This window comes from Leclercia sp. S52, assembly GCF_039727615.1.
Lineage (GTDB): Bacteria > Pseudomonadota > Gammaproteobacteria > Enterobacterales > Enterobacteriaceae > Enterobacter > Enterobacter adecarboxylatus_B.
This window is the reverse complement of record NZ_CP152474.1, coordinates 3,853,740-3,911,410: the sequence shown is the minus strand read 5'-3', so window position 1 is coordinate 3,911,410 and position 57,671 is coordinate 3,853,740. Positions and strand designations below refer to the sequence as shown.

49 protein-coding genes and 1 pseudogene (2 of these 50 cut by a window edge) are annotated in these 57,671 nt (G+C 58.3%); 33 read left to right on the top strand and 17 right to left on the bottom strand.

The genetic code is table 11. The annotated features are described in order from the left end of the window. The 3 genes from AAHB66_RS18660 to AAHB66_RS18650 form a co-directional block, all read left to right on the top strand. Positions 1-990, top strand: the 3' portion of a protein-coding gene (locus tag AAHB66_RS18660) for an enolase C-terminal domain-like protein (RefSeq protein ID WP_347114032.1). 351 nt of this gene lie to the left of the window's left edge; 990 of the gene's 1,341 nt are visible here — the last part of the coding sequence; its start codon lies off the left edge, out of view; it ends in the stop codon at positions 988-990. Positions 991-1,002: 12 nt separating this feature from the next. Next, positions 1,003-2,343 (top strand): glucarate dehydratase, encoded by a 1,341-nt coding sequence (gene gudD, locus AAHB66_RS18655; protein WP_262663333.1) that lies wholly within the window; start codon positions 1,003-1,005, stop codon positions 2,341-2,343. A gap of 87 nt (positions 2,344-2,430) precedes the next feature. After that, the gene (locus AAHB66_RS18650) at positions 2,431-3,570 is read left to right on the top strand and encodes a glycerate kinase (protein WP_347114031.1); all 1,140 of its coding nucleotides are present in this window, start codon (positions 2,431-2,433) and stop codon (positions 3,568-3,570) included. Positions 3,571-3,629: 59 nt separating this feature from the next. Here AAHB66_RS18650 and barA read toward each other — a convergent pair whose 3' ends face one another. Next, positions 3,630-6,389 (bottom strand): two-component sensor histidine kinase BarA, encoded by a 2,760-nt coding sequence (gene barA / locus AAHB66_RS18645; protein WP_347114030.1) that lies wholly within the window; start codon positions 6,387-6,389, stop codon positions 3,630-3,632. Between the two features lie 57 nt (positions 6,390-6,446). On the opposite strand from barA, the gene rlmD reads away from it, so the two are divergent. The 5 genes from rlmD to eno all read left to right on the top strand — a co-directional run bounded on the left by rlmD (position 6,447) and on the right by eno (position 14,136). Next, the gene (gene rlmD / locus AAHB66_RS18640) at positions 6,447-7,745 is read left to right on the top strand and encodes a 23S rRNA (uracil(1939)-C(5))-methyltransferase RlmD (protein WP_347114029.1); all 1,299 of its coding nucleotides are present in this window, start codon (positions 6,447-6,449) and stop codon (positions 7,743-7,745) included. 52 nt (positions 7,746-7,797) lie between these two features. Further along, entirely contained in the window at positions 7,798-10,035 is a 2,238-nt protein-coding gene (gene relA, locus AAHB66_RS18635; protein ID WP_347114027.1) for a GTP diphosphokinase, read from the top strand. A gap of 70 nt (positions 10,036-10,105) precedes the next feature. Continuing rightward, on the top strand, positions 10,106-10,897 hold the full coding sequence (gene mazG, locus AAHB66_RS18630; RefSeq protein WP_347114026.1) for a nucleoside triphosphate pyrophosphohydrolase: 792 nt from the start codon (positions 10,106-10,108) through the stop codon (positions 10,895-10,897). Positions 10,898-11,121: 224 nt separating this feature from the next. Next, entirely contained in the window at positions 11,122-12,759 is a 1,638-nt protein-coding gene (gene pyrG / locus AAHB66_RS18625) for a CTP synthase (glutamine hydrolyzing) (protein ID WP_347114025.1), read from the top strand. Between the two features lie 81 nt (positions 12,760-12,840). Continuing rightward, a complete protein-coding gene (gene eno, locus AAHB66_RS18620; RefSeq protein ID WP_106994461.1) occupies positions 12,841-14,136 on the top strand; it encodes a phosphopyruvate hydratase in 1,296 nt (431 codons plus the stop codon). A 56-nt stretch (positions 14,137-14,192) separates the two neighbouring features. On the opposite strand, the gene AAHB66_RS18615 is transcribed toward eno, so the two are convergent. Then, positions 14,193-15,017 (bottom strand): MurR/RpiR family transcriptional regulator, encoded by an 825-nt coding sequence (locus AAHB66_RS18615; protein ID WP_347114023.1) that lies wholly within the window; start codon positions 15,015-15,017, stop codon positions 14,193-14,195. A 166-nt stretch (positions 15,018-15,183) separates the two neighbouring features. Here AAHB66_RS18615 and AAHB66_RS18610 point away from each other — a divergent pair, with 166 nt between their 5' ends. From AAHB66_RS18610 to queE, 3 genes are read left to right on the top strand one after another with little or no spacing between them, the layout of a single operon-like run. Continuing rightward, positions 15,184-16,740, top strand: a complete 1,557-nt coding sequence (locus AAHB66_RS18610) for a maltose/glucose-specific PTS transporter subunit IIC (protein WP_347114022.1) — start codon at positions 15,184-15,186, stop codon at positions 16,738-16,740. Continuing rightward, a complete protein-coding gene (locus tag AAHB66_RS18605; RefSeq protein ID WP_347114020.1) occupies positions 16,740-17,447 on the top strand; it encodes an N-acetylmannosamine-6-phosphate 2-epimerase in 708 nt (235 codons plus the stop codon). Before AAHB66_RS18610 ends, AAHB66_RS18605 begins: the two co-directional genes overlap by 1 nt. Before the next feature lie 54 nt (positions 17,448-17,501). Then, a complete protein-coding gene (gene queE / locus AAHB66_RS18600; protein ID WP_347114018.1) occupies positions 17,502-18,173 on the top strand; it encodes a 7-carboxy-7-deazaguanine synthase QueE in 672 nt (223 codons plus the stop codon). A 17-nt stretch (positions 18,174-18,190) separates the two neighbouring features. Here queE and AAHB66_RS18595 read toward each other — a convergent pair whose 3' ends face one another. Together AAHB66_RS18595 and AAHB66_RS18590 are read right to left on the bottom strand one after the other, a co-directional pair. Further along, on the bottom strand, positions 18,191-19,588 hold the full coding sequence (locus AAHB66_RS18595) for an MFS transporter (RefSeq protein ID WP_347114016.1): 1,398 nt from the start codon (positions 19,586-19,588) through the stop codon (positions 18,191-18,193). A 25-nt stretch (positions 19,589-19,613) separates the two neighbouring features. After that, on the bottom strand, positions 19,614-20,783 hold the full coding sequence (locus tag AAHB66_RS18590) for a M20 aminoacylase family protein (RefSeq protein WP_347114015.1): 1,170 nt from the start codon (positions 20,781-20,783) through the stop codon (positions 19,614-19,616). Positions 20,784-20,954: 171 nt separating this feature from the next. Here AAHB66_RS18590 and AAHB66_RS18585 point away from each other — a divergent pair, with 171 nt between their 5' ends. Next, on the top strand, positions 20,955-23,279 hold the full coding sequence (locus AAHB66_RS18585; protein WP_347114013.1) for a helix-turn-helix domain-containing protein: 2,325 nt from the start codon (positions 20,955-20,957) through the stop codon (positions 23,277-23,279). On the opposite strand, the gene queD is transcribed toward AAHB66_RS18585, so the two are convergent. Beyond that, positions 23,280-23,645 carry a 6-carboxytetrahydropterin synthase QueD gene (gene queD, locus AAHB66_RS18580; RefSeq protein WP_347114012.1) on the bottom strand — a complete coding sequence of 122 codons (366 nt, stop codon included), beginning with the start codon at positions 23,643-23,645 and terminating at the stop codon, positions 23,280-23,282. A 304-nt stretch (positions 23,646-23,949) separates the two neighbouring features. Here queD and cysJ point away from each other — a divergent pair, with 304 nt between their 5' ends. The 3 genes from cysJ to cysH all read left to right on the top strand — a co-directional run bounded on the left by cysJ (position 23,950) and on the right by cysH (position 28,292). Beyond that, positions 23,950-25,755: an NADPH-dependent assimilatory sulfite reductase flavoprotein subunit gene (cysJ, locus tag AAHB66_RS18575; protein WP_347114011.1), complete on the top strand. Its 1,806-nt coding sequence runs from the start codon at positions 23,950-23,952 to the stop codon at positions 25,753-25,755. Continuing rightward, positions 25,755-27,467 carry an assimilatory sulfite reductase (NADPH) hemoprotein subunit gene (gene cysI, locus AAHB66_RS18570; protein ID WP_347114010.1) on the top strand — a complete coding sequence of 571 codons (1,713 nt, stop codon included), beginning with the start codon at positions 25,755-25,757 and terminating at the stop codon, positions 27,465-27,467. The genes cysJ and cysI overlap by 1 nt, the downstream gene beginning before the upstream one ends. Positions 27,468-27,557: 90 nt before the next feature. Then, positions 27,558-28,292, top strand: coding sequence for a phosphoadenosine phosphosulfate reductase (cysH, locus tag AAHB66_RS18565; protein ID WP_333854488.1), 735 nt, complete (start codon positions 27,558-27,560; stop codon positions 28,290-28,292). A 93-nt stretch (positions 28,293-28,385) separates the two neighbouring features. On the opposite strand, the gene AAHB66_RS18560 is transcribed toward cysH, so the two are convergent. Then, positions 28,386-29,429 carry an aminopeptidase gene (locus AAHB66_RS18560; protein WP_347114009.1) on the bottom strand — a complete coding sequence of 348 codons (1,044 nt, stop codon included), beginning with the start codon at positions 29,427-29,429 and terminating at the stop codon, positions 28,386-28,388. 240 nt (positions 29,430-29,669) lie between these two features. Here AAHB66_RS18560 and cysG point away from each other — a divergent pair, with 240 nt between their 5' ends. From cysG to rpoS, 13 genes are all read left to right on the top strand, one after another. Further along, the gene (cysG, locus tag AAHB66_RS18555; protein ID WP_347114008.1) at positions 29,670-31,028 is read left to right on the top strand and encodes a siroheme synthase CysG; all 1,359 of its coding nucleotides are present in this window, start codon (positions 29,670-29,672) and stop codon (positions 31,026-31,028) included. Between the two features lie 9 nt (positions 31,029-31,037). After that, a complete protein-coding gene (gene cysD, locus AAHB66_RS18550) occupies positions 31,038-31,946 on the top strand; it encodes a sulfate adenylyltransferase subunit CysD (protein ID WP_142486925.1) in 909 nt (302 codons plus the stop codon). A 9-nt stretch (positions 31,947-31,955) separates the two neighbouring features. After that, positions 31,956-33,383 (top strand): sulfate adenylyltransferase subunit CysN, encoded by a 1,428-nt coding sequence (cysN, locus tag AAHB66_RS18545; protein WP_347114007.1) that lies wholly within the window; start codon positions 31,956-31,958, stop codon positions 33,381-33,383. After that, a complete protein-coding gene (gene cysC / locus AAHB66_RS18540; RefSeq protein ID WP_347114005.1) occupies positions 33,383-33,988 on the top strand; it encodes an adenylyl-sulfate kinase in 606 nt (201 codons plus the stop codon). Before cysN ends, cysC begins: the two co-directional genes overlap by 1 nt. A 56-nt stretch (positions 33,989-34,044) precedes the next feature. Continuing rightward, the gene (locus AAHB66_RS18535; protein ID WP_106994474.1) at positions 34,045-34,368 is read left to right on the top strand and encodes a DUF3561 family protein; all 324 of its coding nucleotides are present in this window, start codon (positions 34,045-34,047) and stop codon (positions 34,366-34,368) included. A gap of 167 nt (positions 34,369-34,535) precedes the next feature. After that, on the top strand, positions 34,536-34,847 hold the full coding sequence (ftsB, locus tag AAHB66_RS18530; RefSeq protein ID WP_039029953.1) for a cell division protein FtsB: 312 nt from the start codon (positions 34,536-34,538) through the stop codon (positions 34,845-34,847). A gap of 21 nt (positions 34,848-34,868) precedes the next feature. Next, positions 34,869-35,579 (top strand): 2-C-methyl-D-erythritol 4-phosphate cytidylyltransferase, encoded by a 711-nt coding sequence (gene ispD, locus AAHB66_RS18525; RefSeq protein WP_347114004.1) that lies wholly within the window; start codon positions 34,869-34,871, stop codon positions 35,577-35,579. Further along, complete coding sequence (ispF, locus tag AAHB66_RS18520) at positions 35,579-36,058, top strand: 2-C-methyl-D-erythritol 2,4-cyclodiphosphate synthase (protein ID WP_006811766.1); 480 nt, start codon at positions 35,579-35,581, stop codon at positions 36,056-36,058. The genes ispD and ispF overlap by 1 nt, the downstream gene beginning before the upstream one ends. Then, entirely contained in the window at positions 36,055-37,104 is a 1,050-nt protein-coding gene (gene truD, locus AAHB66_RS18515) for a tRNA pseudouridine(13) synthase TruD (RefSeq protein WP_347114003.1), read from the top strand. The genes ispF and truD overlap by 4 nt, the downstream gene beginning before the upstream one ends. Then, the gene (gene surE, locus AAHB66_RS18510) at positions 37,085-37,846 is read left to right on the top strand and encodes a 5'/3'-nucleotidase SurE (protein ID WP_347114001.1); all 762 of its coding nucleotides are present in this window, start codon (positions 37,085-37,087) and stop codon (positions 37,844-37,846) included. The genes truD and surE overlap by 20 nt, the downstream gene beginning before the upstream one ends. Further along, a complete protein-coding gene (locus AAHB66_RS18505) occupies positions 37,840-38,466 on the top strand; it encodes a protein-L-isoaspartate(D-aspartate) O-methyltransferase (protein WP_347114000.1) in 627 nt (208 codons plus the stop codon). Before surE ends, AAHB66_RS18505 begins: the two co-directional genes overlap by 7 nt. Positions 38,467-38,582: 116 nt before the next feature. Beyond that, positions 38,583-39,710 carry a murein hydrolase activator NlpD gene (nlpD, locus tag AAHB66_RS18500; protein WP_347113999.1) on the top strand — a complete coding sequence of 376 codons (1,128 nt, stop codon included), beginning with the start codon at positions 38,583-38,585 and terminating at the stop codon, positions 39,708-39,710. A 60-nt stretch (positions 39,711-39,770) separates the two neighbouring features. Beyond that, positions 39,771-40,763: an RNA polymerase sigma factor RpoS gene (gene rpoS, locus AAHB66_RS18495; RefSeq protein WP_032613624.1), complete on the top strand. Its 993-nt coding sequence runs from the start codon at positions 39,771-39,773 to the stop codon at positions 40,761-40,763. Positions 40,764-40,817: 54 nt separating this feature from the next. Here rpoS and AAHB66_RS18490 read toward each other — a convergent pair whose 3' ends face one another. Beyond that, positions 40,818-41,195 carry a DUF4440 domain-containing protein gene (locus AAHB66_RS18490; RefSeq protein WP_347113998.1) on the bottom strand — a complete coding sequence of 126 codons (378 nt, stop codon included), beginning with the start codon at positions 41,193-41,195 and terminating at the stop codon, positions 40,818-40,820. Next, positions 41,192-41,608: a MarR family transcriptional regulator gene (locus AAHB66_RS18485; protein WP_347113997.1), complete on the bottom strand. Its 417-nt coding sequence runs from the start codon at positions 41,606-41,608 to the stop codon at positions 41,192-41,194. Before AAHB66_RS18485 ends, AAHB66_RS18490 begins: the two co-directional genes overlap by 4 nt. Positions 41,609-41,780: 172 nt before the next feature. On the opposite strand from AAHB66_RS18485, the gene AAHB66_RS18480 reads away from it, so the two are divergent. From AAHB66_RS18480 to AAHB66_RS18470, 3 genes are read left to right on the top strand one after another with little or no spacing between them, the layout of a single operon-like run. Next, complete coding sequence (locus AAHB66_RS18480; protein ID WP_337017260.1) at positions 41,781-42,383, top strand: non-oxidative hydroxyarylic acid decarboxylases subunit B; 603 nt, start codon at positions 41,781-41,783, stop codon at positions 42,381-42,383. Continuing rightward, on the top strand, positions 42,373-43,800 hold the full coding sequence (locus AAHB66_RS18475) for a non-oxidative hydroxyarylic acid decarboxylases subunit C (RefSeq protein ID WP_347113996.1): 1,428 nt from the start codon (positions 42,373-42,375) through the stop codon (positions 43,798-43,800). Before AAHB66_RS18480 ends, AAHB66_RS18475 begins: the two co-directional genes overlap by 11 nt. Positions 43,801-43,810: 10 nt before the next feature. Beyond that, positions 43,811-44,032 carry a non-oxidative hydroxyarylic acid decarboxylases subunit D gene (locus AAHB66_RS18470; protein WP_014071539.1) on the top strand — a complete coding sequence of 74 codons (222 nt, stop codon included), beginning with the start codon at positions 43,811-43,813 and terminating at the stop codon, positions 44,030-44,032. A gap of 166 nt (positions 44,033-44,198) precedes the next feature. Here AAHB66_RS18470 and mutS read toward each other — a convergent pair whose 3' ends face one another. Beyond that, positions 44,199-46,760, bottom strand: a complete 2,562-nt coding sequence (gene mutS / locus AAHB66_RS18465; protein WP_347113995.1) for a DNA mismatch repair protein MutS — start codon at positions 46,758-46,760, stop codon at positions 44,199-44,201. 113 nt (positions 46,761-46,873) lie between these two features. After that, entirely contained in the window at positions 46,874-47,104 is a 231-nt protein-coding gene (locus AAHB66_RS18460; RefSeq protein ID WP_347113994.1) for a SymE family type I addiction module toxin, read from the bottom strand. Positions 47,105-47,293: 189 nt separating this feature from the next. On the opposite strand from AAHB66_RS18460, the gene AAHB66_RS18455 reads away from it, so the two are divergent. Beyond that, entirely contained in the window at positions 47,294-47,638 is a 345-nt protein-coding gene (locus AAHB66_RS18455; protein ID WP_347116520.1) for a nitrous oxide-stimulated promoter family protein, read from the top strand. A 3-nt stretch (positions 47,639-47,641) separates the two neighbouring features. Here AAHB66_RS18455 and AAHB66_RS18450 read toward each other — a convergent pair whose 3' ends face one another. The 6 genes and pseudogenes from AAHB66_RS18450 to ascF all read right to left on the bottom strand — a co-directional run bounded on the left by AAHB66_RS18450 (position 47,642) and on the right by ascF (position 54,773). After that, positions 47,642-48,874, bottom strand: a complete 1,233-nt coding sequence (locus tag AAHB66_RS18450) for an MFS transporter (protein ID WP_347113993.1) — start codon at positions 48,872-48,874, stop codon at positions 47,642-47,644. A gap of 13 nt (positions 48,875-48,887) precedes the next feature. Next, positions 48,888-49,649: an ABC transporter ATP-binding protein gene (locus tag AAHB66_RS18445; protein WP_347113991.1), complete on the bottom strand. Its 762-nt coding sequence runs from the start codon at positions 49,647-49,649 to the stop codon at positions 48,888-48,890. Continuing rightward, positions 49,649-50,687 (bottom strand): annotated as a pseudogene (locus AAHB66_RS18440) (iron chelate uptake ABC transporter family permease subunit). Before AAHB66_RS18440 ends, AAHB66_RS18445 begins: the two are co-directional and overlap by 1 nt. After that, positions 50,687-51,685, bottom strand: a complete 999-nt coding sequence (locus tag AAHB66_RS18435; protein WP_347113990.1) for an ABC transporter substrate-binding protein — start codon at positions 51,683-51,685, stop codon at positions 50,687-50,689. Before AAHB66_RS18435 ends, AAHB66_RS18440 begins: the two are co-directional and overlap by 1 nt. A gap of 193 nt (positions 51,686-51,878) precedes the next feature. Continuing rightward, on the bottom strand, positions 51,879-53,303 hold the full coding sequence (locus tag AAHB66_RS18430; protein ID WP_347113988.1) for a 6-phospho-beta-glucosidase: 1,425 nt from the start codon (positions 53,301-53,303) through the stop codon (positions 51,879-51,881). An 18-nt stretch (positions 53,304-53,321) separates the two neighbouring features. Further along, complete coding sequence (ascF, locus tag AAHB66_RS18425) at positions 53,322-54,773, bottom strand: PTS cellobiose/arbutin/salicin transporter subunit IIBC (RefSeq protein ID WP_347113987.1); 1,452 nt, start codon at positions 54,771-54,773, stop codon at positions 53,322-53,324. Positions 54,774-55,017: 244 nt separating this feature from the next. Here ascF and AAHB66_RS18420 point away from each other — a divergent pair, with 244 nt between their 5' ends. Then, complete coding sequence (locus AAHB66_RS18420; protein ID WP_347113986.1) at positions 55,018-56,031, top strand: LacI family DNA-binding transcriptional regulator; 1,014 nt, start codon at positions 55,018-55,020, stop codon at positions 56,029-56,031. 760 nt (positions 56,032-56,791) lie between these two features. Here AAHB66_RS18420 and AAHB66_RS18415 read toward each other — a convergent pair. After that, positions 56,792-57,671, bottom strand: partial view of an SgrR family transcriptional regulator gene (locus AAHB66_RS18415; RefSeq protein WP_347113985.1) — the 3' portion only. It continues 14 nt past the right edge of the window; 880 of the gene's 894 nt are visible here — the last part of the coding sequence; its start codon lies beyond the right edge, outside the window; its stop codon occupies positions 56,792-56,794.

The following is a 57,671-nucleotide window of genomic DNA, read 5'->3' as shown; positions in this document are numbered from 1 at the left end:
GCGCTGCTGGATCTGCTCGGCAAAGCGCTGAACGTGCCGGTGTGCGAACTGCTCGGCCCGGGCAAGCAGCGCGATGCGGTCACCGTGCTGGGTTATCTCTTCTACCTGGGCGATCGCACTAAGACCGATCTGCCCTATCTGGAGCGTTCGCCGGGCAGTCACGACTGGTATCACCTGCGCCATCAGGAGGCACTGACCAGCGAGGCGGTGGTCCGTCTGGCAGAAGCGGCGCAGGATCGCTACGGCTTTAAAGATTTTAAACTGAAAGGCGGCGTGCTGCCGGGCGAACAGGAGATTGACAGCGCCCGCGCCCTGAAAAAACGCTTCCCGGATGCGCGCATTACCGTCGACCCCAACGCGGCCTGGCTGCTGGATGAGGCTATCGCCTTGTGCAAAGGCCTGGGCGATGTCCTGACGTATGCCGAAGATCCGTGCGGCGCCGAGCAGGGCTTCTCCGGCCGTGAGGTGATGGCGGAGTTCCGCCGCGCCACCGGCCTGCCGGTGGCAACCAATATGATTGCCACCAACTGGCGCGAAATGGGCCACGCCGTGATGCTGAACTCGGTGGACATCCCGCTGGCGGATCCGCACTTCTGGACGCTCTCCGGCGCGGTACGCGTGGCGCAGCTGTGTGACGACTGGGGCTTAACCTGGGGTTGCCACTCTAACAACCACTTCGATATCTCGCTGGCGATGTTTACCCATGTGGGTGCCGCTGCACCGGGTACGCCAACGGCTATCGACACCCACTGGATCTGGCAGGAAGGCGAAGCGCGCCTGACCAAAAATCCACTGGAAATTAAACACGGCAAGATTGCCGTACCGGATGCACCGGGGCTTGGCGTGGAGCTTGACTGGGATCAGATCCACAAAGCCCATGAAGCCTATAAGAAACTGCCCGGCGGCGCGCGTAATGACGCAGGCCCGATGCAGTACCTTATCCCCGGCTGGACATTTGACCGCAAACGCCCGGCGTTCGGTCGCCACTGATTAAAGGATTGAATTATGAGCACATTTACTACCCCTGTTGTGACTTCCATGCAGATTATCCCGGTTGCCGGTCATGACAGCATGCTGATGAACCTGAGCGGAGCCCACGCCCCGTTCTTCACCCGTAATATCGTGATTATCAAAGACAACTCCGGCCATACCGGGGTGGGTGAAATCCCGGGCGGCGAAAAGATCCGCAAAACGCTGGAAGATGCGATCCCGCTGGTGGTGGGCCAAACCCTGGGCGCGTACAAAAATATTCTCAATGCCGTACGTAACGAATTTGCCGACCGCGATGCAAGCGGCCGCGGGCTGCAGACCTTTGACCTGCGCACCACTATTCACGTGGTGACCGGCATTGAAGCGGCGATGCTCGACCTGCTGGGCCAGCATCTGGGCGTCAACGTGGCTTCCCTGCTGGGCGACGGGCAGCAGCGTACAGAAGTCGAAATGCTGGGCTACCTGTTCTTCGTCGGCAACCGCAAGCTGACCCCGCTGCCGTACCAGAGCCAGCCGGATGAGCAGTGCGACTGGTATCGTCTGCGCCATGAAGAGGCGATGACTCCGGACGCGGTTGTGCGTCTGGCGGAAGCGGCCTATGAGAAGTACGGTTTTAACGATTTCAAACTGAAGGGCGGCGTGCTGGCCGGGGAAGAGGAAGCGGAGTCTATTATCGCCCTGGCGAAACGCTTCCCGCAGGCGCGCGTCACCCTCGATCCCAACGGGGCCTGGTCGCTGGAAGAGGCGATTCGCATCGGTAAGCGCCTGAAGGGCGTGCTGGCCTATGCGGAAGATCCGTGCGGCGCCGAACAGGGCTTCTCCGGCCGTGAAGTGATGGCCGAGTTCCGCCGCGCTACCGGTCTGCCGACCGCCACCAACATGATCGCTACCGACTGGCGGCAGATGGGCCATACCCTCTCCCTGCAGTCGGTCGACATTCCGCTGGCGGATCCGCACTTCTGGACCATGCAGGGCTCGGTGCGCGTGGCGCAGATGTGTCATGAGTTCGGCCTGACCTGGGGCTCACACTCCAACAACCACTTCGATATCTCGCTGGCGATGTTCACCCATGTGGCCGCGGCCGCGCCGGGCAACATCACCGCCATCGACACCCACTGGATCTGGCAGGAGGGCAACCAGCGCCTGACCAAACAGCCGTTCGAAATCAAGGGCGGGATGGTGCAGGTGCCGACCACCCCGGGTCTGGGCGTTGAGCTGGATATGGATCAGGTGATGAAGGCGCATGAGCTGTATCTGCAGCACGGCCTGGGCGCGCGCGACGACGCGATGGCGATGCAGTACCTGATCCCGGAGTGGACCTTCAACAACAAACGCCCTTGCATGGTGCGTTAAGTCCGGTGCCGGTTCCTGCGGGAGTCGGCATTTTCTCTTGCGTCACGGGTGTATGCTTATGGTAGTCAACATGCGTAAGGACGGCTTATGAAAATAGTTATCGCACCGGACTCGTATAAAGAGAGCCTGAGTGCCCTGGCTGTGGCGACGGCGATAGAGCAGGGATTTTGCGAAATTTTCCCCACGGCTGAGTACGTCAAACTGCCGGTCGCCGATGGCGGTGAAGGCACCGTGGAAGCGATGGTTGCCGCCACTCAGGGAGACATTATTCAGGTGCGGGTAACGGGGCCGCTCGGCGAGCATGTTGACGGTTTTTATGGTCGCTCCGGTGATGGCAAAAGCGCGTTTATCGAGATGGCGGCGGCCAGTGGGCTGGAGCTGGTACCGCCGGCACAGCGTAATCCGCTGAAAACCACCTCCTGGGGAACCGGGGAGCTGATCCGCCATGCGCTGGATGCGGGCGTGAAACATATCATCATCGGCATTGGCGGCAGCGCCACCAACGATGGTGGGGCAGGGATGGTGCAGGCGCTGGGCGCGAAGCTGCTGGACGAGCAGGGGAACGCCATTGGCGCCGGCGGCGGCGAGCTGGAGAAGCTGGCGCGCATTGATATCAGCGGTCTCGATAAACGGCTGGCGACGTGCCGGATTGAAGTGGCCTGCGACGTCACCAACCCGCTGACCGGTGAAAACGGCGCTACCGCCGTGTTTGGCCCGCAGAAAGGGGCTACACCGGAGATGATTACGCGCCTCGATGGGGCACTGACGCAGTATGCGCGGATCATTGCCCGTGACCTCGATGTGGACGTGCTCGGCCTGGCCGGCGGCGGTGCAGCAGGCGGCATGGGAGCAGCGCTATACGCTTTTTGCGGCGCGCAGCTGCGCCAGGGCATTGAGATTGTGACCGAGGCGCTTAACCTCGACAGCCTGGTGGCCGATGCCGATCTGGTGATCACCGGGGAAGGGCGGATCGACAGCCAGACCATTCATGGCAAAGTCCCGGTGGGGGTGGCGAAGATCGCGAAGCGCCACAACAAACCGGTGATCGGCCTGGCGGGCAGCCTGACGGCGGATGTCGGCGTGGTGCACGATCATGGCATCGATGCGGTGTTCAGCGTGATCTACACCATCTGCACACTGGAGGAGGCGCTGGAAGACGCCGAAGAAAACGTGCGGATGGCGGCGAGGAATATTGCGGCGGTGCTGAAGGTGGGGATGGGGTTGTAGCCCCTCACCCTAACCCTCTCCCCAAAGGGGAGAGGGGATCGTCCGTGCGCATACTTTTGCTATGAGCCCAGCACCTTCATCGCTTCCCGCGTCACGTTATCCATCTCATCCAGCAGCTCCAGAAACTCCGGTTCCAGCTCGCTTTCCGGCGTACCGGAACGTAGCTGCTGCTCCAGTAAATGACAGAGATTTTTCAGACGTGGCACGCCACTGTACCCGCAGCTGCCGTGCAGTTTGTGGATCGCCCCGACCAGGTCTTCCGGATTTTCCCCTACCAGCTGTTCCTCTACCTTATTGCGGATCTCCGGCAGGAAGGCCACCAGCATCTGCAGCATCTCCCGCGCCAGGTCGTTTTTGCCCGCCGCCTGACGCAGCGCCAGCTGCCAGTCGAGGGTGGCACTGATGTTGATCGGGATCTCGGGTGCCTCCGGAGGGGCAATCCAGTTACCTCCCGCAGGGCCGGGCTTGTAGCGCTGCAGCAGGTTGTGCAGCTTCTCTTCTTCAATCGGTTTTGCCAGATAGTCGTTCATCCCGGCGCTCAAGAGCTTCTCTTTCTGACCCGCCATCGCGTGGGCGGTCACGGCAATCACCGGAGTGTGCTGCTGATGGGGAAGCTGGCGGATCAGCTCGCAGGCACGGATCCCGTCCATACCGGGCATCTGAATATCCATCATGATCAGGTCAAACTGCATCTGCTTCGCCCGCTCAACGGCCTGCAGACCGCTCTCGCAAAGTTCAACGTGCTGAACCTGATCCTCCAGCAGGGCGCCAATCAGCTTCAGGTTGGCGGGGTTATCATCCACCGCCATCACGGTCATCGGCAGCTTGCTCTCATCCATCACGAGCGACGCGGCGTAATGGTTCAGGCGGCAATACTCTGTCAGGGTCGGCAGCAGGCGCGTGGCGGTGAGCGGTTTCAGCAGACAGGCGGCTGCACCGTCATGTTTCAGCTCTTCGGCGTTGATCTGCGCATGGCATGGCAGGGCCAGCAGCAGGTAGTCGGTCATTGAGGACGCTTTTGCCAGCCGCTCCTGCTGCATGGTCAGCTCGCCGGTAAAGGTCACCGGGATCCCCATCAGCAGAATGTCGTAATGTTCAACCGACAGCGTGGAGAACTCCGGGCTGTAAACCACTTCCAGCGGGGTGGTGCTCAACACCTCCAGCGTGCTTTGCGCGGCGGCGGCATTGGCCTCCACATAGGCCAGACGTTTACCCTGCAGACAATCCATCGCCGGTCGATCGGTCAGAACATTCGGGTTCAGGTCGAGATTGATATGGAACCAGAAGGTCGAGCCGCGGTTAGGCTGGCTGTGGAAGGAGATATCGCCTCCCATCTCGTTAACCAGTTTCTGGGTGATCACCAGCCCCAGGCCGGTACCGCCATGACGCCGGGAAATACTGGCGTCGGCCTGACGGAAGGCCTGGAACAGCCGTGACTGATCGCGCTCGGGAATACCGATCCCGGTATCGCGGATCTGCACCTCAAGCTGCACCTTGGTATTGCTGATGGCGCGCTTTTCGACCAGCACGTCAATGTTACCGCTCTCGGTGAACTTGATAGCGTTGCCCACCAGGTTGGTGATCACCTGCTGCAGGCGCAGCGGATCGCCAATCACATTATCCGGCACATCATTTTTAATGTTCAGCGTCAGCTCCAGCCCCTTGTCGTGGGAGGAGTGCGCCAGCAGGGTGACCACCTCATCCAGAACGTTACGCAGCGGGAACGGAATGCTCTCGAGAATCAGCTTGCCTGCCTCGAGCTTGGAGAAGTCCAGCACGTCATTGATGATGGCCAGCAGGTTGTTGGCCGAGCGTTCAATGGTATGCAGGTGGTCGCGCTGGGTCGGATTGAGCTCGGTCTTAAGGGTCAGGCGGGTAAAGCCAATCACGCCGTTGAGCGGGGTGCGCAGCTCATGGGACATGTTCGCCAGGAACTCCGATTTAATGCGGGCCGCTTCCTGGGCGCGCTTTTTGGCCAGATCCAGCTCGACGTTCTGGATCTCCATCTGCTCCAGGGTTTCCCGCAGATCGGAGGTGGCCTGATCGACGTTATGCTGCATCTCCTCATGGTAGGCCGCCAGCGACATAGCCATCGAGTTGATGCCGTTTTTCAGCATATCCAGCTCGCCAAGCATAAAACCTTCGACGCGGCTGTCGAGCTGCCCCCGGCGGATACGGTCGACGGTATTCACCATGTTGCGGATCGGGCTGGTTACATCGCGCATCAGACGCCAGCCGAAAATCAGCGCGATGCCGATACAAAACAGCATCATCACCGTGGAGATAAAAATTTCCCGGTACTGCTGCAGCCGCACGGACTTGAGATCCAGCTCCAGAGCCACATATCCCAGCATGTTGTTATTGGGCTTAGCATCGGACTCGGCAGATTCATCCGGCGAATAGCTTTCCGAGATGATCGGCGTTCGCAGGATCATTCTCTCGCCCTGGCGGATCACGCTCAGCCGTGCCGGGAAGGCCGTGTCGTTCGGGAGTTTGAGCACCCCGGGGTCCTGCTGGATATTGGAGGTCACAAACAGGCGATTATGTTGGTCATACACCGAGATCGCCCGCACAATGTCCGAGTGACGGCGGTGCAGGATGCTGATGAGTTGGCCGATAGACTCGCGATTTTGCAGGGCCATGCCGTACTCGCTGGAGACCGCCAGCGGCTCAATAATGCTGGCCCCGGCATCCTCAAGCTGGCGCTGCAGGTCGTTATAACGGTGCACCACAAAGAAGGTACTCAGCAGCAAACCAATGAGTACGGTAGGGGCGAGGATCAAAATCATCATGCGCGCACGCAGGCTGTAGTTGGTCATGGAGTTCCGTTATGGGACAATTAGAGTCAATATGTTCATTTGAGAAAATACCCGGCAATGGCGCAATTCTACTCTGCAAAGCGGCGCGTGACGACGCGTCAGATCATAACTGTTGATGTGACAGACCTCGACCCCTTCGGTCAGGGGGTGGCGCGCCATGATGGTAAAGCCCTGTTTATTCCCGGCCTGCTGCCCGACGAACGTGCAGAGATCGTCCTGACGGAAGAGAAACGTCAGTATGCCCGCGGGCAGGTAAAACGTCGCCTTAACGACAGCCCGCAACGCGAAACGCCGCGCTGCCCGCACTTTGGCGTCTGCGGCGGCTGCCAACAGCAGCATGCCAGTATCGCATTACAGGAGCGCAGCAAAAGCAATGCCCTGGCGCGCCTGCTGAAGCACGACGTCAACGAAGTGATAGCCGATAAGCCCTGGGGCTACCGCCGCCGGGCGCGCCTGAGCCTCAACTATCAGCCGAAAACCGCGCGTCTGGAGATGGGCTTTCGCAAGGCCAACTCCAGCGACATCGTCGATGTGAAACAGTGCCCCATTCTGGTGCCCCGTCTTGAGGCATTGCTGCCAGAAGTGCGCAAATGCCTCTCTGAGCTGCAGGGCGTTCGCCACCTGGGCCACGTCGAACTGGTGCTGGCGAACAGCGGTCCGCTGATGGTGCTGCGTCATACTGCACCGCTTTCGGCCAAAGATCGCGAAAAACTGGAACGCTTTTCGCATTCCCATGAGCTTGACCTTTATCTCGCCCCGCAAAGCGAGATACTTGAGCAACTGAGCGGTGAAACGCCCTGGTATGATTCAGACGGGCTACGCTTAACGTTCAGCCCGCGCGATTTCATTCAGGTCAATGACGGCGTGAACCAAAAGATGGTCGCGACCGCGCTCGACTGGCTAGATATTCAGCCCCAGGATCGGGTGCTCGATCTGTTCTGCGGGATGGGTAACTTTACCCTGCCGCTGGCAAAACGGGCGCACAGCGTGGTGGGTGTTGAGGGCGTGGCGGCGCTGGTGGAGAAAGCATGCGATAACGCGATTCACAATGCGCTGCAAAACGTGACATTTTTTCACGAGAATCTGGAAGAGGATGTCACTCAGCAGCCCTGGGCGGCGCACGGCTTCGACAAGATCCTGCTGGATCCGGCCCGAGCAGGTGCGCCAGGCGTGATGCAGCATATTATTAAACTCGCTCCAAAACGCGTGGTCTATGTTTCCTGTAATCCGGCGACGCTTGCCCGGGACAGCGAAGCATTATTAGCGGCGGGTTACCAGATTCAGCGTCTGGCAATGCTTGATATGTTCCCGCACACTGGACATCTGGAATCAATGGCGTTGTTTGAACACAACTGATGAGTTTCGGCTTGTCGAATTCGACAGGCAAGGGTCCCTAAAGGAGAGGACAATGGTTGCGGTAAGAAGTGCACATCTCAATAAAGCTGGTGAGTTTGACCCACAAAAATGGATCGCAAGTCTGGGGATTGCCAGCCAGCAGTCGTGTGAACGCTTAACCGAAACCTGGGCTTACTGTCTGCGCACCACCAAGGGGCATCCCGATGCCGAGCTGCTGCTGTGGCGCGGCGTGGAGATGGTGGAAATCCTCTCCATGCTCAGCATGGATATCGACACCCTGCTCGCCGCCATGCTGTTCCCGCTGGCCGACGCCGAGGTAGTTTCCGAAGAGGTGCTGCGCGAAAGCGTCGGGACATCGATCGTCTCGCTGATCCACGGCGTGCGCGACATGGCGGCTATCCGCCAGCTGAAAGCCACCCACACCGACTCCGTCTCTTCCGAACAGGTCGATAACGTTCGCCGTATGCTGCTGGCGATGGTGGATGACTTCCGCTGCGTGGTGATTAAGCTTGCCGAACGTGTTGCCCATCTGCGGGAAGTGAAGGACGCGCCGGAAGATGAGCGCGTGCTGGCGGCGAAAGAGTGCACCAATATCTATGCCCCGCTGGCAAACCGTCTGGGCATCGGGCAACTGAAATGGGAGCTGGAAGATTACTGCTTCCGCTACCTGCACCCGGCGGAATACAAACGTATTGCTAAATTGCTGCACGAACGCCGTATCGATCGCGAACACTATATCGAGGAGTTTGTCGGCGGCTTACGTCAGTCGATGAAAGAAGAGGGCGTGAAGGCCGAAGTCTATGGTCGGCCAAAGCATATCTACAGCATCTGGCGCAAAATGCAGAAAAAGCATCTCGCCTTTGATGAGCTGTTTGATGTGCGCGCCGTGCGCATCGTTGCCGAGCGTCTGCAGGACTGCTACGCCGCGCTGGGGATTGTTCACACCCATTTCCGCCACATGCCGGATGAGTTTGACGACTACGTCGCCAACCCGAAACCGAACGGCTACCAGTCGATCCATACCGTGGTGCTGGGGCCGGGCGGTAAACCGGTGGAGATCCAGATCCGCACCAAACAGATGCACGAAGAGTCCGAGCTGGGCGTTGCCGCGCACTGGAAGTACAAAGAGGGCACCTCAGGCGGGGCGCGCTCCGGCCACGAAGATCGTATCGCCTGGCTGCGCAAGCTGATTGCGTGGCAGGAAGAGATGGCCGACTCCGGCGAGATGCTTGACGAGGTGCGCAGCCAGGTCTTTGACGACCGGGTCTACGTCTTTACGCCGAAAGGCGATGTGGTTGATCTGCCGGCAGGCTCAACGCCGCTCGACTTCGCTTACCACATCCACAGCGACGTGGGGCACCGCTGCATCGGCGCCAAGATCGGCGGCCGTATCGTGCCATTCACCTATCAGCTGCAGATGGGCGATCAGGTCGACATCATCACCCAGAAGCAGCCGAACCCGAGCCGCGACTGGCTGAACCCGAACCTGGGCTATATCACCACCAGCCGCGGACGCTCCAAGATCCACGCCTGGTTCCGTAAGCAGGATCGTGACAAAAACATCCTTGCCGGTCGCCAGATCCTCGACGACGAGCTGGAGCATCTGGGCATCCACCTGAAAGAGGCGGAAAAACAGCTGCTGCCGCGCTACAACTTTAACGAGCTGGATGAACTGCTGGCCGCCATCGGCGGTGGGGATATTCGTCTTAACCAGATGGTGAATTTCCTGCAGGCGCAGTTCAATAAACCGAGCGCGGCAGAGCAGGATGCGGCGGCGCTGAAACAGCTGCAGCAGAAGACCTATGCGCCGCAGCACCGCAGCAAAGAAAAAGACAACGGCAGGGTAGTGGTGGAAGGCGTCGGCAATCTGATGCACCACATTGCCCGCTGCTGCCAGCCAATCCCGGGGGACGAGATCGTCGGCTTTATCACCCAGGGGCGCGGGATCTCTATCCACCGCGCGGACTGCGATCAGCTGGACGATTTACAGTCCCACGCGCCGGAACGTATCGTCGATGCGGTGTGGGGCGAGAGCTACTCCGCCGGCTATTCGCTGGTGGTACGGGTCTCGGCCAACGATCGCAGCGGCCTGCTGCGCGATATCACCACCATTCTGGCGAACGAAAAGGTGAACGTGCTGGGCGTTGCCAGCCGCAGCGACACTCGCCAGCAGCTCGCCACTATCGATATGACCATCGAAATCTATAACCTGCAGGTGCTGGGCCGGGTGCTCGGAAAGCTGAACCAGGTTCCGGATGTGATCGACGCCCGCCGTCTGCACGGCGGATAATCGCCCCTTCTTTTGTAGGCCGGGTAAGGCGCAGCCGCCACCCGGCATTACCGATTTAACAGGATAAGACATGACCCAAATCGACCGCCTGCTCGGCATTATGAAACGTCTGCGCGACCCGGAAACCGGCTGTCCGTGGGATAAAGAGCAGACTTTCGCCACCATCGCTCCCTACACTCTGGAAGAGACCTACGAGGTGCTGGATGCCATCTCCCGGGAAGATTTTGACGATCTGCGCGGTGAGCTGGGCGACCTGCTGTTCCAGGTGGTGTTCTACGCCCAGATGGCTCAGGAAGAGGGGCGCTTCGATTTCAACGATATCTGCGCCGCCATCAGCGATAAGCTGGAACGCCGCCACCCGCACATCTTTGGTGATGCCACCGCTGAAAACAGTACCGAAGTGCTGGCCCGCTGGGAGCAGATCAAAAGCGCGGAGCGGGCTGAAAAATCCCAACATTCGGCGCTGGACGACATCCCGTTAAGCCTGCCGGCGCTGATGCGTGCGCATAAGATCCAGAAACGCTGCTCGACGGTCGGGTTTGACTGGACCTCTTTGGGCCCGGTGCTCGACAAAGTGCATGAAGAGATCGACGAGGTGATGCACGAAGCGCAACAGGCAGTAGTGGATCAGGACAAGGTGGAAGAGGAGATGGGCGACCTGCTATTTGCCACCGTCAACCTTTCACGACATCTGGGGGTCAAAGCCGAAGTGGCGCTGCAAAAAGCCAACCTCAAATTCGAACGCCGCTTCCGGGAAGTGGAGCGGATTATCGCTGCCCGCGGCCTGGAAATGACCGGCGTGGACCTCGATGCGATGGAAGAAGTGTGGCAGGAAGTAAAACGCCAGGAATCTGATCTCTAACGGGTTTTTGCGATCAAGCGCAATTTGTGTGATTTTTTAAATGACAAGCGCTTGATTTGCGTCAAAAACATTTACCCAAAAGGGGCTATTTTCTCACTCCCAATATGAGTCAAAGCCTGAGACAGGAGACGGAGAATGAAAGTTTGTGGCGCTCGCCGTGTTCGGGTATACTACTTTCCCGTCCTGGTTATTCCATCGTTTCACCCTAACTTCTCAGGTTCAGCATGACAACGAACTATATTTTTGTGACCGGCGGGGTTGTATCCTCTCTGGGTAAAGGCATTGCCGCAGCCTCCCTCGCAGCCATTCTTGAAGCCCGTGGCCTCAATGTGACCATGATGAAGCTGGATCCGTACATCAACGTCGATCCAGGTACCATGAGCCCGATCCAACACGGGGAAGTGTTCGTTACTGAAGACGGCGCTGAAACCGATCTGGACCTGGGTCACTACGAGCGCTTCATTCGCACCAAAATGACCCGTCGTAACAACTTCACGACTGGCCGCATCTACTCTGACGTTCTGCGTAAAGAGCGCCGTGGTGACTATCTGGGCGCTACCGTTCAGGTCATCCCGCACATCACCAACGCCATTAAAGAGCGCATCGTTGCCGGTGGCGAAGGTCACGACGTGGTGCTGGTCGAGATCGGCGGTACCGTAGGTGATATCGAATCCCTGCCGTTCCTTGAAGCGATTCGCCAGCTGGCGGTAGATATCGGTCGTGAACATGCGCTGTTCATGCACCTGACTCTGGTGCCGTACATGGCTGCCGCAGGTGAAGTGAAAACCAAGCCGACCCAGCACTCTGTGAAAGAGCTGCTCTCCATCGGTATTCAGCCTGACATCCTGGTTTGCCGTTCCGATCGTGCCGTTCCGGCCAACGAACGTGCGAAAATTGCATTGTTCTGTAACGTGCCAGAAAAAGCCGTTATTTCAATGAAAGATGTCGATTCCATTTATAAAATCCCGGGCCTGTTGAAATCACAGGGCCTGGACGATTATATTTGTAAACGATTCAGCTTGAACTGTCCGGAAGCTAACCTGTCTGAATGGGAACAGGTTATTTATGAAGAAGCGAACCCGGCAGGCGAAGTGACTATCGGTATGGTCGGCAAGTACATTGAACTGCCGGATGCCTATAAGTCCGTTATCGAAGCGCTGAAACACGGTGGCCTGAAGAACCGCGTAACCGTCAACATCAAGCTGATTGATTCGCAGGATGTTGAAACCCGCGGTGTAGAAATTCTGAAAGATCTGGATGCTATTCTGATCCCTGGCGGCTTCGGCTACCGCGGCGTTGAAGGCAAGATCGCTACCGCACGCTATGCGCGTGAAAACAATATTCCTTACCTCGGCATTTGCCTGGGTATGCAGGTTGCGCTGATTGAATTTGCCCGCAACGTTGTGGGGATGGAAAACGCGAACTCTACGGAATTTGTGCCAGACTGTAAGTACCCTGTTGTGGCGCTTATTACCGAATGGCGCGACGAAGAAGGTAACGTCGAAGTCCGTACCGAGAAGAGCGATCTGGGTGGCACGATGCGTCTGGGTTCTCAGGCCTGTCAGCTTTCCGACGACAGCCTGGTACGCCAGATGTACGGTGCGCCGACAATCACTGAACGCCATCGTCACCGTTATGAAGTCAACAACCTGCTGTTGAAACAAATTGAAGCTGCGGGCCTGCGTATTGCGGGACGCTCCGGGGATGATCAGTTGGTCGAGATCATCGAAGTGCCGAACCACCCATGGTTCGTCGCCTGTCAGTTCCACCCGGAATTTACTTCTACGCCGCGTGATGGACATCCGCTGTTTGCTGGCTTTGTGAAAGCCGCCAATGAGTTCCAGAAGCGTCAGGCGAAGTAAGAAAAGTTAGAACGGCAGCGCGTACAAAGGTACGCGCTGTTTGTCTGGAGTTTTAGTTTAACTTGTACTGAGGAAAATCTAATGTCCAAAATCGTTAAAGTCATCGGTCGTGAAATCATCGACTCCCGTGGTAACCCGACTGTTGAAGCCGAAGTACACCTGGAAGGTGGTTTCGTCGGTATGGCAGCAGCGCCGTCAGGTGCTTCTACTGGTTCCCGCGAAGCGCTGGAACTGCGCGATGGCGACAAATCCCGTTTCCTGGGCAAAGGCGTAACCAAAGCTGTTGGCGCGGTTAACGGTCCAATTGCACAGGCAATCCTTGGCAAAGACGCCAAAGACCAGGCTGGCATCGATAAAATCATGATCGATCTGGACGGTACTGAAAACAAATCTAACTTCGGTGCGAACGCAATCCTGGCTGTTTCCCTGGCGAACGCCAAAGCAGCAGCTGCTTCTAAAGGTCAGCCACTGTTCGAACACATCGCTGAACTGAACGGCACTCCAGGCAAATACTCTATGCCAGTTCCGATGATGAACATCATCAACGGCGGCGAGCACGCAGACAACAACGTTGATATTCAGGAATTCATGATTCAGCCAGTTGGCGCGAAATCCCTGAAAGAAGCGGTACGTATGGGTTCTGAAGTGTTCCACAACCTGGCTAAAGTTCTGAAAGCTAAAGGTATGAACACTGCAGTAGGTGACGAAGGTGGTTATGCACCTAACCTGGGCTCCAACGCCGAAGCACTGGCTGTCATCGCTGAAGCGGTTAAAGCAGCTGGCTACGAGCTGGGCACCGACATCACCCTGGCGATGGACTGTGCAGCATCTGAATTCTACAAAGACGGTAAATACGTTCTGGCTGGCGAAGGTAACAAAGCCTTCACCTCCGAAGAGTTCACTCACTTCCTGGAAGACCTGACCAAACAGTACCCAATCGTCTCTATCGAAGACGGTCTGGACGAATCTGACTGGGATGGTTTCGCATACCAGACCAAAGTACTGGGCGACAAAATCCAGCTGGTTGGTGACGATCTGTTCGTAACCAACACCAAGATCCTGAAAGAAGGTATCGAGAAAGGCATCGTTAACTCCATCCTGATCAAATTCAACCAGATCGGTTCTCTGACCGAAACTCTGGCTGCGATCAAAATGGCGAAAGACGCTGGCTACACTGCCGTTATCTCTCACCGTTCAGGCGAAACTGAAGACGCGACCATCGCTGACCTGGCTGTTGGTACCGCTGCTGGCCAGATCAAAACCGGTTCTATGAGCCGTTCTGACCGTGTTGCTAAGTACAACCAGCTGATTCGTATCGAAGAAGCGCTAGGCGAAAAAGCACCATACAACGGCCGTAAAGAGATCAAAGGTCAGTAATTCTGAACCTTAATCTTTAGAAAAAACCCGCTTCGGCGGGTTTTTTTATGCCTGCGTCAGAGCAGCAGGGGCAGGGTAGCGCTGGCGGTTTGCTGGCTGGCATCGCCGTAGCGGTCGTCCAGCGAGATGAGCGTGGTGGCAAGCAGCTCCACCAAAAGCATCACCCCCACTTTGGCATTCATCGCGCCGGCGCTGAGCGGGCCTTCAGGTTTTGCCGCCACCAGCTGCATATCGCTGATTGAAGCCAGCGGGCTGCGCGGCGTATTGCTGAGCGTCAGCACTCGCGCGCCGCGTTTACGGGCAAGTTTCACCACGTGCAGCAGATCGCGGGTGGATCCTGAACTCGAAATCGCCACCACCAGATCCTCTTTACCCAGCGTGGTTGCGCTCATCGAGGCGCGGTGCATGTCGCTTAACAGCTGCGCAGGTTTACCCAGACGCAGCAGTTTGTAGTGCAGATAGTCGCCCAAAATGGCACTTGCCGCCACGCCATAGATAGAGACCGACCGCGACTGGTGCAGCGCCTGAGCGGCCTGCAGCAGCATATCCCTGTCAAGCAGCCGGGCGGTATCCCGCAGCGCCAGCACGGACTCCTCCACGACCTCATCCACCCGATCGCCCTGCACAGCCGGGGCCTGTTCACGCTGAACGTCCAATGCCAGCGCCATCTTAAATTCCGTATAGCCCTTGCAACCCAGCGAACGGCACAGCCTGGTCACGCTTGCCTCACTGGTTTCGCTCTCACGCGCCAGTTCGGTAATGGTGAAGTAGAGCACTTTTGCCGGATCGCTTAAGACGAACTCGCCCAGTTTTTGCTGGGTCGGACTATAGCCAGAGACGCCCTGTCGCAGCCTCAGCAGCAGATTTTCATTTTCTGACATGCAAAATCCTTAATGCGTTTTTCTGTGGCTAGTGTGGCGGAAAGCGGGGGCGGGATGCCAGTCATTTTAAAAAAAGTATGATCGCTCTCCAGGTTATTGGTGATAATTTTCACTTTGATAATTATATATGGTAAAAATTTTCATCAAATAATCCGGGAGTGAAAAAATGATGCAACTGTTCAGCGGCGCCTCGTCGGGTGCCTGGTTTGAAAAAGCCCAGCGCTTCGGCAAATCCTTTATGTTACCTATTGCCGTGCTGCCTGCCGCGGGTCTGCTGTTAGGCATTGGCGGCGCGCTGTCGAACCCCAACACGCTCGCGGCCTATCCTTTCCTGGATGTGGGCTGGCTCCAGGCGATATTCACCATCATGAGCAGCGCCGGTTCGATTGTCTTTGCCAATCTGTCGGTGCTCTTTGCCGTGGGGGTTGCCGTGGGGCTGGCGAAAACCGATAAGGGCACGGCGGGCCTGGCGGCGCTGCTGGCGTTCCTGGTGATGAATGCCACGATCAACGCCCTGCTGATCCTGAACGGCACTCTGGCGCAGGAAAATCCCGGTGCGGTGGGGCAGGGGATGACGCTGGGCATTCAGACCCTGGAAACCGGGGTCTTTGGCGGGGTGGTCATCGGGCTGGTAACCTGTACGCTGCACCATCGGTTTAACAAGATTGCCCTGCCGCAGTTTCTCGGTTTCTTTGGCGGGTCACGCTTTGTGCCTATTATCAGCTCGCTGGCGGCGATACTGGCGGGGGCCATCATGACCGTCGTCTGGCCGCACTTTCAGAAGCTGATCTTCGGCCTCGGCGGTCTGGTTGATGCCACGGGCTATCTGGGCACCTTCCTGTACGGCTTTATCCTGCGTATGCTCGGCCCGTTTGGCCTGCACCACATTTTTTATCTGCCCTTCTGGACCACCGCGCTTGGCGGCAGCGAGATCATTAACGGTCAGCTGATTGAAGGCACGCAGCGCATCTTCTTTGCCCAGCTCGCCGACCCGAATACCCAGCAGTTCTATGCCGGTACCTCGCGCTTTATGTCCGGACGCTTTATTACCATGATGTTTGGCCTGCTCGGCGCGTGCCTGGCGATGTATCACACGGCAAAGCCCGAAAATAAAAAGCGGGTGGCGGGGCTGCTGCTTTCGGCGGCGCTGACCTCTTTCCTGACCGGTATCACCGAGCCTATCGAATTCTCCTTCCTGTTTATCGCCCCGGTGCTGTACGTCATCCACGCGCTGTTCGACGGGCTGGCCTTTATGCTCGCCCATATTCTGCAGATCACCATTGGGCAGACCTTCTCGGGCGGTTTTATCGATTTTGTTCTGTTCGGCATTCTGCAGGGCGAAGCCAAAACCCACTGGCTATATGTGCCGCTGGTCGGGGTCCCGTGGTTCTTCCTTTACTACTTCACCTTCCGCTTCCTGATTAACCGTTTCGATTTTGCGACCCCGGGCCGGGAGAAAGAGGCCGTGGCGGAAACCGCGCTTCCTCAAAGCGAACGGGCGCAGGCGATTATTGAAGGCCTGGGCGGCAGGGATAACCTGGATGAGGTGGACTGCTGCGCCACGCGTTTACGCGTGACGGTGAAAGACGGCGGCAAGGTGAATGAAGCCATGCTCAAAGCGACCGGCGCCCGCGGCGTGATCCTGCGGGGCAATGGGGTACAGGTTATTTACGGCCCGCATGTCACCATTATCAAAAATGAAGTTGAAGAGATTTTATCGTAATGAAAAATGTACTGGAAATTCTGAAAGGTAAGCTGATCGTCTCGTGCCAGGCGCTGGATAACGAACCCTTACACAGCCCGTTTATTATGTCACGTATGGCGCTGGCGGCGGCCCAGGGCGGAGCGGTGGCCATCCGCGCCAACAGCGTCGTGGACATCAACGCCATCAAACAGCAGGTTTCGCTGCCGGTGATCGGCATTATTAAGCGCGACTATCCGGACAGCGAGGTGTTTATTACCGCCACGCTGCGGGAGGTGGATGAGCTGATGGCCATAAAACCGGAGATTATCGCCCTTGATGCCACCGCGCGTCCGCGTCCCGGCGGCCAGACGCTCGCCGGGCTGATGGCAGCGATCCGTGCGCAATACCCGTCGCAGCTGCTGATGGCGGATATCGCCACGGTGGAGGAGGCGAAAACCGCCGAGGCGCTGGGTTTTGACTGCGTGGGCACCACGCTTTACGGCTACACGGCCGATACCGCAGGCCATAAGCTGAAAGAGCGGGAGTGTGAATTCTTGCGGGAGGTCGTCGCGGCCGTCACCATTCCGGTGGTGGCCGAAGGCAACGTCGAAACGCCTGAACTGGCTGCCCGCTGCCTTGAGTTAGGCGCATATACGGTGGTGGTCGGCGGGGCGATCACCCGTCCGCAGCAGATTACGGCGCGATTTGTTGGGGCAATCGAGGCACAGAGCACCGATCGGGCATGATCCTGAGCCGGGGATCTGCGATACTTAACGTTTATCCCCTTCTTTGAGATGACTATGCAGTACCCGATTAACGAGATGTTCCAGACCCTGCAAGGCGAGGGTTACTTCACCGGCGTTCCCGCTATTTTTATCCGTTTGCAGGGATGCCCGGTTGGCTGTGCCTGGTGCGACACCAAACATACCTGGGATAAGCTTGCGGATCGGGAAGTGTCGCTGTTTAGCATCCTGGCCAAAACCAAAGAGAGCGACAAATGGGGGGCGGCGAATCCGGAAGATCTGCTGGCCATTATTGGCCGTCAGGGCTGGACCGCCCGTCACGTGGTGATCACCGGCGGTGAGCCCTGCATCCATGACCTGCTCCCGCTGACCTCGCTGCTCGAGAAAAACGGCTACAGCTGCCAGATTGAGACCAGCGGCACGCACGAAGTGCGCTGCTCCCACACCACCTGGGTCACCGTGTCGCCAAAAGTGAACATGCGTGGCGGTTACGATGTGTTATCTCAGGCGCTGGAGCGGGCGGACGAGATCAAACATCCGGTCGGGCGCGTACGCGATATTGAAGCGCTGGATGAGCTGCTCGTGACGCTGACCGACGACAAACAGCGGGTGATTGCGCTACAGCCGATCAGCCAGAAAGAGGATGCCACCCGTCTGTGCATCGAAACCTGCATTGCGCGTAACTGGCGTCTGTCGATGCAGACGCACAAGTACCTGAATATCGCCTGATGCACCCGGGGCCCCTCTTAACAAGGGGCCTTTATTTTAGGCAACAGCGCCCAGGTCACCACCGCCGAACCGAGACAAATCGCGCTATTAAACAGCAGGGCATATTGCGCCGCGCTGGCTGTCCCCAGCGGCAGCAGCAGGGCATAGAGTGAAGCCGTCACCGCGATCCCCATCGCTCCGCCCAGAGAACTGCCCATTTTGTATATCCCGGATGCCACACCCACTTTGCTCTCAGGGGCATTCATCACCGCAGTATCCGTCGATGGCGTGGCGTAACAGCCCAGCCCCAGCCCAAAGAGTACATTGCTGAAAAAGACGGTCACAATGTAGATCTCTTTGCTTAAGAAGGTGCAGGAGATAAAGGTAATGCCGAGCGCGGTCAGCACTGGCCCGGTCATCATCGGCAGGCGCGCGCCATAGCGTTGAAGCAGCTTCTCTCCCACGCGGATCATCCCCAGCACCGTCACCAGGTACCCCAGCGTCATCATGCCGGTTTGCAGGGGCGTCAGATGATGGCCCTGCTGCAGCCAGATACTGGTGATCATCATGGTGCCAATACAGCCGTTGAGCATGAAATTGGAGAACACCGCCGCGCTGTAGGCCCGGTTTTTAAACAGCGCAAAATCAATCAGCGCCGCATCGCCTTTGCGTAGGCCGGTAAAGATAAAGCCCAGCGCCGCCAGCATCGCGGCCCCCAGCACGGACAGCGATAAACCGCTGCTCCATCCCCATGCATGGCCTTTGCTGATAAACAGGTTGAGCAGCACCAGCATACAGACAAAACTCACCAGCCCGCCAATATCCAGCTTATGCTGACCGGCGCTGGCGCTTCGGCTCTCGGGCGTACCGCGGATCAACAGCAGTGCAGCCAGAGCCACCAGCATCGAAAAAACAAATATCCAGCGCCAGCCCAGCGTCGTGGCGATGGCACCGCCGACAAAAGAGCTCAGGCCGCTGCCGCCCCAGGAGCCAATCACCCAGAAACTGATCGCACGCTGGCGCGCTTTGCCTTCGTACCAGGTTTTAATCAGCGCCAGCGTGGCGGGCATAATGCAGGCTGCCGACAGCCCCTGGATCGCACGTCCCAGCAGAAAAAGCACCGGTTCCCGGGCCAGAAAAAGCAGGGCACTGCCGGTAATACTCAGTACCAGGCCGATGACCGTCAGGCGCACGCGGCCAAACTTATCGGCAAAGCCGCCGCTGGCGACGACAAAACAGCCGCTGAATAACGCGCTGAGGCTGACCGCCAGGGTGAGCGTCTCGAGAGAAATGTCGAGGCTATTTTTCATCGCCGGTACGACGTTAATTACCGACTGGGCGAATAACCAGAACGTCAGAACGCTCAGTACAATACCCGCCAGCAGTCGATCGTTACCTGCGAAAGCCGGGGTGTCTGTCAGGGGAACGGTACTCATTGTGCAGTCCTCCAGGGGATGCGGATTAACGCAGATAGTGTTCGGTCAGGGCGCTCCAGAGCGCGGCACCGGTAATCAGGATCCTGTCGTTAAAGTCATACCCCGGGTTATGCACCATGCAGCGGTCCGCTTCATCCCCCGCACCGAGCGTGAAATAGCAGCCGTCGGGGTTTTTCTCGAGCATGAAGGCAAAATCTTCACTGCCCATAAAGGGAGGGGCGGTCGTCACGGCATCCTGGCCAAAAAGATCCGCCGCCACACTGCGCACCATCTCGTTAGCCGCCGGATTGTTATTCAGAACCGGGCTGCCGTTGATGTGGCTGATGGTTGCGGTGGCATTAAAGCTTTCTGCCTGGGCGACGGCGATGTCGTGGATCCGCTGCAGCACCGTCTGGCGTACTTTTTCATTCAGCGTGCGCACGGTGAGTTTCATCAGGACCTTGTCGTTGATGATATTGGGCGCATGACCGGCCTGAATACTGCCGACGGTGACGACGGCGGGTTCAAACGGGGTGATATTGCGCGAGACGATCGACTGCAGGGCGAGAGTGATATGGCAGGCTACCAGCGTGGCATCGACGGTATGTTCCGGCACGGCGCCGTGTCCACCCACGCCTTTAACTTCAATATGCAGAGTGTCGGAGGAAGCCATCATGGCGCCATCGCGCAGGCCGATTTTTCCGAGCTTTTGCCCCGGCATATTGTGTAAACCGAAAATATGGTCGCAGGGAAAGGCGTCGAACAGACCATCCTCGACCATCACCCGTCCGCCATACAGCAGCTCCTCCGCCGGCTGGAAAATCAGGTGCAGCGTGCCGTTAAAATTGCGGCTGCGCGCCAGGTATTCTGCGGCATAAAGCAGGGTGGTGGTGTGACCATCATGGCCGCAGCCGTGGAATTTTCCCTCAACGGTGCTGCTCCACGCCTTGCCGCTGTTCTCCTGCATCGGTAATGCATCCATATCGGCACGCAGGCCCAGACGCTTGCTGCCGTTGCCCACTTTCAGGGTGCCAACGACGCCGGTTTTCGCCATCCCGCGATGCACGTCGTAACCCCATTGCTGGAGCAGTTCCGCCACGCGCTCGCTGGTTTGATGCTCCTCAAAACCGATCTCAGGATGCTGATGAAAATGACGGCGCAGCTCAATGAACTGCGCTTCGGTGGTCTGCAGTGCTTCAACAATCGGATGTGTCATTTTTGTTATCCTTTTTTTATCAAACAATGCTAATTTCGAGTTTATGCCGATCGCAGCGACTGAAAATGCACTTTTTTGTTGTGAAGCGACGCATTATTTCTGATTGTTTTTCATACAAATCTGTTATGACAAAAAACAGCGCGTCATTATTTGTCTTCCCTGGAGGGGCAAATGGAGCAACGGGGTAGCGATTTTTGGGTAAAGGTGCAGGATATTCGTCAGTTTCATCAGGAGGAGGACGATGCGCTGACGCTGCTGTGGATACTGGAAGGAAGCGCCACGCTGCAAACCGACCAGCGCCAGGAGACTCTGCTGGCGGATAACCTGACCATCGTTAATCGTAATCAACGCTGGCAGCTCACCAGCGAGACCGGGAATACGACGATGCGCGTGGTGCTTTCCGGGCGCTGGATCCAGCAGCTCTACAGCGACTTTTTTGCCCATGATTACGCTGTTCCGCCTGAGGCCGGGGGCGTCTGGCCCCAGTGTGCTGAGCTACGTCATCTGTTGCGCCAGCTGCTGGTTATTACCCTGATTAACGATCGGCATCGCTACCGGCTGGAGGCGAACCGCTGGTTGAGCGAGATCCTGTTGCTGCTGACAAGCCGGTTTCAACAGCCGGCCCGCCTGATGCCCCGGGAAAACCATCCCGGCTTAAGCAAACGCATCACCCGTGTGGTAGAGCGTATCAACGCCAGCTACACCCGGCGCATTACGCTGGCAGAAATCGCCGCAAGCGAATTTGTCTCGGAAGCCTGGCTCTCCCGACTTTTTCGTAAGGAGATGGGCGTCAGTTTTATGCAATACATTACGACCCTGCGGCTGGAAAAGGCGGCGGACGCGCTTCGCCTCACGAATCGTCCGCTGCATCAGATTGCCCTGGAGCAGGGGTTCGCCAGTACCCGTATGATGAGCGATCTGTTCCGCCGTCATCACCAGATGGCCCCCGGCGAGTTTCGAAAGGAAAGAGGTGCTCACACCGGGATGCCCCGTATGCGGCAAAACGCCGGTGAGCAGCTCTTTCCGGTTGCGGTGGATAAACTCTTCAGCCTGCTGAATGAACCCGAAACGCGCGGCTGGGAACCGTCGCCACTCACGCCCCACCCGCTGCAGGAGAGGGTGCTCGATCTGCACCAGCTCAGGCCCTCCGCGCCGCTGCGCCATACGCGAATGGTGGTGACGGTGCGTGAACTGGATGATTTACTGCGGGAGGACGTGCGGCGGGAGCTGGAAAAGCTCGGAGAAACGCTGCCGATTTTCGGAATTGATATCGCTGAGCCTTTTCTCAGCAGCCGCCTGTTTGCCAGCGGCTGGGACGATCCCCTGATGGCGGGGTATGCCTGCTGGTACAACCTGCATCAGGTCTTTACCTGGCTTGCGCAAAAGCAGTGGACGGTGCTGCTGCACACCGGCCTGACAACCCGAAGCGATCTTCTGGCGCGCTTTTTACAGCAGTCGGTTAATCACTTTTCACCCGATGTGACCGGCAGCTGGCAGTTTGTCATGCACTGGTCAACGCAGGCCAGTGAGGAGACGCGGGAACAGGTCTGGCAGGCCCAGCGGAAGACGCTGCATGCGTATCTGCCGCAGGCGAAGTTCGGGGTATGGCACCGCTTTTCGCCCGGTAGCGCCGCGCAACACGACGAGGCGCTTCTTGGCTCAACCCTCCTTATGCAGGCCGATTTCCTTGCCTGTCCGGCCGATGCCAATGAACTTCTCGATCTGGCGCAGCTGGATCCCGCCCATCTCTCCTCGTCAGAAAACTATCCGGTACAGAAGATTCGTCAGATCCTGGCGTCGCTTCGCCAGCGCAAGCTCTCTCTTCCGGTATGGCTGCTGTCGTGGAACACCCTCACCGGGAACACGCGAGCAACCAACGGCTGGTTTTTCCGCGGGGCGCTATTGATGCAAAACCTGCTCGGGCTCTCTGAACAGGTCTGGCTGGCCGGGTTCTGGCTGAATTCGGGCTTACAGGGCGAAGCGCGCGCCAACAATACAATCGATACGTCGAGTCTTGCGCTGCAGTACAACCACGGCCTGCCGCGGCCTATCTTCTGGGTGCTCTGGCTGTGGCGGCGCCTGCGTGGTGAGGTGCTGGTAAACGAAAAAAATCTCCTGCTATTGCGCCATCACAAGGGTTATCAGCTGCTACTGCGCAATACGGTCGTGTTCAACCCTCTGCTCTCCAGCGAAGAGGCCTTCATTCAGCGGTTTCGCCAGCAGTACCATGTTCAGCTGAAGGGGCTGAGCGGCAGGTGGCGGATCAAATGTCATCTGTTTGATCAGCACAACGGCGCGCTGTACCCCTTGATCGAAGGTGTACGTAGTGAAAGGGGGCCAGACGAAGAGATGTGGCGCTGGATGGAGCATAAAGCACGTCCAACGTTATCAATGCGGGATGAACAACTTCACGAGGGCTGGCAGATAACGGAATCGCTTGAAAGCAACGCGCTTATGCTCGTCGAGCTGGCGCCGTTGCTTACGCATGATGGGTGATTACTCGCCGCGATAGATGCAACCCGCCGTGCAGGTCTCTTTGATCATCACCGCGCTCAGCAGAGGAACCAGCGGCTTCATCTCATCCCAGATCCACTTCGCCAGCACTTCGCTGGTCGGATTTTCCAGTCCAGGAATATCATTCAGATAGTAGTGATCGAGGCGGTTATAGGTCGGTTTAAACGCGGCTTTCAGTTCGGAGAAGTCCATAATCCAGCCCGTATGCGGATCGACCTCACCCGTAATTTCAAGGCGCACCATAAAGGAGTGTCCGTGCAGGCGACCACATTTGTGTCCTTCCGGGACGTGAGGGAGATGGTGGGCGGCTTCGAAGATGAAATCTTTAAACAGTGTGGTGGACATCATGAACTCTCAAAAATGCGGAAAAAACCGCCGCATAATACCGGAAAGCACCTTTTTTATCATTACCTAAAACGGCCCTTTAGCTGCGACCGCCTTTTGATGGCTATACACCTCGTTTTTATCTTTATTTTTCATGTGGTTAATTAATCGTTTTTATTGTTAAGAACGATAGCAAAAACAGGTTAGTCCATTTGGTTATTTATTATTTCCATCCCGTCTTTAATTGTTATGATCCGCGCCGTTAACCTTACACTCTGTTCTGTCTTTCAGATAAAAATTCAGCTTTGCTACTGGAACATAACGACGCATGACAACACAGGCCCCACCTTCAAATTTGCTTCCCCTGAACCCGGAGCAACTGGCACGCCTGCAGGCAGCCACCACTGATTTTTCGCCTACCCAGCTTGCCTGGGTCTCCGGTTATTTCTGGGGAATGCTCAATCAACAGCCGGGTGCTGTGGTGAGTGCACCGGCTGCGGCCGTTGAGATCCCGGCAATTACGCTTATCTCCGCTTCGCAAACCGGCAATGCCCGCCGCGTGGCGGAAGCCCTGCGGGACGATCTGCTCGCAGCCAAACTGAACGTGAACCTGGTGAACGCCGGGGATTATAAATTTAAGCAAATCGCGTCAGAAAAGCTGGTTGTCGTTGTGACCTCTACCCAGGGCGAAGGTGAGCCGCCTGAAGAAGCGGTTGCGCTGCATAAGTTCCTGTTCTCGAAAAAAGCGCCAAAGCTGACGGGCACCGCCTTTGCGGTCTTCGGCCTCGGCGACTCCTCCTACGAATTCTTCTGCCAGTCCGGTAAAGATTTTGACAGCAAGCTGGCGGAGCTGGGTGGCGAGCGCCTGCTGGATCGCGTGGATACCGACGTCGAATACCAGGCCGCGGCTGCCGAATGGCGCGCGCGCATTGTCGATGTCCTGAAAGCTCGCGTCCCGAAAGAGACGCCCGCGCAGGCGGCGGCCACCGCGACCGGCGTGGTCAACGACATTCACACCAGCCCGTACACCAAAGAAGCGCCGCTGACGGCGAGCCTCTCGGTTAACCAGAAAATCACCGGTCGTGATTCTGAAAAAGATGTGCGCCATATCGAAATCGATTTAGGCGACTCCGGCCTGCGCTACCAGCCGGGCGATGCCCTTGGCGTCTGGTATCAGAACGATCCGGCGCTGGTGAAAGAGCTGGTTGAGCTGCTGTGGCTGAAAGGCGACGAGCCGGTTAACGTAGACGGCAAAACCCTGCCGCTCTCTGAAGCGCTGCAGTGGCATTTCGAACTGACCGTCAACACCGCGAACATCGTGGAAAACTACGCCACTCTGACCCGCAGCGAATCCCTGCTGCCGCTGGTGGGTGACAAAGCCAAACTGCAACAGTACGCCGCTACCACGCCCATCGTGGATATGGTGCGTTTCGCCCCGGCACAGCTGGACGCTGACGCGCTGATTGGCCTGCTGCGTCCGCTGACGCCGCGCCTCTACTCCATCGCCTCGGCCCAGGCCGAGGTGGAAAGCGAAGTCCACGTCACCGTGGGCGTGGTGCGCTACGACATCGAAGGCCGCGCCCGTGCCGGTGGCGCCTCGAGCTTCCTGGCAGATCGCGTGGAAGAAGAGGGCGAGGTGCGGGTCTTTATCGAGCACAACGACAACTTCCGTCTGCCGGCTAACCCGGAAACCCCGGTGATCATGATTGGTCCGGGCACCGGCATCGCGCCGTTCCGCGCCTTTATGCAGCAGCGCGCCGCCGACGAAGCGCCGGGCAAAAACTGGCTGTTCTTCGGCAACCCGCACTTCACCGAGGATTTCCTCTACCAGGTGGAGTGGCAGCGCTACGTGAAAGAAGGGGTGCTCTCGCGCATCGATCTGGCCTGGTCCCGCGATCAAAAACAAAAAATATACGTACAAGACAAACTGCGCGAACAGGGCGCAGAGCTGTGGCGCTGGATCAATGACGGTGCCCACATTTATGTCTGCGGCGACGCCAATCGCATGGCGAAAGACGTTGAGCAGGCGTTGCTGGAAGTGATTGCTGAATTCGGTGGCATGGATACTGAATCGGCGGATGAATTTTTAAGTGAGCTGCGCGTCGAGCGCCGTTATCAGCGAGATGTCTACTAATGAGCGAAAAACATCCTGGCCCTCTGGTGGTCGAAGGCAAACTGTCTGATGCCGAGCGCATGAAGGTTGAGAGCAACTACCTGCGCGGCACCATTGCCGAAGATTTAAACGACGGTCTGACCGGCGGTTTCAAAGGCGACAACTTCCTGCTGATCCGTTTCCACGGCATGTACCAGCAGGACGATCGCGATATCCGCGCCGAGCGTGCTGAACAGAAGCTGGAGCCGCGTCACGCGATGCTGCTGCGCTGCCGTCTGCCGGGTGGCATCATCACCACCAAACAGTGGCAGGCGATCGACAAGTTCGCTCATGACAACACCATTTATGGCAGCATCCGTCTGACCAACCGTCAGACCTTCCAGTTCCACGGCATTCTGAAGAAGAACGTGAAGCCGGTACACCAGATGCTGCACTCCGTTGGGCTGGACGCGCTGGCGACCGCCAACGACATGAACCGTAACGTGTTGTGTACTTCCAACCCGTACGAGTCCGAGCTGCACGCCGAAGCCTACGAGTGGGCGAAGAAGATCTCCGAACACCTGCTGCCGCGCACCCGCGCCTATGCAGAGATCTGGCTGGATCAGGAAAAGGTCGCGACGACGGACGAAGAGCCGATCCTCGGCCAGACCTATCTGCCGCGTAAGTTTAAAACCACGGTGGTGATCCCGCCGCAGAACGATATCGATCTGCACGCTAACGACATGAACTTCGTGGCGATTGCCGAGAACGGCAAGCTGGTGGGCTTTAACCTGCTGGTCGGCGGCGGTCTTTCTATCGAGCACGGTAACAAGAACACCTACGCCCGCACCGCGAGCGAGTTTGGCTATCTGCCGCTTGAGCATACTCTGGCGGTGGCCGAAGCGGTGGTGACCACCCAGCGCGACTGGGGCAACCGTACCGATCGTAAAAACGCCAAAACCAAATACACCCTCGAACGCGTGGGCGTGGAGACGTTCAAAGAGGAAGTGGAGCGTCGTGCAGGTATCAAGTTTGAGCCGATCCGCCCATACGAATTCACCGGTCGCGGGGATCGCATTGGCTGGGTAAAAGGCATCGACAATAAATGGCACCTGACGCTATTTATTGAAAACGGTCGTATCCTGGATTATCCGGGCCGTCCGCTGAAAACCGGCCTGCTGGAAATTGCGAAGATCCACAAGGGCGAGTTCCGCATTACCGCCAACCAGAACCTGATTATTGCCGGCGTGCCGGAGAGCCAGAAGGCGAAGATCGAGAAGCTGGCGCGCGATCATGGGTTGATGAATGCGGTCAAACCGCAGCGTGAAAACTCAATGGCCTGCGTCTCCTTCCCGACCTGTCCGCTGGCGATGGCCGAAGCCGAGCGCTTCCTGCCGTCGTTCACTGACAAAGTGGAAGCGATTCTGGAAAAACACGGTATTCCGGACGAGCATATTGTTATGCGCGTCACCGGCTGCCCGAACGGCTGTGGCCGCGCGATGCTGGCGGAGCTGGGTCTGGTGGGCAAAGCGCCGGGGCGTTACAACGTCCATCTTGGTGGAAATCGCAGCGGGACACGCATTCCGCGTATGTACCGCGAAAACATCACGGAACCAGAGATTCTTGACTCCATAGACCTGCTTGTCGGGCGCTGGGCGAAAGAGCGCGAAGCGGGTGAAGGCTTCGGCGACTTTACGGTGCGTGTGGGCATCATTCGCCCGGTGCTCGATCCCGCAAGGGATTTCTGGGAGTAAGGTGGCAATGCCCGGTGGCACTTCGCTTACCGGGCCTGGGAAACCGTAGGCCGGGCAAACGCAGTGCCGCCCGGCAGAAGTGAGGGGTATATGTCCAGACTCGATCTGAATGTTTTGAACGACCTGCCAAAAGTGGAACGTATTCTGGCCCTGGCGGAAACCAACGCCCAGCTGGAAAAGCTGGACGCCGAAGGCCGCGTTGCATGGGCGCTGGAAAATCTGCCGGGTGAATACGTGCTCTCGTCGAGCTTTGGTATTCAGGCGGCGGTCAGCCTGCATCTGGTGAATAAGATCCGCCCGGACATTCCGGTGATCCTCACCGACACCGGCTACCTGTTCCCGGAAACCTACCAGTTTATTGACGAACTGACGGACAAGCTGCAGCTGAACCTGAAGGTCTATCGCGCGGAGCAGAGCGCGGCCTGGCAGGAAGCACGCTACGGCAAGCTGTGGGAGCAGGGCGTGGAGGGCATTGAGAAATACAATGCCATCAACAAAGTCGAGCCGATGAACCGGGCGCTCTCCGATCTCAACGCTAAAACCTGGTTTGCCGGCCTGCGCCGGGATCAGTCCGGTAGCCGGGCGTCCTTACCGGTGCTGGCGATCCAGCGCGGGGTGTTCAAGGTGCTGCCGATTATCGACTGGGACAACCGGACCGTGTACCAGTACCTGCAGCAGCATGGCCTGAAATACCATCCGCTGTGGGACCAGGGCTATCTGTCGGTGGGGGATACCCACACCACCCGCAAATGGGAGCCGGGTATGGCGGAAGAAGAGACCCGTTTCTTTGGCCTCAAGCGCGAGTGCGGATTGCACGAAGGGTGATTTTTGTGCCCGGTGGCGCTGCGCTTACCGGGCCTACGTTCGTGCCGTTTGTAGGCCCGGTAAGGCGTAGCCGCCACCGGGCATGACCTCAGCTCAGGCTTTCCCCGCTTTCGCCAGCTCTTTCACCAGCGGCAGCATCACCCGCACCACGTCCCGGCTGCGATGTTCAATCCGCTTTGGCAGCGCCTCGTCAATGTACTGCAGATTATCCAGCCTGACGTTGTGCCAGCTCGTTCCCTGCGGGAAGGCTTTCGACTTCGCCCGCTGCTGATAACCGTCTTTCTTACCCAGTGACCAGTTAGTCGCCTCGACATACAGCACCGGGATCCCGGCCTTATCGAAGATTTCACCATCATTACAGCATCCGGTCCCTTTCGGGTAGTTGGCGTTGCCGCCCGGGTTGGTGGCGGCAAAGATGCCCTGGGTACGGGCAATCGCCAGCGCGCGGTCGCGGGTCAATTTGCGCACCGGGGCAGGGGTGGTTTTACCGCTGTTAAAATAGAGCTTATCGCCCACGATAAGGTTATCGAGGTTGATCACCAGCAGGGTGTTTTTCTTCTCGGCCGGGCTCATGCGGTTGAGCACGTTCTCGGCGCCCAGGCGTCCCTCTTCTTCACCGCTGGTGGCGATAAAGCGGATGCTGTACTGGGTTGGAATGTTCTTCAGCTGTTCGGCCAGCTCCAGCATCACCCCGACGCCCGCGGCATTATCATCGATGCCCTGTAAGGTGAGGCCGCCGAGATTGTTATCGGCATCGCTGTCGCTCATCGGCGCATAGGTATCCAGATGCGCCAGAATAATAATTTGCTGTGCGGCTTTACCTTCATGGGCGGCAATCACGGTGCTGCCGGTCACGTTGTGCCAGTTTTTGCTCTGGTTGCGTGAGGTATAGATGTAGCGGCTCTGGAAGGTGCGGATATCGCTCTGGTAACCCATTTCGGCGAACTGCTGGCGCACATAGTCAGCGGAAAGCATTTCGGCGGGGGTGCCGGTCATACGGCCCGGGAAAAAGGTCGCGATATGACGCGCCTGCGTCGCGGCCATCTCACCCAGAGGGGGCGTTTTAGCCTGAACCGTTCCAGTTAAGCAAACGCCGAGCGCCAGGACAGCGATACGGTGGCGCATTGCGGAAAACATAGTGAGTCCTTAAAAAATAGAGCAAAATTTTACCGCGCTTAGTATGAAACTGTGACCGCGCTTACACAATTTGAATTGCTCTTAAATGCCCGTAATTACGCATGTTAAGCACTTTTTGATATTTGCTTTTCCAGGGCGTTATTCCATTGAGTAACTACTCATTCCAATTCGTAATTTCATTCGCTATGAGCAGCCCCCCTATAGTCCCACTATTCCTGGTTGTTAGCGAGTTGTAGCATTGTGGATTACCTTCCTTTATTTGCTGACATAAAAGACCGTCCGGTCCTGGTTGTCGGCTGCGGTGAAATCGCCGAGCGCAAAATTGCCTTTTTACACCGGGCAGGGGCGCGCGTGCAGGTGGTAGCCGAAGCGGACTTTAATGAAGCGCAAATCGACAATGTGGTGCTGGTGATCGCCGCAACTGAAAACCGGGCGCTCAACCAGCGCATCTCTGATGCCGCCCACGCCCGTCACCGTCTGGTGAACGTGGTGGACGATCAGCCTTTATGCTCGTTTATCTTCCCGTCGATTGTCGACCGCTCGCCGCTGGTGGTGGCGATCTCCTCCGGTGGCACCGCGCCGGTGCTGGCGCGCGTTCTGCGGGAAAAAATCGAAGCATTGCTGCCAACCAGCCTGGGCCGAATGGCCGAGAAAGCCAGCTTCTGGCGCAACCATCTGAAAACCCGCCTGACCAGCGTAGCGGAACGCCGTCGCTTCTGGGAGCGGGTGTTCCGCGGCCGCTTTGCCAGCCTGATGCAGGCCGGCAATGAGACGGCGGCACAACAAATCCTCGAAGACGAACTGGATAACCCGGGCAGCACCAGCGGGGAGATCATCCTCGTCGGTGCCGGGCCGGGCGATGCCGGACTGCTGACGCTTCGCGGCCTGCAGGTTCTCCAGGATGCGGACATCGTGTTCTACGACCATCTGGTGACGGATGGCATACGCGAGCTGATTCGTCGCGACGCCGAGCAAATCTGCGTCGGCAAGCGGGCGGGGGAGCACGCCGTGCCGCAGCATGAAACCAATCAGATGCTGATTGATGCGGCGAAAGCGGGCAAAACCGTAGTGCGTCTCAAGGGCGGCGATCCCTTTATCTTTGGCCGCGGCGGCGAAGAGCTGCAGGCCGCCGCTGAAGCGGGCGTGCCGTTCCAGGTGGTACCGGGGATCACCGCGGCTTCTGCGGTGACGGCTTACGCCGGTATTCCGCTGACGCACCGCGACTATGCCCAGAGCGTCACCTTTGTCACCGGTCACTACAAGGCCGACAGCATCCCGTTCGACTGGACCCATCTGGCTCAGAGCCGTCAGACGCTGGCGATCTATATGGGCACCATGAAGGCGGCGGACATCAGCGAACAGCTTATTCGTCACGGGCGCGATGCAGATACCCCTGTGGCGGTGATATCCCGGGGCACGCGCGTCGATCAGCACGTGGTGACCGGCACATTACAACACCTTGCAAGCCTGGCGAAAGACGCCCCGATGCCCGCCCTGATTGTGGTGGGTGAAGTGGTGCAGCTGCACAGCACGCTCGCCTGGTTTCAACACACTACCGACACAGAAGGGTTTGGCTCTTCTGTTGTAAATCTGGCTTAAGGAACGGTTATGGACCAAAAACGACTGACTCACCTGCGGCAGCTCGAAGCGGAGAGTATTCATATCATCCGCGAAGTGGCCGCCGAGTTCGCTAACCCGGTAATGATGTACTCCATCGGGAAAGACTCCAGCGTGATGCTGCACCTGGCGCGTAAAGCCTTTTACCCGGGCACGCTGCCGTTCCCGCTGCTGCACGTGGATACCGGCTGGAAGTTCCGCGAAATGTATGAGTTCCGTGACCGTACCGCCAAAGCCTACGGCTGCGAACTGCTGGTGCATAAAAACCCGGAAGGGGTGGCGATGGGCATTAACCCGTTCGTGCACGGCAGCGGCAAACACACCGACATCATGAAGACCGAAGGGCTGAAGCAGGCGCTGAACAAATACGGCTTTGATGCGGCCTTTGGTGGCGCCCGTCGCGATGAAGAGAAATCCCGCGCCAAGGAGCGTATTTACTCCTTCCGCGATCGCTTCCACCGCTGGGATCCGAAGAACCAGCGCCCGGAGCTGTGGCATAACTACAACGGCCAGATCAACAAAGGCGAAAGCATCCGCGTCTTCCCGCTCTCCAACTGGACCGAGCTGGATATCTGGCAGTACATCTATCTGGAAAATATCGAAATCGTTCCTCTGTACCTGGCGGCTGAACGTCCGGTTCTGGAGCGCGACGGCATGCTGATGATGGTGGATGACGATCGTATCGATCTCCAGCCTGGCGAAGTGATCAAAAAGCAGATGGTGCGCTTCCGTACCCTCGGCTGCTGGCCACTGACCGGCGCGGTGGAATCCAACGCGCAGACGCTGCCGGAGATCATCGAAGAGATGCTGGTGTCGACCACCAGCGAGCGACAAGGGCGCGTGATCGACCGCGACCAGGCAGGCTCGATGGAGCTGAAGAAACGTCAGGGTTATTTCTAAGGAGCCGCCATGAATACCACTATTGCTCAACAGATTGCGGATGAAGGCGGCGTCGAAGCCTACCTGCACGCACAACAGCACAAAAGCCTGCTGCGTTTTCTGACCTGCGGCAGCGTTGATGACGGCAAAAGCACGCTGATTGGCCGTCTGCTGCACGATACCCGTCAGATCTACGAAGATCAGCTCTCTTCCCTGCATAACGACAGCAAACGTCACGGCACCCAGGGTGAGAAGCTCGATCTGGCCCTGCTGGTGGATGGCCTGCAGGCGGAGCGCGAGCAGGGCATCACCATCGACGTGGCCTATCGCTACTTCTCCACCGAAAAGCGCAAATTTATTATCGCCGACACCCCGGGGCACGAGCAGTACACCCGCAATATGGCCACCGGCGCCTCGACCTGCGACCTGGCGATCCTGCTGATCGACGCCCGTAAAGGGGTGCTGGATCAGACGCGTCGTCACAGCTTTATCTCTACGCTGCTGGGGATCAAGCACCTGGTGGTGGCGATCAACAAGATGGACCTGGTCAACTTCAGCGAAGAGAAGTTTAACGAGATCCGTGAAAGCTATCTCACCTTTGCCGAACAGCTGCCGGGCAACCTCGACATCCGCTTCGTGCCGCTCTCGGCGCTGGAAGGGGACAACGTCGCCTCCCAGAGCGCCAGCATGCCGTGGTACAGCGGCCCGACGCTGCTGGAAGTGCTCGAGACCGTCGAGATCCAGCGCAGCGTGGAAACGCAGCCGATGCGCTTCCCGGTGCAGTACGTTAACCGTCCGAACCTCGATTTCCGCGGCTTCTCCGGCACTATTGCCTCCGGCAGCGTGCAGGTGGGTCAGCGCGTCAAGGTGCTGCCGTCAGGCGTGGAATCCGCGATTACCCGTATCGTCACCTTTGATGGCGATCTGCAGGAGGCCGGGGCAGGCGAAGCGGTCACCCTGGTGCTGAAAGACGAAATTGATATCAGCCGTGGCGACCTGCTGGTGGATGCAGAAGAGACGCTGCCTGCCGTACAAAGCGCCGCCATTGATGTGGTATGGATGGCCGAGCAGCCGCTAAGCCCGGGTCAGAGCTACGACATTAAGATTGCCGGTAAGAAAACCCGCGCCCGCGTGGACGGCATTCAGTATCAGGTGGATATCAACAATCTGGCGCAGCACAGCGTCACTGAACTGCCGCTGAACGGCATCGGTCTGGTCGATTTCACCTTCGACGAACCGCTGGTGCTGGATCAGTATCAGCAGAACCCGGTGACCGGCGGCCTGATCATTATCGATCGTCTGACCAACGTCACCGTGGGTGCCGGGATGGTGCGCGAGCCTAAATCGCAGGCGAGCGTGGCACCGTCGGAATTCAGCGCCTTTGAGCTGGAGCTGAACGCGCTGGTACGCAAGCACTTCCCGCACTGGGGCGCACGCGATCTGCTGGGAGGCAAGTAATGGCGCAGCATGATGAGAACGTCGTCTGGCATCCTCATCCGGTCACCGTCGCCGATCGCGAACAACTCCACGGGCACCGTGGGGTTGTGCTGTGGTTTACCGGGCTCTCGGGCTCCGGTAAGTCCACGGTTGCGGGCGCGCTTGAAGAGGCGCTGCATAAAGCGGGCGTCAGCACCTATCTGCTGGATGGCGACAACGTGCGTCACGGGCTGTGCAGCGATCTCGGCTTTAGCGATGCGGATCGCAAAGAGAACATCCGTCGGGTGGGCGAAGTGGCCAGCCTGATGGCCGATGCCGGCCTGGTGGTGTTAACGGCGTTTATTTCGCCGCACCGTGCCGAGCGGCAGTTCGTGCGCGAGCGCGTCGGTCAGGACCGCTTTATCGAAGTCTTCGTCGATACCCCGCTGGAGATCTGCGAGCAGCGCGATCCGAAAGGGCTGTATAAAAAAGCCCGCGCGGGTGAACTGAAAAATTTCACCGGTATTGACGCAGTTTATGAAACCCCCGATGCGCCCGAAATCCATCTGGAAGGCCAACAATTGGTAACAAATTTAGTGAGCCAATTATTAGACCTGCTCAGACAGGGCGATATTATCAGATCCTGAGATGGTATTGATGGGGTGATTATCCCCATCGATATGTCATGGTCACAGGATCAGCTATGCGAAACAGTGAGAACTACATTATCACCGGGACGGACACAGTATCGGCAAATGACGAGACGACCTGGTCTTTCCCCGGGGCGATTGTCGGCTTCGCGTCATGGCTGATGGCACTGGGCATCCCTTTCCTGTTTTACGGCAGTAACACCCTGTTCTTTTTCCTCTATACCTGGCCTTTCTTCCTGGCGCTGATGCCCGTTGCCGTCGTGGTAGGGATTGCGCTGCACTCTCTGCTCAACGGCAAGCTGCTCTACAGTTCATTCACCACCGTGATGACGGTGGTGGCAATGGTCGGACTGTTATTTTTGTGGCTCATGGGATAAGTTCAGCCATAATTCAAACCGTCACTCACTGTGTCACGTTGAAGGCTGCGCGAATCTGCAAAAAAAATGTGGTACATTTGCCCGCAATGGTGCGGCATCTCTGTAGCCCCGATGTAGAGTCGTGGGGAAAGTTATGGGATGATGATGCCGTTTTTCAGGGGGGCAGGATGGGTAAACTTACGCTGCTGTTGCTGGCTCTGCTGGTCTGGCTTCAGTATTCACTGTGGTTCGGTAAGAACGGCCTTCACGATTACAGTCGCGTCAGCGATGACGTGACGGCGCAGCAGGCAACCAACGGCAAACTTAAAGCGCGAAACGATCAGCTGTTTGCGGAAATTGACGATCTCAATGGTGGACAAGAAGCCATTGAAGAGCGCGCGCGCAACGAACTCAGCATGACTAAGCCGGGCGAAACCTTCTATCGTCTGGTGCCGGATGCGTCTAAACGCAACCAGGGCTCAGTACAAAACACCCGATAATCAGGCCCAGGATTATTAGCCATGGCAGTCACTTTTTCGAACGTATGCGCCGTAGTGCCAGCCGCCGGGTTTGGCCGGCGCATGCAGACAGAATGTCCTAAGCAGTACCTTTCAATTGGTGATAAAACGATCCTTGAGCACACCGTGGCGGCGCTGCTGGCGAACCCACGCGTGACGCGGGTCGTTATCGCCATTAGCCCGGGCGACGCCCGCTTTGCCGCGCTACCGCTTGCCGGCCATCCGCAGGTCACCGTGGTGGACGGCGGCGCAGAGCGCGCCGATTCGGTGCTGGCGGGTCTCCAGGCCGCCGGTGACGCCCAGTGGGTGCTGGTGCATGACGCGGCGCGTCCGTGCCTGCATCAGGACGACCTGGCGCGGCTGCTGGCTATCAGCGAAACCAGCCGCGTCGGCGGCATTCTCGCCACGCCGGTCCGCGATACCATGAAGCGCGGCGAGCCGGGCGTTCCGGCCATTGCCCATACGGTGGAGCGCGTTGACCTCTGGCACGCGCTCACGCCGCAGTTTTTCCCCCGCGAGCTGCTGCAGGCCTGCTTAACCCGTGCGCTGAACGAGGGCGCAACCATCACCGACGAAGCCTCGGCGCTGGAGTACTGCGGTTTTCACCCGGAACTGATTGAAGGGCGCGCAGATAATATAAAAGTGACGCGCCCCGAAGATTTGCAGCTGGCAGAATTTTATCTTACCCGTTCGACCCATCAGGAGAAGGCATAATGCGAATTGGACATGGTTTTGACGTACACGCCTTTGGCGGCGAGGGCCCAATTATCATTGGCGGCGTACGCATCCCTTATGAAAAAGGACTGCTCGCGCATTCTGATGGCGATGTTGCCCTGCACGCGTTGACCGACGCGCTGCTGGGCGCGGCGGCACTGGGCGATATCGGCAAGCTGTTCCCGGACACCGATCCGGCCTTCAAAGGGGCCGACAGCCGCGAACTGCTGCGCGAAGCCTGGCGTCGTATTCAGGCCAAAGGCTACACCCTCGGTAACGTGGATGTGACCATCATTGCTCAGGCACCGAAAATGCTGCCGCATATCCCACAGATGCGGGTGTTCATTGCTGAAGATCTCGGCTGCCATATGGATGACGTCAACGTCAAAGCCACCACCACTGAAAAGCTCGGCTTTACCGGTCGCGGTGAAGGCATTGCCTGTGAAGCCGTGGCGCTGCTGGTGAAGGCGGCCAAATGACAGATTTCGATAACCTGACGTACCTGCACGGTAAACCGCAGGGCACGGGCCTGCTGAAGGCCAATCCGGAAGATTTCGTGGTGATCGAAGATCTGGGCTTTGAGCCGGACGGCGAGGGCGAGCACATTCTGGTACGGATCCTGAAAAACGGCTGCAACACTCGTTTTGTGGCCGAGGCGCTGGCTAAGTTTCTGAAAATTCATGCCCGTGAAGTGAGCTTCGCCGGGCAGAAAGATAAACACGCGGTCACCGAGCAGTGGCTCTGCGCCCGGTTGCCAGGTAATGGGATGCCCGATTTAAGCCAGTTCCAGCTTGAGGGCTGCAAGGTGCTTGAATACGCCCGTCATAAGCGCAAACTGCGCCTCGGTGCGTTAAAGGGCAACGCCTTTACGCTGGTGCTGCGCGAGGTGAGTCACCGCGACGAGGTCGAACGACGTCTTACTGCCATCAACGAGCAGGGCGTGCCGAACTATTTTGGTGCCCAGCGTTTTGGTATTGGCGGCAGTAACTTGCAGGGTGCCCTGCGCTGGGCGCAAAGCAATGCTCCGGTGCGTGACCGCAATAAACGCAGTTTTTGGTTGTCGGCAGCCCGCAGTGCGTTGTTTAATCAAATCGTGAGCGAACGTCTGAAAAAAACAGACGCGAATCAAGTTGTTGTTGGCGATGCGCTACAATTAGCGGGACGCGGCAGCTGGTTCGTCGCCACTGACGAAGAAATGGCCGATCTGCAGGCGCGCGTCAATGCGAAAACGCTGCTGATCACCGCGGCCCTGCCGGGTACCGGCGAATGGGGCCCGCAGGGCGAGGCGCTGCAGGCGGAGCAGGCAGCCGTCGCCGATGAAACAGAATTATGCTCTCTGCTGATGCGGGAAAAAGTCGAAGCGGCACGCCGGGCGATGCTGCTCTATCCGCAACAGCTGAGCTGGAACTGGTGGGATGACGTGACCGTGGAGTTACGTTTCTGGCTGCCGGCAGGTAGCTTTGCCACCAGTGTTGTCAGGGAACTTATCAACACTTCGGGTGACTATGCGAATATTGCTGAGTAACGATGACGGGATCCATGCGCCGGGCATTCAGACGCTGGCTAAGGCGCTACGTGAGTTTGCTGAGGTGCAGGTTGTGGCTCCCGATCGTAACCGCAGCGGTGCCTCTAACTCGTTAACCCTCGAGTCGTCCCTTCGCACCTTTACCTTCGATAACGGCGATATCGCCGTTCAGATGGGCACCCCGACGGACTGTGTCTTTCTCGGCGTCAATGCCCTGATGCGTCCGCGCCCGGACGTGGTGGTCTCCGGCATTAATGCCGGGCCCAATCTGGGCGATGACGTGATCTACTCCGGCACCGTGGCGGCCGCCATGGAAGGGCGCCATCTTGGTTTCCCTGCCTTAGCGGTATCGCTCAACGGCCATCAGCATTACGACACCGCTGCCGCGGTGACCTGCTCCATTCTGCGGGCGCTGAGCCGCGAGCCGCTGCGCACCGGGCGGATCCTCAATATCAACGTCCCGGACCTGCCGCTGGAAGAGATCAAAGGCATCCGCGTGACGCGCTGCGGTAGCCGACATCCGGCGGATAAGGTGATCCCGCAGGAGGATCCGCGCGGGAATACCCTGTACTGGATTGGCCCGCCGGGTGAAAAGCACGATGCCGGGCCGGATACCGACTTCGCCGCGGTGGACGAGGGGTACGTTTCTGTGACCCCGCTGCATGTAGATTTGACCGCGCATAACGCGCAAGATGTGGTGTCAGGCTGGCTGGAACGCGCCGGGGTGAGCTCACAATGGTAAGTAAACGTGTACAAGCACTTCTGAATCAATTACGCACCCAGGGTATTGCTGATGAGCATGTGCTTAATGCCATCTCGCTGGTACCGCGTGAAAAATTCGTCGACGAGGCGTTTGAGCACAAAGCGTGGGAAAACGTCGCCTTGCCGATAGGGCAGGGGCAGACCATTTCGCAGCCTTATATGGTAGCGCGCATGACCGAGCTGCTGGAGCTGACCCCGGATTCGCGGGTGCTGGAGATCGGCACCGGGTCGGGATACCAGACCGCCATTCTGGCGCATCTGGTGCATCATGTTTGCTCGGTTGAACGCATCAAAGGCCTGCAGTGGCAGGCGCGTCGTCGCCTGAAGCAGCTTGATTTACACAATGTTTCTACCCGTCACGGCGATGGCTGGCAGGGCTGGAAGGCACGCGGCCCGTTTGATGCCATTATCGTGACGGCTGCACCGCCGGAAATCCCGGCTGCGCTTATGGCGCAACTGGACGACGGCGGGATCCTCGTTTTACCGGTGGGCGATGAACATCAGCTGTTAAAGCGTGTTCGTCGACGGGGCGACGAGTTCATCATCGATACCGTAGAAGCCGTACGTTTTGTGCCTCTGGTAAAAGGAGAGCTGGCCTGAGACTCGGATTTTTCCAGGGTTATTCAGGCCAATTCAGCGTATGGTGTGGCGCAAAAGCGCGTGACATTACGGTTAATTTTAAGTCACTGGTAACTAAAAATATTCCTGGGGGATAAATGAGCGCGGGAAGCCCAAAATTCACCATCAGCCGTGTTGCGGCACTGTCACTGGTTTCACTGTGGCTGGCAGGTTGTACATCCTCGAATAACGCCCCTGCGCCGGTGAGTTCAGTTGGCGGCAACAGCGGTTCCAGCACCGGAAATTCATCCGGCGGCATGCTGATCACCCCTCCGCCTAAGATGGGCACGACGACACAACAAACTCCTCAGATTCAGCCTGTTCAGCCAGTGGTTACGCAACCAACACAGATTCAGCCAGTGGATCAGCCTGTTCAGACCGAAAATGGCCGCATTGTGTATAACCGTAAGTATGGGAACATTCCGAAAGGAAGCTATACCGGCGGCAGTACCTATACCGTAAAACGTGGCGATACCTTGTTCTATATCGCCTGGATTACCGGGAACGATTTCCGTGACCTTGCGCAACGAAATAACGTCCAGGCCCCGTATGGTCTGGAAGTTGGCCAAACGCTGCAGGTTGGCAACGCAACGGGTAAACCGCTCACGCCTGGCAACACCGTATCGGTGGCAGACGTGACGGCGCAAAATAACAGTGTGACGCCTGCGCAAAAATCAAGCACAGTGGTTGCGTCGCAACCGACAATTACGTATTCTGAGGACTCAGGTGAACAGAGTGCTAACAAGATGTTGCCGAATAATAAAGGGGCTGCGACCGTTGTCACTGCACCCGTTACGGCACCTGTTGTTAGTTCTACCGTGCCCGTTGCCAGCAGTCAGACCTCCAGCTCGCCAATCTCTTCGTGGCGCTGGCCGACTGAAGGCAAGGTTATCGAGAACTTCTCTTCCTCCGAGGGGGGAAATAAAGGGATCGATATCGCAGGAAGTAAGGGACAGGCTATTATCGCGACCGGAGATGGACGCGTGGTATATGCCGGTAACGCTCTGCGCGGTTACGGTAATCTTATTATCATAAAACACAACGATGATTACCTGAGTGCCTACGCCCATAACGATACGATGCTGGTCCGGGAACAACAAGAAGTTAAGGCGGGGCAAAAAATAGCTACTATGGGTAGCACCGGAACCAGTTCTACACGCTTGCATTTTGAAATTCGTTACAAGGGGAAATCCGTAAACCCGCTGCAGTATTTACCGCAGCGATAATTTGGCGGGATAAACCAATTTGGTTTTCTCGTTCAGGGATCACGGGTAGGAGCCACCTTTATGAGTCAGAATACGCTGAAAGTTCATGATTTAAATGAAGATGCGGAATTTGATGAGAACGGAGCTGAGGTTTTTGACGAGAAAGCCTTAGTAGAAGAGGAACCCAGTGATAACGATTTAGCTGAAGAAGAGCTGTTATCGCAGGGCGCCACTCAACGTGTGCTGGACGCGACTCAGCTTTACCTTGGGGAGATTGGATACTCTCCATTGTTAACAGCAGAAGAAGAAGTTTACTTCGCGCGCCGGGCATTGCGTGGTGATGTAGCTTCACGCCGTCGTATGATTGAAAGTAACCTGCGTCTGGTCGTCAAGATTGCCCGTCGTTACAGCAATCGTGGTCTGGCTCTGCTGGATCTGATTGAAGAGGGCAACCTGGGGCTGATCCGCGCGGTAGAGAAATTTGACCCTGAACGTGGGTTCCGTTTCTCAACTTATGCGACGTGGTGGATCCGTCAGACCATCGAACGGGCAATCATGAACCAAACCCGTACGATCCGTCTGCCTATTCACATCGTGAAAGAGCTGAACGTCTATCTGCGTACCGCACGCGAGTTGTCCCATAAACTGGACCACGAGCCAAGCGCGGAAGAGATTGCCGAGCAGCTTGATAAACCGGTTGATGACGTAAGCCGTATGCTGCGTCTCAACGAGCGTATTACCTCCGTCGACACCCCGCTGGGTGGCGATTCCGAGAAAGCGCTGCTGGACATCCTGGCCGATGAAAAAGACAACGGCCCGGAAGACACCACGCAGGACGATGATATGAAACAGAGCATCGTCAAATGGCTGTTCGAACTGAACGCCAAACAGCGTGAAGTGCTGGCACGTCGTTTCGGTCTGCTGGGGTATGAAGCTGCGACACTGGAAGACGTCGGTCGTGAAATCGGCCTGACCCGTGAACGTGTTCGTCAGATTCAGGTAGAAGGTCTGCGTCGCCTGCGTGAAATCCTGCAGGGTCAAGGGCTCAATATCGAAGCGCTGTTCCGCGAGTAAGCAACTTTTCGTCAAAAAAAAGGCCCGTCGAAAGACGGGCCTTTTTCTTTTGTCTTAAGGCTGCGTGGTTTCGTGCAGCAGACGCCAGGTTATCGTATCGCCTTCCTGATTCAGGACCGCGCTGGACCAGCGCACGTTCACCGGCTGATCGGGGCGGGTTTGCGTTTCACGGTAGTGCAGTACCGCCCCGTTATCCCAGGTCTGCAACGTCGTTAATTCATCAATCACGATCTTCAGGCCCGGGCGGCTGCCGCGCTGAGCCTCAAGGAAATTTGCCAGCGCAGGGTGATCCAGGTGGGCACCGCTGGGGGCGATCATCAGAAAGTCCTGGCGAAAACGGGCGAGCAGGGCGGCGTAATTACCTTCACCCTGGCCTAACCAGTTTTCTAACGCGATGTGAGCATCAATAATTTCTGTTTCATAGCGGGTCATTCTCTCTCCTTTACCATCATTTTGCGGATCAAATCCGTAAACTGGCGACGCTCCCCGGCGGTTAAACGCCCCAGAAAAGCCTCATCGACGTCATTCCCTACCGGCTTGCAGCTCCCGAGCAGCGCTTCACCTTCCGGCGTTAAGAAGACAAACCGCCGGCGCTTATCCGCAGGATCGGCTTCGCGCTTCACCAGACCGCGAGATTCCATGCGGCTCAGCATTTCCGCGAGGGTAGCTTTGGTACTGACAGCGGCTTCGGTCAGCGCCACCTGCTCAATGCCGGGATGTTCGGCGATAGAGCGCAGCACGGCATATTGCGGCTTGGTCAGCTCGGGCAAAGCCTGCTGCCAGTGCGCGGTATGCTGCTGAAAAAGCTGACGTAACAGGTGGAACGCTTCTTGTCTCAGTTCCATGAACTCTCCGGCGTAAAAATTACCTCTCTATGATAGCCGTTATCCGCCGGGATTTTAACGTGACCCTTTTTAGCATTACGTGTGATCGTATGCGAACGATCTTGTCAGCGTACGCGTCCGGAGGTAGGGTAAACAACATGTTCGTACACGAACAAATTAAATGAGGTACTGAATGAGATTGATTGTTGGGATGACAGGGGCAACCGGTGCGCCGCTCGGGGTAGCACTGCTGCAGGCGCTGCGCGACATGCCTGAAGTGGAAACCCATCTGGTGATGTCGAAGTGGGCCAAAACGACGATTGAGCTGGAAACACCGTACACCGCTCAGGACGTTGCTGCCCTGGCCGACGTGGTCCACAGCCCGGCGGATCAGGCCGCCACCATCTCATCCGGATCCTTTCGTACCGACGGCATGATCGTTATCCCCTGCAGCATGAAAACGCTGGCGGGTATCCGTGCAGGCTATGCCGAAGGGCTGGTGGGGCGTGCCGCTGATGTGGTGCTGAAAGAGGGGCGCAAGCTGGTGCTGGTCCCGCGGGAAACGCCGCTCAGCACTATCCATCTGGAGAACATGCTGGCCCTTTCCCGCATGGGCGTGGCGATGGTGCCGCCGATGCCCGCTTATTACAACCACCCGCAAACCGCCGATGACATTACCCAGCATATCGTGACCCGGGTGCTCGACCAGTTTGGTCTGGAGCATAGCAAAGCCCGTCGCTGGAAAGGTTTGCAGGCGGCCAGAAATTTTTCACAGGAGAATGAACATGGCATTTGATGATTTGAGAAGCTTCCTGCAGGCGCTCGATGAGCAAGGGCAACTGCTGAAAATCACGGAGCAGGTCGACGCGGAGCCGGATCTGGCGGCGGCAGCCAACGCCACCGGGCGCATTGGTGACGGCGCGCCTGCGCTGTGGTTTGACAACATTCGCGGCTTTACCGACGCCCGTGTGACGATGAACACCATCGGCTCCTGGCAGAACCACGCCATCTCGATGGGGCTGCCGCCGAATACGCCGGTCAAAAAGCAGATCGACGAGTTTATCCGTCGCTGGGATAAGTTCCCGGTGGCGCCGGAGCGCCGCGCCAACCCGGCATGGGCGGAGAACACCGTCGACGGCGAGGCGATTAACCTGTTCGACATTCTGCCGCTGTTTCGCCTGAACGACGGTGACGGCGGATTCTATCTGGATAAAGCCTGCGTGGTCTCCCGGGATCCGCTCGATCCGGATCACTTCGGCAAGCAGAACGTCGGTATCTATCGTATGGAGGTGAAGGGCAAACGCAAACTTGGCCTGCAGCCGGTGCCGATGCACGACATCGCCCTGCATCTGCATAAAGCGGAAGAGCGCGGCCAGGACCTGCCGATCGCGATCACCCTGGCCAACGATCCGATCATCACCCTGATGGGGGCCACGCCGCTGAAGTACGATCAGTCAGAATATGAAATGGCGGGTGCGCTGCGTGAAAGCCCGTATCCGATCGCCACCGCGCCGCTGACCGGCTTTGATGTGCCCTGGGGGTCGGAAGTGATCCTCGAAGGGGTGATTGAGGGCCGCAAACGTGAGATCGAAGGGTCGTTCGGAGAATTCACCGGACACTACTCCGGTGGCCGTAACATGACCGTAGTGCGCATCGATAAAGTCTCGTACCGCACGAAACCGATTTTTGAGTCGCTCTATCTCGGCATGCCGTGGACCGAAATCGACTACCTGATGGGGCCAGCAACCTGCGTGCCGCTCTACCAGCAGCTGAAAGCCGAGTTCCCGGAAGTGCAGGCGGTAAACGCGATGTACACCCACGGCCTGCTGGCGATTATCTCCACCAAAAAACGCTACGGCGGCTTTGCCCGTGCCGTTGGCCTGCGGGCGATGACCACTCCGCACGGGCTGGGCTACGTGAAGATGGTGATCATGGTGGATGAGGATGTCGATCCGTTCAACCTGCCGCAGGTGATGTGGGCGCTGTCGTCGAAAGTGAACGCCGCGGGGGATCTGGTGCAGCTGCCGAACATGTCGGTGCTGGAGCTGGATCCGGGTTCAAGCCCGGCGGGGATCACCGACAAACTGATCATCGACGCCACCACGCCGGTAGCCCCGGATCTTCGCGGGCATTACAGCCAGCCGGTACAGGATCTGCCTGAAACCAAAGCCTGGGCTGAAAAACTGACCGCCATGCTGGCCGCACGCAAATAAGGAGGGAAAAATGATTTGTCCACGTTGTGCTGATGAACATATTGAGGTGATGGCGACGTCGCCGGTGAAAGATGTCTGGACGGTGTATCAGTGCCAGCACTGCCTCTACACCTGGCGAGATACCGAGCCGCTGCGCCGTACCAGCCGCGAGCACTATCCTGAAGCGTTTCGCATGACGCAGAAGGATATCGACGATGCCCCGCAGGTGCCGACCATTCCACCGCTGTTGTAAAAAAAAGCCGGGTGGCGAGGTAAAAGCAAAATGGCAACCTTGAGGTTGCCATTTTTTATGTTTGCACCCTCTCCCTTTGGGAGAGGGCCGGGGTGAGGGGATCGGGCCGCACCACTCCGTAGGCCCGGCAAGCATAGCGCCGCCGGGCAATACAGGCCGCACCGAACTACACCAGATTCTTCAACCGATAAATCCACTCCAGCGCCTGACGTGGCGACAGGGAATCCGGGTCGAGGTTCTCCAGTGCTTCCAGCGCCGGGGAGGTCTCTTCGGCGGGCACCAGCAACGACATCTGCGTCCCGTCCACCTGGGTTGCTGCCGCGTTAGGCGCCAGGCTTTCCAGCTCGCGCAGCTTCTGGCGCGCGCGCTTGATCACCTCTTTCGGTACCCCCGCCAGCGCCGCCACGGCCAGGCCGTAGCTTTTGCTCGCCGCGCCATCCTGCACGCTGTGCATAAAGGCGATGGTATCCCCGTGCTCCAGCGCATCCAGATGCACGTTCGCCACGCCCTCCATCTTCTCCGGCAACTGGGTCAGCTCGAAATAGTGGGTGGCAAACAGGGTCAGGGCTTTAATTTTATTGGCCAGGCTTTCGGCACAGGCCCACGCCAGCGAGAGCCCGTCATAGGTGGAGGTTCCGCGGCCAATCTCATCCATCAGCACCAGACTGTACTCGGTGGCGTTATGCAGAATGTTGGCGGTTTCGGTCATCTCCACCATAAAGGTCGAACGACCGCTCGCCAGATCGTCCGCCGCGCCCACGCGGGTAAAGATACGGTCGATGGGGCCGATCTCCACCTTTTGCGCCGGAACGTAGCTGCCGATATAGGCCAGCAGGGCTATCAGGGCAGTCTGACGCATATAGGTACTTTTACCGCCCATGTTCGGGCCGGTAATGATCAGCATGCGACGCTGCGGCGACAGGTTCAGCGGGTTAGCGATGAACGGCTCGTTCAGTACCTGCTCCACCACCGGATGACGGCCTTCGGTAATGCGTACGCCAGGCTTATCGCTAAAGGTCGGGCAGCAGTAGTTCAGCGTCTCGGCGCGTTCTGCCAGGTTGACCAGCACATCCAGCTCGGCCAGCGCGGTGGCGCTCTGCTGCAGATCCGCCAGATGCGGCATCAGCATATCGAACAGGGCGTCATACAGCTGTTTTTCCAGCGCCAGGGCTTTGCCTTTAGAGGTGAGGACCTTGTCTTCATACTCTTTCAGCTCAGGAATAATGTAGCGCTCGGCGTTTTTCAGCGTCTGGCGGCGCACGTAGTGGATTGGGGCAAGATGGCTCTGCCCGCGGCTAATCTGGATAAAGTAGCCGTGTACGGCGTTGTAACCGACCTTCAGGGTGTCCAGCCCGAGCCGCTCGCGTTCGCGGATCTCCAGCTTATCGAGGTAGTCCGTTGCACCATCGGCCAGCGCGCGCCACTCGTCCAGCTCTTCGTTGTAGCCGGGGGCGATAACGCCGCCGTCACGCACCAGCACCGGCGGGGCTTCAATGATGGCCTTTTCCAGCAGCTCGCGCAGTTCGCTGAATTCGCCCATCGCCTCGCGCAGCTTCTGCACCGGCGCGCTGTCGATCTCAGCCAGCTGGCTGCGCAGTTCAGGCAGCTGCTGGAACGCATGACGCATCCGGGCTAAATCGCGCGGGCGAGCGGTGCGCAGGGCCAGACGCGCCAGAATACGCTCCAGATCGCCCACCTGGCGCAACACCGGCTGCAGTTCGCTGTATCTGTCCTGCAGGGCACCGATGGTCTGCTGGCGGCCGGTGAGGGTGGTGATGTCGCGAACCGGCATATGCAGCCAGCGTTTCAACATGCGGCTGCCCATCGGGGTGACGGTGCTGTCGAGCACCGAGGCGAGGGTGTTCTCCACGCCCCCGGCCAGGTTCTGGGTAATCTCCAGATTGCGACGGGTGGCGGCATCCATGATGATGCTGTCCTGCTGGCGCTCAATGGTAATAGAGCGGATATGCGGCAGGGCGGTGCGCTGGGTGTCTTTCACGTACTGCAGCAAACAGCCCGCGGCGCACAGGCCACGGGGGGCATTTTCAACGCCGAAGCCGGTCAGATCCCGGGTGCCAAACTGCAGATTGAGCTGCTGGCGCGCGGTGTCGATCTCAAATTCCCACAGCGGACGACGACGCAGGCCACGACGGCCTTCGAGCAGACCCATTTCGGCAAAATCTTCGGCATACAGCAGTTCTGCCGGGTTGGTGCGCTGCAGCTCGGCGGCCATGGTTTCCCGGTCGGCCGGTTCGCTCAGACGAAAACGCCCCGAGCTGATATCCAGGGTGGCATAGCCGAAACCTTTGCTGTCCTGCCAGATGGCGGCGAGCAGGTTATCCTGGCGCTCCTGTAATAGCGCTTCATCGCTGATGGTGCCGGGGGTGACGATGCGTACCACTTTGCGCTCGACCGGGCCTTTCGAGGTGGCTGGATCGCCAATCTGTTCGCAGATGGCGACCGACTCTCCCTGATTGACCAGCTTCGCCAGGTAGTTCTCTACCGCGTGATGCGGGATCCCGGCCATCGGGATCGGTTCCCCGGCTGAGGCCCCGCGTTTGGTCAGCGAGATGTCGAGCAGCTGTGACGCGCGTTTTGCATCGTCATAAAACAGCTCGTAAAAGTCGCCCATCCGGTAAAACAGCAGGATCTCCGGATGCTGAGCTTTCAGCTTCAGGTACTGCTGCATCATGGGGGTGTGCGCGTCGAAATTGTCAGTAGTGGTCATGGAGTGATGATGTCCATTTCTTTGAAAATAGTGCTGTTCAGGCGACGTTAGCGTCGTGTATTGCCGCTATTGTCGCATGAAAAAATGGCCCGGCGCAGCAAAATGTCGCGGCGTTAGCCCGCCTCGTCAGCAATCAGCTCAATCACTAATTTCCCCTGTTCAACCAGCACCCGCACCCGGGAATGGGTTTTAAAACCGGCCTCTTCCAGCCAGTCGCCTTTTAAGCTCAGCGCAGCGTGCACGCTGTAGCGCGTCGGGATCTTGGTCTTACGATCCTCGTGACGCTTTCTGAAATAGCCCACGGTGAGATGGCGGCTGGGTCTGGGCATGCACATATCCGACATAGAAACTCCTTTTTCTCAGGGAAGGATCCGGTGAAATAAACACCTGTATAAAATGCCAGTAAAATGTGGCGAAGACAAACGTATAACTGCGAAGCGCCTTCAGGAAATGCAATGTAAAAGATGAAATCGGGCTGAACATCCCCACCGAAAAAGTTATTATAAATGCAACTTATCAATGGGTATCAGACCATGTCAGGAAAACGCATCGCGCGCGAAAAAGAGACCATCCGCAAGATGATCGCGCTGTATGAAAAGCAGTGTCCGGAGGCATCAAAAGCCGCAGGGCACTATCCGGCGCTGAACGAATACGCTGACAAGCGGCTGGATAAATGCGTGTTTGGCGAGGAGAAACCGGCCTGCAAGCAGTGTCCGGTTCATTGCTATCAGCCGGCGAAACGGGAAGAGATGAAACAGGTGATGCGCTGGGCGGGGCCGCGGATGCTCTGGCGTCACCCGATTTTAACCATTCGCCATCTGATCGACGATCGCCGCCCGGTCCCGGCGCTGCCGGAAAAGTACCGCCCGAAAAAATGACCCTCAGGCACGCGGCCTGCGCATCGGGCGGCAGATAACCACCATGGCGAGGGCGCTGCACAGCGGGAACACCGCCAGCACCAGCCACGGAGTGCTTGCCCCGACGGAGGGCGTCAGCGCCTGGTCGAGCAGATCGCCCAGCAACAAATTTCCCGCCAGCACCGCGCATCCACCCGCGGTGGCTAGCGCGCCGTAGTGTGCGCCTAAGGTCGATTCACTCGCAAACCACGGCACCACGTCTTTGCCCGCCGGCACCAGCAGCATCTGTCCGGTGGTCAGTAGCGTAACAAAGCAGGCCGCAGGCAGCAGACGCAGCCAGCCGGTTGCCGGCTCTGAGGGCGCAAAGAGCGCCACGCTCAGGAAGGACGCAGCAATCAGCAGAAAGCCCACCGGCAGGATCCGCACCGCGCCCATCCGACGGGCAAAGCGCGCCAGCGGTAGCTGAAAAAGGATCACCAGCCCCGAGGCCAGCATAAACAGCGGGCCGAGATCTTTTTCGCTCCCCCCGGCACGCTGGATCTCAACCGGCAACGCCAGATAGAGCTGGTTATAGCTTAACAGCCAGCTGCTCCAGGCGATGATAAACGCCACAAACCGCGGCTGGCGAAAAGTAGTCCACCACGGGGTGATCTGCAGCGGCTGGTTTTTTGCCGACCCGGCCGGCAGGTAGAAGAAAAGCACAATCAGGGCCATCACGAAGACCGCGGCCCCGGCCAGCGCCACCTGACGAAAGCCCAGGCCGGTGAGCAGGGCTCCAGCCACCGGGCCAAGCACCGCTCCCAGCTCGCCGCATACCGCAAACAGCGCGAACCACTCGGCGCGGCTGCGTTTGCCCTGCGCCTCGCTGCGGGTTCCGGCTTTTGCCAGCAAGGCTTCGATGGAGGGGGAGAAGAGCGCGCCGCCGATCCCGGTGAGGCACGCTCCGGCGATGATAACGGGCAGGCTGTAGCCAAAGGCCAGCAGCAGGTAGCCCACCACCCGCACCACGCAGCCGCAAAGAATGATAATGCGCGCACCGTAGCGATCGGAAAGGGCACCGCCGACGATAAACATTCCCTGCTGGGAGAAGGTTCGCAGCCCAAGCACCAGCCCGATAAGCCCGCCGGAGAGCAGCATATCGTCGCGTAAAAAGATCGCCAGGAAGGGGACAACGGCATAAAAACCGATGTTGAAAACAAACTGGCTGCCCAGTAATACGGGCGGCCAGAGTTGCGTTGCGGGACGGATCGGGAGCACGACTTACCTCGCCTCAGACGAGGTAGTGGATATGTTTTTTGCCGTGGTAAGGCGACAGCTCAATGCGGGTTTTCACCCGGAACACCTCCCACAGCAGCTCTTCGGTAAGGATCTCCTGCGGCGTGCCCGAGGCGACAATACGCCCTTTCTGCATCACAATCAGCGCATCGCAGAACATCGCGGCGTGGTTAAGATCGTGAATGGCGACGATGCTGGTGACCGGCAGCTGGCTGATCAACTGCATCAGCTGCATCTGGTGGTGGATATCCAGGTGGTTGGTGGGCTCGTCCAGCAGGATTTCGGTCGGCATCTGGGCCAGCGCCCGGGCAATGTGTACGCGCTGGCGTTCACCGCCGGAAAGGCTCAGCCAGCCCTGATCGCTGTTATGCAGCATATCCACCGTCTTCAGCGCTGAATTGACGGTCTCGTCATCCTGCGCCGTCCAGCCGGAGAACGGGGAGTGGTGCGGAATACGCCCCAGCTTCACCACGTCCCGCACGCGCATATTGGCATCGGTCATACCATGCTGTTCCACAAAGGCCACCCGGCGGGCGAGCTGCTTTTTGGCGATCCCATTGATGCTTTTACCATCCAGCGCGACGGTGCCGCTATGTGGGCGACGCAACCCGGCAAGGATCCGCAGCAGCGACGATTTGCCGGAGCCGTTTGGCCCCAGCAGGCCGACGGTCTGCCCCTGGGATACCGCCAGAGAGACATCGTCGACGATGATCTTTTTACCCACCTTCCAGGTGATATTTTCAGCAGTGATGCTCATCACTTATTCCTTGAACGATAGATAATCATGGCAAAGAACGGGACGCCCACCAGCGCGGTCACCACGCCAACCGGCAGGCTTTGCGGGGCGATCAGCAGGCGGGAGGCGATATCTGCCAGCACCATCAGGATCGCCCCGGCCAGCGCGCTGGCGATGAGCAGCGTGCGGTGCAGCGGACCAAAGAAGAAGCGCATCATGTGTGGTACCACCAGGCCGACAAAGCCAATGGAGCCCGCCATGCTGACGATGGTCGCGGTCATTAACGCGGTGACGATAAACAGGATCAGGCGCACCCAGGGCACAGCGATCCCCAGCGAGGCGGCGGCATCGTCGCCAAAGGTGAAGGCATCCAGCGCGCGGGCGTAATACAGGCAGATCGCCAGACCCACCAGCATCACCACCAGTACCAGCTGGAACTCCGGCCATCTCACGCCGCTAAAGCTGCCCAGCAGCCAGAACATCACGTCGCGCGCCTGCTGGGCGCTGGCCGAGGTGCTGACGGTCCAGGCGGTGATGGCGTTAAACAGCTGCGAGGCGGCAACCCCTGCGAGGATGGTGCGTTCGCTGCCGCCGCGCGCGCCGTTGGTGAGCAGGGCCACAAAGGCAAAGGCGGCAAAGGCTCCGGCAAAAGCCCCGGCGGAGAGGGTGACGGTGCCGCTGCCAATGCCCAGCACCACGACGGCGACCGCGCCGGTGGACGCCCCGGCAGAGACGCCCAGCACGTAGGGTTCGGCGAGGGCGTTTTTCAGCAGGCTTTGCAGCACCGCGCCGCAAATCGCCAGGCCCGCACCGCAGCAGGCGGCAACCAGCGCCCGGCTCAGGCGGAAGTCCCAGATCACGCTCTCGTAGATGCGGTTGAGCGGAACCTCGGTTAAGCCGATTTTATTGGTAATGGCATAGAACACGCTCTGCAGGGGGGATCGACAACTCCCCCACGCTGACGCCGATGGCGATCACCAGCAGCAACGCCACTATCGCCAGAAAACCCGACGCCGGCAGCAGCCAGTTATGTCGGGTCTGTTGAACCACAGCGGTCATTAATTGAGTCCCATCTTTCTGAGCTGCTCACCAACCTGCTCCGCGCCGAAGATGGTGCGGATGGTCGGGTTCATCGCCTGGCCGTCCATGATCACAATATGACCTTTTTTAACGGCATCGAGCTGGCTGACGGCCGGATCGCTCTTCAGGAATTTGATTTTTTCCTGGGCATCGTCCAGCGCCCAGCGATTACGGTCGAGGCTGGAGACCACGATCACGTCCGGGTTAGCGGCAATAATGCTTTCCCAGCCGACGGTCGGCCATTCGGTTTCGGAGGTAATGGCGTTGTGGCCGCCCAGCACGTTAGCGATAAAACCGGAGGCGCTGTTTTTGCCGCCGACGTAGGCGTCAGAAGAGGGGGAGGAGCTGGAGAACCAGAAGACGAAGGAGAGGTCTTTTTTGTTTTTGCTGAATTCGCTGCGCAGATCGGCTTCGCGCTTTTTGAAGTCGGCAATCAGCGCCTGACCGCGATCTTCGACGTTAAAGATTTTGGCGAAATCTTCGATCTCTTTATACAGGAAGGTCATGTCCCACAGCTTCTGGCGACTGCCGTACATATCACCAATGTCTTTTTTGGTGGCGCACATCCCCGGCGACATATAGCTGTTGACGCCCACGGTGGCCAGATCTTCGCGTTTGGCGACTTTGCTCTCTGGCCCCAGCAGCAGCGGCAGCTGCGCCGGAACGAAGTCCGGGTTTTGCGCCAGAATAGATTCCAGGGTCGGGATTTCGACGGTCAGCGTTTTGACTTTTTTATTCTGTTCAGCCAGCTGCGGCAGCACTTTGGTTGGCCAGAAGGCGCTGGCAGCAACTTTATCTTCAAGGCCTAACAGCAGCAGAATTTCAACGGTGTTTTGTCCCAGCGCGACGACGCGTTCCGGCGCTTTGGTGAAGGTTTCTTTATATCCGCAATTCTCAATCGTCAGAGGATACGTGGTTGCAAAAGCCGAGCCTGCTGTTGCGATCAGCAATCCTAATGCGCTGATGACCTTTTTCATGAAACGCTATCCTTCATTAATTTATTGATGCCAGCTCGAGCGCCTGGCTGAGAATGAATATCATTTATTTCGGCGGAGTTTTATACAATGATATATTCATGGTGTCAATGAACGATAATAACGCCATGAAACTATTGGGTTTGTGAGGACGATTGTAGGCCGGGCAAGCGCAGCGCCGCCCGGCGAAGGGGGGTTATTCTAAATCTGCACCGTTGCTGGCGATCACTTTCTTGTACCACCAGAACGATTTTTTGCGTTTGCGATCGAGGGTGCCGTTGCCGGCATCATCGCGATCGACATAGATAAAGCCGTAGCGCTTGCTCATCTCGCCCGTTGAGGCGGCCACCAGATCGATACAGCCCCAGCTGGTGTAGCCGATCAGCGGAATGCCGTCTTCAATCGCATCGCCCATGGCGCGGATGTGCTCCCGCAGGTAGCTGATGCGGTAGTCATCGTTGATCTCGCCGTTAGCGTCAATCTCATCTTTCGCCCCCAGCCCGTTTTCCACCAGGAACAGCGGCTTCTGGTAGCGGTCGTACATCATGTTCATGGTGATGCGCAGGCCCAGCGGGTCGATGCCCCAGCCCCATTCGCTTACCTCGATGTGCGGGTTGCGCAGGGATTTGACGATGTTGGCCGCGCTGGTGTTGCCCGCGTTCATATCCGCCGACGCGCAGCGCGAGGCGTAATAGCTGAACGACACAAAATCGACGGTGTTTTTCAGCAGCGCGTCATCGCCGGGGTCTTTAACAATCACCACCCCTTTTTCGCGGAACACGCGGGCCGAGTACGCCGGGTAGCTACCGCGGGCCTGCACGTCGATAAAGAACAGGTTTTCGCGGTCTTTTTCCAGCGCCATCCACACGTCTTCCGGTTTGCAGGAGTACGGGTAGAAGTTGCCGCCCGCCAGCATGCAGCCGACCTGGTGTTCAGGATTCACCTCGTGGGCAATTTTGGTCGCCAGCGCGCTTGCCACCAGCTCGTGGTGCGCCGCCTGGTACTTGACCTGATCTTCGTTTTCGCCTTCCTCAAACACCAGCCCGGCGCCGGAGAACGGGCTGTGCAGCATGATGTTGATCTCGTTGAAGGTCAGCCAGTACTTCACCAGCCCGTTGAACTCCTCGAAGCAGGTGCGCGCATAGCGGGCAAAGAAGTCGACCATCTTGCGGTTGCGCCAGGATCCGTACTCGGTGACCAGATGCATCGGCACGTCGAAGTGGCACAGGGTCACCAGCGGCTCGATGTTGTACTTTTTGCACTCCTCGAACACCGCACGGTAAAAGGCAATTCCCTCTTTATTAGGCAGCGGCTCGTCGCCGTTCGGGTAGAGACGGCTCCAGGCAATCGAGGTACGAAATACCGTGAAGCCCATCTCGGCCATTAAGGCGATATCTTCTTTATAGCGATGGTAAAAATCGATCGCGTCGTGGCTGGGATAGAACTCGTCATCACGCAGCGAAAAGCGTTTTTCCTTGCCGACTTTTACCGCCAGGCGGTTGGCGCCGTGGGGGATCATATCGACGGTGGTCAGGCCCTTGCCGCCTTCGCGGTATGCGCCTTCGCTCTGGTTAGCGGCCAGTGCGCCGCCCCATAAAAATCCTTGTGGAAAAACTGACATTGTTACCTCGCTAAACATTTATGCTTGTGCTGCTTTGGCCTGGACCGGTGCGGTTTGCAGGGCGCGCGCTTTTTCCGCTTCCTCTTCTACCGGGATATCTTCAAAGCCCAGAATCAGGGTCAGCACGAAAGAGAGCACAACGGCCAGGGCCATTACCCCGAATACCCAGACGATAGACATCGGGTTAGCCGGGTCGAAGAACTGGACGCTGGTAAACAGGCCCGGTGCCGCCATTGAGTGGCTGGCCAGTCCGGCAATACCGGCGACAGCACCGCAGATAAAGCCGCTGATCAGGCTGGCAATCAACGGGCGTTTCAGACGAACCGCCACGCCGTACAGCGCGGGTTCAGAGATCCCCGCCATGATGGCAGAAGCCGCTGCGGCCAATGCCGTCTGGCGCAGTTCCGGGTTTTTGGTTTTCCAGGCTACCGCCAGCGACGAACCGCCGAGCGACAGGTTGGCACCGATTTCAGACGGCATCACCATCCCTTCTTTGCCGGTTTCGGCAATGGTCTGAATGATGGTTGGGGTAAAGACGCGGTGCATCCCGGTCATCACCAGCAGCGGCCACAGCGCGCCCATGATGGCAACGGACAGCCAGCCCAGATAGCCGTGAATGGTGTAAACCAGCGCGGAGATAGCGCTACCGATCCAGATCCCCAGCGGCCCAATCAGGACGATGGCGAGCGGGGCGGCAATCAGCACGATCAGCATTGGCTTCAGGAAGTTTTTCGTCACCGCTGGCGTGATGCGATCCACCCAACGTTCGATATACGACAGGCACCAGGTCATCACCAGCGCCGGGATCACCGTGTAGGTATATTTCACCGCGGTGACCGGAATCAAGGCGAACTCGACGTGCTCGCCCTGCGCCGCTTTGGCCATCAGCTCGATAAAGCTCGGATGAACCAGCACGCCCGCAATGGCAATCGCCAGCGACATGTTGGTTTTGAATTTGACGGCGGCAGAGGCGGCCACCATCAGCGGCAGGAAGAAGAACGCCCCGTCACCGATCACCGTCAGAATGGTCAGCGTCGGTTCGCCTTTGGTCAGCACGCCGGTCATCTCGAGGATCATCGCCAGCAGTTTGACCATCGATCCGCCGATGATCGCCGGGATCAGCGGCGACATGGTGCCGATCAACGCGTCGAGGATCCCGGCGCCAATGCGTTTCAGGGTCAGCTTTTGCGGCCCCTGTGGCGCAGCAGGCTGCAGGTCGGCAGGCAGCAGGCTGACCACCTCGCGGTAGGCCTGAGAAACGGTGTTGCCGATGATCACCTGGCACTGGTTGTCGTTGCGCACTACCCCCAGCACGCCGCTGATGCTCTTAAGCGTGGCGCTGTCGATCAGGCTCTCGTCTTTCGCCACGAAGCGCAGTCGGGTCATACAGTGGGTGACGGCGACGATGTTGTCTTTGCCGCCGAGCGCGCTGACAACGGCATTCGCCAGCGCAGCATAATTTTTGGCCATCGGGTTGTATCCTGTTTTATCAGTAAGGTACGTCTTCACCGTCTGCAACGATGAAACTTATATAGGAAACCGGTTCCACAAAATCATGAAGAGTTTCCTGGGATCAAACAAGATCGCGTTTTGACCATTTTTTAGATTCGTGATGACGATCGCATAAGGGCCCTAAAAGCGTGATCGTCCTGCTGCGACATTTTCCACGCGGTACAGTACACTGCCGCTCATCAGATTCAGACGGAACAGATTGATGACCACGATGCTGGAAGTGGCGAAGCGGGCAGGGGTCTCGAAGGCGACGGTTTCCCGGGTGCTTTCGGGCAATGGCTACGTGAGCCAGGAGACAAAAGACCGGGTTTTTCAGGCGATTGAGGAGAGCGGCTACCGCCCCAATTTACTGGCGCGCAACCTGGCGACCAAACGCACGCAAACCCTCGGGCTGGTGGTGACCAACACCCTCTACCACGGGGTCTATTTCAGCGAATTGCTGTTCCACGCCGCCAGAATGACCGAGGAGAAAGGGCGGCAGCTGATCCTCGCCGATGGCAAGCACAGCGCCGACGAAGAGCGCGAAGCGATTCAGTATCTGCTCGATATGCGCTGTGATGCGATCATCATCTACCCGCGTTTTCTCAGCGTTGATGAGATGGACGAGATCATCCAGAAGCACGAGCAGCCGGTGATGGTGCTCAACCGTCGCCTGCGCAAAAACAGCAGCCACTGCGTCTGGTCAGATCATAAAGCCTCCAGCCAGGCGGCGGTGTCGACCCTTATCGAACAGGGCCATCGCGACATCGCGTTTATTACCGGATCGCTGGATTCCCCCACCGGGATTGAGCGTCTTTCCGGCTACAGGGACGCGCTGGCCCAGCACCGGATCCCGCTGCGCGAATCGCTGATTGTCGAGGGCAAATGGACGCCGGCCAGCGGGGCGGCAGGGGTGGCGACGCTGCTGGCGCGCGGTGAGAATTTTACCGCGCTGGTGGCAAGCAACGACGACATGGCGATCGGTGCCATTAAGCAGCTCCACGACAGCGGGATCGCCGCGCCGGGAGCGGTTTCGGTAGTCGGTTTCGATGACATTGCGATGGCGCCCTACGTGGTGCCCGCGCTCTCCAGCGTACGCGTACCGGTGACCGAGATGGTAAAAGAGACCATTAGCCGCCTGATCTTTATGCTCGACGGCGGAGAGTTCACCTTCCAGCAGACCTTTGACGGGGAGCTGATCCTGCGTGATTCGGTGATCCCCGGTCCGCACCGCTAATCACAGTTCGGCGGCCGGGGGCAGCCAGGCGCGGGTAAAATCGAGCCAGCCGCCCGCGGTCAGGACCATATCCTGCACGTTTTCCAGAGCATTGATCCGGTAGCGATAGTGGAACAGCGGCGTGCAGCGCCCCTCCGCCAGCAGGCGCTGGAAAAAGGGCGTCAGATGGGCGTGAAAATGCGCTGCGCTGTCGCTGGTTTGCATCAGCTGCTGTTTTGCCGCCTCCCATCCCGCCTCGCCTAAAGCCGTGGCCCAGGCCGGCTCATAGATAAACCACTCCGCCAGCGCAAAGGCTGCCATTCCGGTCGCCAGATGATCCCCCAGCAGCAGATCGGCATCCGCCAGGGTATCCGGGGCATACCAGCCGTCGCGATCTTTCCACTCGGTCTGCAGCTCACAGCCGTGGGGCTGCAGCTGAAGCCGCAGGGTTTCAGCCAGCTCGCGCAGCTCCGGAGTGTTGTAGCACACCAGTTTCAGCCGGGGCGGCAGGTCGATATCAGCGGGCGCAGCCAGGGTAGGCACCTGCAGGCCCGGGAGGATTTCGGTCTGGATCTGCAGATCCTCGCGGCGGCCAAAGCACTGCTGGTTGAACGTCAGGGCGGTCTGGCGCAGCCAGGCGGCCAGCGCGTTGGGCAGTTTCGCATTGACCATCAGCCATGCAAACCCGCTGCTGGTTGAGGTGACCGCTTCCTGCGGAGCGCTGCCTTTTCCGACCGTTATCCACGCCGGTTTATCGGCGACCGTGCCGGTGCGCCAGAACTCAATCGCGTGCAGCAGCGGATGGGCAGCAAAGTACCAGGGCTGGCGCTCGAGGCGCAGAAAATGTGAGTGGTGCCGGGCAATGGCGAACGGCCCGGCGCCAATCTCCGGCTGTCGGGGGTGCGGCAGGCGGCAGACCGGATGCGCCAGGCGGTGGGCCAGCAGGGCATCCGGGGCATGCAAATATACCGCCAGACACCAGGGGGGCGACGAGGGTGACCGCGTCGATATGCAGCAACCCGCTGTTACGCGCCGGATCACTCAGCAGCTGCTGTACCGCACTCAGAATATCGTCATCGCTTAGCGGCTGGCCGTTATGCCAGTGCGCACCGCTGCGCAGGTAAAAATGCCAGCGCAGCCCGTCGTCAGAGCAGGCCCAGTGGTGCGCCAGATCGGCCACCGGCTGCGCCTGGCCCGGTTCATAACGGGTTAACCCGGCGTGAACCGCGCAGATGATATGCTGCTCGGCGCGCCGACGATGCAGCGCCGGGTGCAGGGAGGTGAGCGGGCGATACCAGGGGATACGCAGCGTCGGCTGATGCTTGAGCCATTTTCCGCCGAGAAACGGGGTGATGATGTGGTGCAGGCTGGCCGGATCGCCGTCTGCCAGCTGGAGCGCGCTCTGATAATCCCCCTTCTCCAGGCAGGCATGCATTAGCGGGGCGCTGAGCTCGCTGGTGGTCACCAGGCAGTGCAGGGTGGCGCGATGCCCGCGCCCCGCCTGCGCCTTCCAGCTTAGCCAGCCGCTTTCTGCCAGCTGGCGTAACAGCGTGCGGGCGTGACGTTCGCTGCACAGCGCCACCTCCGCCACCTCGGCGATGGTGGTGAGTCTGGCGCTCAAACCGTAATGCACGGCGAGCCGCTGGTACTGGCGGATTTTC

Coding starts and splice junctions, on each gene's coding strand:
- pyrG (WP_347114025.1), top strand. CDS start 11,122: ATGACAACGAACTATATTTTTGTGACCGGCGGGGTTGTATCCTCTCTG.
- AAHB66_RS18490 (WP_347113998.1), bottom strand. CDS start 41,195: ATGACCCGCTATGAAACAGAAATTATTGATGCTCACATCGCGTTAGAA.
- barA (WP_347114030.1), bottom strand. CDS start 6,389: ATGACCAACTACAGCCTGCGTGCGCGCATGATGATTTTGATCCTCGCC.
- cysH (WP_333854488.1), top strand. CDS start 27,558: ATGTCCAGACTCGATCTGAATGTTTTGAACGACCTGCCAAAAGTGGAA.
- AAHB66_RS18430 (WP_347113988.1), bottom strand. CDS start 53,303: ATGTCAGTTTTTCCACAAGGATTTTTATGGGGCGGCGCACTGGCCGCT.
- surE (WP_347114001.1), top strand. CDS start 37,085: ATGCGAATATTGCTGAGTAACGATGACGGGATCCATGCGCCGGGCATT.
- AAHB66_RS18420 (WP_347113986.1), top strand. CDS start 55,018: ATGACCACGATGCTGGAAGTGGCGAAGCGGGCAGGGGTCTCGAAGGCG.
- AAHB66_RS18470 (WP_014071539.1), top strand. CDS start 43,811: ATGATTTGTCCACGTTGTGCTGATGAACATATTGAGGTGATGGCGACG.
- truD (WP_347114003.1), top strand. CDS start 36,055: ATGACAGATTTCGATAACCTGACGTACCTGCACGGTAAACCGCAGGGC.
- queD (WP_347114012.1), bottom strand. CDS start 23,645: ATGATGTCCACCACACTGTTTAAAGATTTCATCTTCGAAGCCGCCCAC.
- AAHB66_RS18615 (WP_347114023.1), bottom strand. CDS start 15,017: ATGTCAGAAAATGAAAATCTGCTGCTGAGGCTGCGACAGGGCGTCTCT.
- AAHB66_RS18475 (WP_347113996.1), top strand. CDS start 42,373: ATGGCATTTGATGATTTGAGAAGCTTCCTGCAGGCGCTCGATGAGCAA.
- AAHB66_RS18435 (WP_347113990.1), bottom strand. CDS start 51,685: ATGAAAAAGGTCATCAGCGCATTAGGATTGCTGATCGCAACAGCAGGC.
- cysN (WP_347114007.1), top strand. CDS start 31,956: ATGAATACCACTATTGCTCAACAGATTGCGGATGAAGGCGGCGTCGAA.
- ftsB (WP_039029953.1), top strand. CDS start 34,536: ATGGGTAAACTTACGCTGCTGTTGCTGGCTCTGCTGGTCTGGCTTCAG.
- cysC (WP_347114005.1), top strand. CDS start 33,383: ATGGCGCAGCATGATGAGAACGTCGTCTGGCATCCTCATCCGGTCACC.
- mutS (WP_347113995.1), bottom strand. CDS start 46,760: ATGACCACTACTGACAATTTCGACGCGCACACCCCCATGATGCAGCAG.
- ascF (WP_347113987.1), bottom strand. CDS start 54,773: ATGGCCAAAAATTATGCTGCGCTGGCGAATGCCGTTGTCAGCGCGCTC.
- rpoS (WP_032613624.1), top strand. CDS start 39,771: ATGAGTCAGAATACGCTGAAAGTTCATGATTTAAATGAAGATGCGGAA.
- relA (WP_347114027.1), top strand. CDS start 7,798: ATGGTTGCGGTAAGAAGTGCACATCTCAATAAAGCTGGTGAGTTTGAC.
- AAHB66_RS18595 (WP_347114016.1), bottom strand. CDS start 19,588: ATGAGTACCGTTCCCCTGACAGACACCCCGGCTTTCGCAGGTAACGAT.
- queE (WP_347114018.1), top strand. CDS start 17,502: ATGCAGTACCCGATTAACGAGATGTTCCAGACCCTGCAAGGCGAGGGT.
- ispD (WP_347114004.1), top strand. CDS start 34,869: ATGGCAGTCACTTTTTCGAACGTATGCGCCGTAGTGCCAGCCGCCGGG.
- AAHB66_RS18455 (WP_347116520.1), top strand. CDS start 47,294: ATGTCAGGAAAACGCATCGCGCGCGAAAAAGAGACCATCCGCAAGATG.
- AAHB66_RS18560 (WP_347114009.1), bottom strand. CDS start 29,429: ATGTTTTCCGCAATGCGCCACCGTATCGCTGTCCTGGCGCTCGGCGTT.
- AAHB66_RS18605 (WP_347114020.1), top strand. CDS start 16,740: ATGAAAAATGTACTGGAAATTCTGAAAGGTAAGCTGATCGTCTCGTGC.
- AAHB66_RS18505 (WP_347114000.1), top strand. CDS start 37,840: ATGGTAAGTAAACGTGTACAAGCACTTCTGAATCAATTACGCACCCAG.
- AAHB66_RS18445 (WP_347113991.1), bottom strand. CDS start 49,649: ATGAGCATCACTGCTGAAAATATCACCTGGAAGGTGGGTAAAAAGATC.
- AAHB66_RS18480 (WP_337017260.1), top strand. CDS start 41,781: ATGAGATTGATTGTTGGGATGACAGGGGCAACCGGTGCGCCGCTCGGG.
- AAHB66_RS18485 (WP_347113997.1), bottom strand. CDS start 41,608: ATGGAACTGAGACAAGAAGCGTTCCACCTGTTACGTCAGCTTTTTCAG.
- nlpD (WP_347113999.1), top strand. CDS start 38,583: ATGAGCGCGGGAAGCCCAAAATTCACCATCAGCCGTGTTGCGGCACTG.
- mazG (WP_347114026.1), top strand. CDS start 10,106: ATGACCCAAATCGACCGCCTGCTCGGCATTATGAAACGTCTGCGCGAC.
- AAHB66_RS18590 (WP_347114015.1), bottom strand. CDS start 20,783: ATGACACATCCGATTGTTGAAGCACTGCAGACCACCGAAGCGCAGTTC.
- ispF (WP_006811766.1), top strand. CDS start 35,579: ATGCGAATTGGACATGGTTTTGACGTACACGCCTTTGGCGGCGAGGGC.
- cysD (WP_142486925.1), top strand. CDS start 31,038: ATGGACCAAAAACGACTGACTCACCTGCGGCAGCTCGAAGCGGAGAGT.
- AAHB66_RS18650 (WP_347114031.1), top strand. CDS start 2,431: ATGAAAATAGTTATCGCACCGGACTCGTATAAAGAGAGCCTGAGTGCC.
- AAHB66_RS18460 (WP_347113994.1), bottom strand. CDS start 47,104: ATGTCGGATATGTGCATGCCCAGACCCAGCCGCCATCTCACCGTGGGC.
- AAHB66_RS18585 (WP_347114013.1), top strand. CDS start 20,955: ATGGAGCAACGGGGTAGCGATTTTTGGGTAAAGGTGCAGGATATTCGT.
- eno (WP_106994461.1), top strand. CDS start 12,841: ATGTCCAAAATCGTTAAAGTCATCGGTCGTGAAATCATCGACTCCCGT.
- AAHB66_RS18610 (WP_347114022.1), top strand. CDS start 15,184: ATGATGCAACTGTTCAGCGGCGCCTCGTCGGGTGCCTGGTTTGAAAAA.
- rlmD (WP_347114029.1), top strand. CDS start 6,447: ATGGCGCAATTCTACTCTGCAAAGCGGCGCGTGACGACGCGTCAGATC.
- cysJ (WP_347114011.1), top strand. CDS start 23,950: ATGACAACACAGGCCCCACCTTCAAATTTGCTTCCCCTGAACCCGGAG.
- AAHB66_RS18535 (WP_106994474.1), top strand. CDS start 34,045: ATGCGAAACAGTGAGAACTACATTATCACCGGGACGGACACAGTATCG.
- cysI (WP_347114010.1), top strand. CDS start 25,755: ATGAGCGAAAAACATCCTGGCCCTCTGGTGGTCGAAGGCAAACTGTCT.